This window comes from Streptomyces sp. NPDC006197 (genome assembly GCF_040613865.1).
Lineage (GTDB): Bacteria > Actinomycetota > Actinomycetes > Streptomycetales > Streptomycetaceae > Streptomyces.
Genome location: NZ_JBEXSZ010000001.1, coordinates 1 through 57,671, shown reverse-complemented (window position 1 = coordinate 57,671; position 57,671 = coordinate 1). Strand labels below are relative to the sequence as shown.

The 57,671-nt window shown below is 73.0% G+C and carries 45 protein-coding genes and 2 pseudogenes (1 of these 47 running past the window's edge); 21 read left to right on the top strand and 26 right to left on the bottom strand.

Annotation, left to right across the window (positions count from 1 at the left end):
* From ABZ318_RS00235 to ABZ318_RS00135, 21 genes are all read right to left on the bottom strand, one after another.
* Positions 1-869 carry the 5' portion of a glutamate-1-semialdehyde 2,1-aminomutase gene (locus tag ABZ318_RS00235; RefSeq protein WP_356900221.1) on the bottom strand. It extends 451 nt beyond the left edge of the window, so only the first 869 of its 1,320 coding nucleotides appear in the window; it begins with the start codon at positions 867-869; the stop codon falls past the left edge of the window.
* Positions 870-876: 7 nt separating this feature from the next.
* Entirely contained in the window at positions 877-1,428 is a 552-nt protein-coding gene (locus ABZ318_RS00230; protein WP_356900220.1) for a dTDP-4-dehydrorhamnose 3,5-epimerase family protein, read from the bottom strand.
* Entirely contained in the window at positions 1,425-2,663 is a 1,239-nt protein-coding gene (locus ABZ318_RS00225) for a polysaccharide pyruvyl transferase family protein (RefSeq protein ID WP_356900219.1), read from the bottom strand. Before ABZ318_RS00225 ends, ABZ318_RS00230 begins: the two co-directional genes overlap by 4 nt.
* The gene (locus ABZ318_RS00220; protein ID WP_356900218.1) at positions 2,660-3,607 is read right to left on the bottom strand and encodes a glycosyltransferase; all 948 of its coding nucleotides are present in this window, start codon (positions 3,605-3,607) and stop codon (positions 2,660-2,662) included. The genes ABZ318_RS00225 and ABZ318_RS00220 overlap by 4 nt, the downstream gene beginning before the upstream one ends.
* On the bottom strand, positions 3,604-4,893 hold the full coding sequence (locus ABZ318_RS00215) for a hypothetical protein (RefSeq protein WP_356900280.1): 1,290 nt from the start codon (positions 4,891-4,893) through the stop codon (positions 3,604-3,606). Before ABZ318_RS00215 ends, ABZ318_RS00220 begins: the two co-directional genes overlap by 4 nt.
* A gap of 5 nt (positions 4,894-4,898) precedes the next feature.
* Entirely contained in the window at positions 4,899-6,191 is a 1,293-nt protein-coding gene (locus ABZ318_RS00210; RefSeq protein ID WP_356900217.1) for a DUF4910 domain-containing protein, read from the bottom strand.
* On the bottom strand, positions 6,179-7,204 hold the full coding sequence (locus ABZ318_RS00205; protein ID WP_356900216.1) for an SDR family oxidoreductase: 1,026 nt from the start codon (positions 7,202-7,204) through the stop codon (positions 6,179-6,181). The genes ABZ318_RS00210 and ABZ318_RS00205 overlap by 13 nt, the downstream gene beginning before the upstream one ends.
* Positions 7,205-7,207: 3 nt before the next feature.
* Positions 7,208-7,855 carry a PIG-L family deacetylase gene (locus ABZ318_RS00200; RefSeq protein ID WP_356900215.1) on the bottom strand — a complete coding sequence of 216 codons (648 nt, stop codon included), beginning with the start codon at positions 7,853-7,855 and terminating at the stop codon, positions 7,208-7,210.
* A complete protein-coding gene (locus ABZ318_RS00195; protein ID WP_356900214.1) occupies positions 7,852-8,646 on the bottom strand; it encodes a glucose-1-phosphate cytidylyltransferase in 795 nt (264 codons plus the stop codon). The genes ABZ318_RS00200 and ABZ318_RS00195 overlap by 4 nt, the downstream gene beginning before the upstream one ends.
* Positions 8,643-9,893: a class I SAM-dependent methyltransferase gene (locus ABZ318_RS00190; RefSeq protein WP_356900213.1), complete on the bottom strand. Its 1,251-nt coding sequence runs from the start codon at positions 9,891-9,893 to the stop codon at positions 8,643-8,645. Before ABZ318_RS00190 ends, ABZ318_RS00195 begins: the two co-directional genes overlap by 4 nt.
* Complete coding sequence (locus ABZ318_RS00185; protein ID WP_356900212.1) at positions 9,894-11,102, bottom strand: glycosyltransferase; 1,209 nt, start codon at positions 11,100-11,102, stop codon at positions 9,894-9,896.
* Positions 11,103-11,104: 2 nt separating this feature from the next.
* Complete coding sequence (locus tag ABZ318_RS00180; protein WP_356900279.1) at positions 11,105-12,346, bottom strand: O-antigen ligase domain-containing protein; 1,242 nt, start codon at positions 12,344-12,346, stop codon at positions 11,105-11,107.
* Between the two features lie 16 nt (positions 12,347-12,362).
* Positions 12,363-13,895, bottom strand: a complete 1,533-nt coding sequence (locus ABZ318_RS00175) for a right-handed parallel beta-helix repeat-containing protein (protein WP_356900211.1) — start codon at positions 13,893-13,895, stop codon at positions 12,363-12,365.
* 11 nt (positions 13,896-13,906) lie between these two features.
* The gene (locus ABZ318_RS00170) at positions 13,907-15,850 is read right to left on the bottom strand and encodes an alginate lyase family protein (RefSeq protein ID WP_356900210.1); all 1,944 of its coding nucleotides are present in this window, start codon (positions 15,848-15,850) and stop codon (positions 13,907-13,909) included.
* Positions 15,847-18,027, bottom strand: a complete 2,181-nt coding sequence (locus ABZ318_RS00165; protein ID WP_356900209.1) for a bi-domain-containing oxidoreductase — start codon at positions 18,025-18,027, stop codon at positions 15,847-15,849. Before ABZ318_RS00165 ends, ABZ318_RS00170 begins: the two co-directional genes overlap by 4 nt.
* A gap of 17 nt (positions 18,028-18,044) precedes the next feature.
* Positions 18,045-19,979, bottom strand: coding sequence for an asparagine synthase (glutamine-hydrolyzing) (gene asnB, locus ABZ318_RS00160; protein WP_356900208.1), 1,935 nt, complete (start codon positions 19,977-19,979; stop codon positions 18,045-18,047).
* Between the two features lie 3 nt (positions 19,980-19,982).
* Positions 19,983-21,503, bottom strand: a complete 1,521-nt coding sequence (locus ABZ318_RS00155; RefSeq protein ID WP_356900207.1) for a Wzz/FepE/Etk N-terminal domain-containing protein — start codon at positions 21,501-21,503, stop codon at positions 19,983-19,985.
* Positions 21,500-22,864, bottom strand: coding sequence for a Wzz/FepE/Etk N-terminal domain-containing protein (locus ABZ318_RS00150; protein ID WP_356900206.1), 1,365 nt, complete (start codon positions 22,862-22,864; stop codon positions 21,500-21,502). The genes ABZ318_RS00155 and ABZ318_RS00150 overlap by 4 nt, the downstream gene beginning before the upstream one ends.
* Positions 22,861-24,126: a glycosyltransferase family 4 protein gene (locus ABZ318_RS00145; protein ID WP_356900205.1), complete on the bottom strand. Its 1,266-nt coding sequence runs from the start codon at positions 24,124-24,126 to the stop codon at positions 22,861-22,863. The genes ABZ318_RS00150 and ABZ318_RS00145 overlap by 4 nt, the downstream gene beginning before the upstream one ends.
* On the bottom strand, positions 24,116-25,432 hold the full coding sequence (locus ABZ318_RS00140) for a nucleotide sugar dehydrogenase (protein WP_356900204.1): 1,317 nt from the start codon (positions 25,430-25,432) through the stop codon (positions 24,116-24,118). Before ABZ318_RS00140 ends, ABZ318_RS00145 begins: the two co-directional genes overlap by 11 nt.
* 79 nt (positions 25,433-25,511) lie before the next feature.
* Positions 25,512-26,993, bottom strand: coding sequence for a sugar transferase (locus ABZ318_RS00135; protein WP_356900203.1), 1,482 nt, complete (start codon positions 26,991-26,993; stop codon positions 25,512-25,514).
* 672 nt (positions 26,994-27,665) lie between these two features.
* On the opposite strand from ABZ318_RS00135, the gene ABZ318_RS00130 reads away from it, so the two are divergent.
* Complete coding sequence (locus tag ABZ318_RS00130) at positions 27,666-28,283, top strand: RNA polymerase sigma factor (RefSeq protein ID WP_356900202.1); 618 nt, start codon at positions 27,666-27,668, stop codon at positions 28,281-28,283.
* 508 nt (positions 28,284-28,791) lie between these two features.
* On the opposite strand, the pseudogene ABZ318_RS00125 reads toward ABZ318_RS00130, so the two are convergent.
* The 3 genes and pseudogenes from ABZ318_RS00125 to ABZ318_RS00115 form a co-directional block, all read right to left on the bottom strand.
* Positions 28,792-29,550 (bottom strand): annotated as a pseudogene (locus ABZ318_RS00125) (glutamate synthase subunit beta); the annotation flags it as partial.
* Positions 29,543-34,105, bottom strand: coding sequence for a glutamate synthase large subunit (gene gltB, locus ABZ318_RS00120; RefSeq protein ID WP_356900201.1), 4,563 nt, complete (start codon positions 34,103-34,105; stop codon positions 29,543-29,545). The pseudogene ABZ318_RS00125 and the gene gltB, both read right to left, overlap by 8 nt.
* 523 nt (positions 34,106-34,628) lie before the next feature.
* The gene (locus ABZ318_RS00115; RefSeq protein WP_356900200.1) at positions 34,629-35,357 is read right to left on the bottom strand and encodes a VIT1/CCC1 transporter family protein; all 729 of its coding nucleotides are present in this window, start codon (positions 35,355-35,357) and stop codon (positions 34,629-34,631) included.
* A 252-nt stretch (positions 35,358-35,609) separates the two neighbouring features.
* Here ABZ318_RS00115 and ABZ318_RS00110 point away from each other — a divergent pair, with 252 nt between their 5' ends.
* From ABZ318_RS00110 to ABZ318_RS00040, 15 genes and pseudogenes are all read left to right on the top strand, one after another.
* Positions 35,610-36,605 carry an ADP-ribosylglycohydrolase family protein gene (locus ABZ318_RS00110; protein WP_356900199.1) on the top strand — a complete coding sequence of 332 codons (996 nt, stop codon included), beginning with the start codon at positions 35,610-35,612 and terminating at the stop codon, positions 36,603-36,605.
* On the top strand, positions 36,605-38,050 hold the full coding sequence (locus ABZ318_RS00105) for an ADP-ribosylglycohydrolase family protein (RefSeq protein WP_356900198.1): 1,446 nt from the start codon (positions 36,605-36,607) through the stop codon (positions 38,048-38,050). Before ABZ318_RS00110 ends, ABZ318_RS00105 begins: the two co-directional genes overlap by 1 nt.
* A complete protein-coding gene (locus ABZ318_RS00100) occupies positions 38,031-39,182 on the top strand; it encodes an ADP-ribosylglycohydrolase family protein (protein WP_356900197.1) in 1,152 nt (383 codons plus the stop codon). The genes ABZ318_RS00105 and ABZ318_RS00100 overlap by 20 nt, the downstream gene beginning before the upstream one ends.
* Positions 39,179-39,445, top strand: a pseudogene (locus tag ABZ318_RS00095) (ADP-ribosylglycohydrolase family protein); the annotation flags it as partial. The gene ABZ318_RS00100 and the pseudogene ABZ318_RS00095, both read left to right, overlap by 4 nt.
* Positions 39,446-39,980: 535 nt before the next feature.
* Positions 39,981-41,966, top strand: a complete 1,986-nt coding sequence (locus ABZ318_RS00090; RefSeq protein ID WP_356900196.1) for a tetratricopeptide repeat protein — start codon at positions 39,981-39,983, stop codon at positions 41,964-41,966.
* A 146-nt stretch (positions 41,967-42,112) separates the two neighbouring features.
* Positions 42,113-43,228 carry an alanine dehydrogenase gene (ald, locus tag ABZ318_RS00085; protein WP_356900195.1) on the top strand — a complete coding sequence of 372 codons (1,116 nt, stop codon included), beginning with the start codon at positions 42,113-42,115 and terminating at the stop codon, positions 43,226-43,228.
* 461 nt (positions 43,229-43,689) lie between these two features.
* Positions 43,690-44,715: a ParA family protein gene (locus ABZ318_RS00080; protein ID WP_030212665.1), complete on the top strand. Its 1,026-nt coding sequence runs from the start codon at positions 43,690-43,692 to the stop codon at positions 44,713-44,715.
* Positions 44,712-45,203 (top strand): hypothetical protein, encoded by a 492-nt coding sequence (locus tag ABZ318_RS00075; RefSeq protein WP_356900194.1) that lies wholly within the window; start codon positions 44,712-44,714, stop codon positions 45,201-45,203. Before ABZ318_RS00080 ends, ABZ318_RS00075 begins: the two co-directional genes overlap by 4 nt.
* Positions 45,204-45,296: 93 nt before the next feature.
* Positions 45,297-46,241: a ScpA family protein gene (locus tag ABZ318_RS00070; protein ID WP_356900278.1), complete on the top strand. Its 945-nt coding sequence runs from the start codon at positions 45,297-45,299 to the stop codon at positions 46,239-46,241.
* Positions 46,238-46,831 carry an SMC-Scp complex subunit ScpB gene (gene scpB, locus ABZ318_RS00065; RefSeq protein ID WP_356900193.1) on the top strand — a complete coding sequence of 198 codons (594 nt, stop codon included), beginning with the start codon at positions 46,238-46,240 and terminating at the stop codon, positions 46,829-46,831. The genes ABZ318_RS00070 and scpB overlap by 4 nt, the downstream gene beginning before the upstream one ends.
* Positions 46,831-48,078, top strand: coding sequence for a pseudouridine synthase (locus tag ABZ318_RS00060; RefSeq protein ID WP_356900192.1), 1,248 nt, complete (start codon positions 46,831-46,833; stop codon positions 48,076-48,078). Before scpB ends, ABZ318_RS00060 begins: the two co-directional genes overlap by 1 nt.
* A gap of 125 nt (positions 48,079-48,203) precedes the next feature.
* Entirely contained in the window at positions 48,204-48,854 is a 651-nt protein-coding gene (gene pnuC / locus ABZ318_RS00055) for a nicotinamide riboside transporter PnuC (protein ID WP_356900191.1), read from the top strand.
* Positions 48,851-49,930, top strand: coding sequence for an AAA family ATPase (locus tag ABZ318_RS00050; RefSeq protein WP_356900190.1), 1,080 nt, complete (start codon positions 48,851-48,853; stop codon positions 49,928-49,930). The genes pnuC and ABZ318_RS00050 overlap by 4 nt, the downstream gene beginning before the upstream one ends.
* Positions 49,927-50,664 (top strand): NUDIX domain-containing protein, encoded by a 738-nt coding sequence (locus ABZ318_RS00045; RefSeq protein WP_356900189.1) that lies wholly within the window; start codon positions 49,927-49,929, stop codon positions 50,662-50,664. The genes ABZ318_RS00050 and ABZ318_RS00045 overlap by 4 nt, the downstream gene beginning before the upstream one ends.
* Positions 50,661-51,683 carry an ADP-ribosylglycohydrolase family protein gene (locus ABZ318_RS00040; RefSeq protein ID WP_356900188.1) on the top strand — a complete coding sequence of 341 codons (1,023 nt, stop codon included), beginning with the start codon at positions 50,661-50,663 and terminating at the stop codon, positions 51,681-51,683. Before ABZ318_RS00045 ends, ABZ318_RS00040 begins: the two co-directional genes overlap by 4 nt.
* A gap of 1 nt (position 51,684) precedes the next feature.
* Here the strand turns inward: ABZ318_RS00040 and ABZ318_RS00035 are convergent, their stop codons facing one another.
* Positions 51,685-52,374, bottom strand: a complete 690-nt coding sequence (locus ABZ318_RS00035) for a nucleotidyltransferase domain-containing protein (RefSeq protein WP_356900187.1) — start codon at positions 52,372-52,374, stop codon at positions 51,685-51,687.
* A 10-nt stretch (positions 52,375-52,384) separates the two neighbouring features.
* A complete protein-coding gene (locus ABZ318_RS00030; RefSeq protein WP_356900186.1) occupies positions 52,385-52,855 on the bottom strand; it encodes a Rieske (2Fe-2S) protein in 471 nt (156 codons plus the stop codon).
* 295 nt (positions 52,856-53,150) lie between these two features.
* Here ABZ318_RS00030 and aroH point away from each other — a divergent pair, with 295 nt between their 5' ends.
* From aroH to der, 5 genes are all read left to right on the top strand, one after another.
* The gene (gene aroH, locus ABZ318_RS00025; RefSeq protein ID WP_030693966.1) at positions 53,151-53,513 is read left to right on the top strand and encodes a chorismate mutase; all 363 of its coding nucleotides are present in this window, start codon (positions 53,151-53,153) and stop codon (positions 53,511-53,513) included.
* Complete coding sequence (locus ABZ318_RS00020) at positions 53,510-54,598, top strand: prephenate dehydrogenase (RefSeq protein WP_356900185.1); 1,089 nt, start codon at positions 53,510-53,512, stop codon at positions 54,596-54,598. Before aroH ends, ABZ318_RS00020 begins: the two co-directional genes overlap by 4 nt.
* Positions 54,599-54,786: 188 nt before the next feature.
* A complete protein-coding gene (gene cmk / locus ABZ318_RS00015) occupies positions 54,787-55,452 on the top strand; it encodes a (d)CMP kinase (protein WP_356900277.1) in 666 nt (221 codons plus the stop codon).
* Positions 55,449-56,093: a lysophospholipid acyltransferase family protein gene (locus tag ABZ318_RS00010; RefSeq protein ID WP_356900184.1), complete on the top strand. Its 645-nt coding sequence runs from the start codon at positions 55,449-55,451 to the stop codon at positions 56,091-56,093. The genes cmk and ABZ318_RS00010 overlap by 4 nt, the downstream gene beginning before the upstream one ends.
* 77 nt (positions 56,094-56,170) lie before the next feature.
* A complete protein-coding gene (gene der / locus ABZ318_RS00005) occupies positions 56,171-57,619 on the top strand; it encodes a ribosome biogenesis GTPase Der (protein WP_356900183.1) in 1,449 nt (482 codons plus the stop codon).
* The last annotated feature ends 52 nt before the right edge of the window (positions 57,620-57,671 follow it).

Genomic DNA, 57,671 nt, shown 5'->3' with positions numbered 1-57,671 from the left:
AACACCCGGTCGTCGGAGTGGCGCAGGCCGCCCCGCTCCATCAGGTCGCGGCGGCCCGCCAGCGCGGAGACGGCGAACCCGTTGCCCAGCGCCTTGCCGAACGTGGAGAGGTCGGGGACGACTCCGTACAGGCCCTGGGCGCCCGCCTCGGACCAGCGGAAACCGGTGATCATCTCGTCGAAGACCAGGACGCAGCCGTGCCGGTCCGCGAGTGCGCGCAGGCCCGCGAGGTAGCCGGGCGGAGGATCGGAGTGGGTGGCGGGCTCCAGGATCAGGCAGGCGATCTCGCCCTCGTGGCGGGAGAGGAGCTCCTCCGTGGCGGGCAGGTCTCCGTAGGGGAAGGTCACCGTGAGGTCGGTGGCCGGGATCCCCGCCGACATCGGCGTGGTGCCGATGAACCAGTCGTCGACCGAGAAGAACGGATGGTCGGCGCAGAGCGCCACCCGCGTGCGCCCGGTGACGGCACGGGCGAGGCGTACCGCCGCGGTGGTGGCGTCGGAGCCGTTCTTCGCGAACTTCACCATCTCGGCGGTCGGGACGGTGGCGAGGAAGCGCTCCGCCGCCTCGGCCTCCAGGATCGACGGCCGGACGAAGTTGCTGCCCCGGTCGAGTTCCCGCCGCACCGCCTCGACCACGCGCGGGTGGGCGTGGCCGAGGCTGACCGACCGCAGGCCGGAGCCGTACTCGACGTAGCGGTTGCCGTCGACGTCCCACACATGGGCGCCGTGGCCGTGGCTGATGACCGGGGCCAGGTTCTCGGGGTACTGGTCGTCGCCCTTGGCGTAGGTGTGCGCGCCCCCGGGGATCATGGCGTGCAGGCGCTCGTTCGCCCACCGCGACCTGGGGAGCTCGAACTCTTCGGTGTCCACGCGGACCTCAGCTCTCTTTCTGCTTCAGGACCTCGGCGAGGCTCGGCGCCTCCCGGTCCCGCTGGGACATCGACGTGACCGGCAGCGGCCAGGGGATGGCGAGCTCCGGGTCGTCGAAGGCGATCGTCACGTCCTCCGCCGGATCGTGCGGGCGGTCGATCCGGTACGAGGTGTCGGCGGTCCCGGTCAGCGCCTGGAAGCCGTGCGCGCACCCCGCCGGGATGTACAGCGTCGCCTGCGTCTCGCCGGACAGCTCGAAGAAGGCCCGGCCCAGGTACGTGGGCGAGTCCGGGCGCAGGTCGACGACGACGTCGAAGACCTTCCCGTACGAGCAGCGCACCAGTTTGGCCTCGCCCGCGCCGGAGCGCAGGTGCAGGCCGCGGAGCACGCCCCGGACCGAGCGGGACAGGCTGTCCTGGACGAAGGCGTCCGGGTCGATGCCGACCGAACGCACCACGTCGGCGTCGAAGGTGCGGCAGAAGAAGCCGCGCTCGTCGGCGTACGGCGTCGGTTCGAACAGGTACGCGCCGGCGATCTCCGGGACTTCGGTCGCTTTCATGGAGCCTTCCGAGAGGTTGTACGGAACAGAGTCGTCGTCAAGGCGGCGAAGTGGGCGGTGAGTTGCCGTGCGACTGCCTGGTTCCGCTCGGTGAGCGTCTGCCGCAGCTCCGCCGAGCGCTTCTCCAGCTCCCGGAACTGTTCGAGCAGCCGGTCGGCGTCGACCTCGCGCGCCGGATGGCAGTACTCGGCGAGGCCCATCTGCGCCATGAGGGCGTCGCTCTTCGCCGCGTAGGTGACCGCGAGCACCGGAGTGCCCGCCTTCAACGCGCAGATCAGATTGTGGTAGCGGATCGCCACCGCCGTTTCGGCGGCCGCCATCTCCTTCGTCAGGTCGGCCAGCGAGGCCGTCTCGGCGGCGGTGACCAGCGGCGAGTCCACCGCGCCGAGGATCGCGTCGACCACCGTCGCGTCGACGTCGTCGCCGGTGAGCAGCCGGACCGGCCTGCCGTCCTCGACCAGCGCGCGGACGAAGCGGATCGTCCCGTCGAGATAGCGCCGGTGGATCTCCTCGGCCCGGGCACGGTCGTCGTTGCCGCCGTGGAAGGCCATGACGCCGACGCAGACCAGGCCCGGCGGGCCCGCCGGGGCGGGGGCACCTCCCTGCCCGAGCGAAGCCGAGAGCTTGGGGGACGGCGGCGTCGGCAGGGAGAACGCCAGGTCCGGGTACACCTCGTCGCGTGCGGTGTCCACGCCCATCGCCCGCATGGCGTCGCGGGACTGGGCGTCCCGGTACGACCGGTACGCGGCGAGCCGCGCCGACCAGCGGACCAGCGCCCGGGTCGGCCGGTCGCGGATCGCGGCGGCGCCGACGCCGACGAGCGCGACCGGGGTGCCGAGGAGCCGGCCGGTCGCGCAGAGCAGGAACAGCGAGTACGGGAAGCCCCACGGCCGCAGGGGCAGCGTGGCCTCCAGGACGCCCATGCCCGGGACGATCACCACGTCGTGCCGGCGCACCCAGGCGGCGGTGCGGAAGGCGTCGACGAGTTTGCCCAGGCCCTTCCCCGCGATCGCGCCCGCGCGCGACGCGGTCCGGTACTCCCCGCGGTACCAGTGGAGGCGGGTCGCGGGGATCCCGAAGCGGGCCGTGACCGTCTCGGGCCCCCCGCACAGCGCGTCGACGACCGCCCCGGGGTGCTCGGCGCGGAGGTACCCGAGCACGGCCTCCAGCGATCCGTCGTTGCCGAGGTTGCCGGAGCCGAGCAGGCCGAAGACCCCGACGCGGACGGCGGTCACCGCAGCCTTCCCTCGCGCCCCGCGACGAGGTCGTCGACGGAGACGGCGAGCCGGGCCGGGTCGACCGGCGCGCGGTCCTCGACCCGCTCGCCGGCACCCGGCCGGGCCCGGCTGGACATCCACGCGGCCAGGTGGCCGTAGCACGCCCGCCGGTCGGCCACGGACAGCGGCGCCCGCCGGATCGCCGAGACGAAGCCCAGGACGTACTCGGCGAGCAGCCGGGGCGTCGGGTGCAGCGGTCCCGCCCGGCGCGGGTCCAGGTTGACGCACCGGGAGCGCTTGGAGGGGTTCGCCCGCTCGGCGCGGGCGGGGTGGTCGCGGCGGAAGTACAGCAGCTCCGGCACCTGGTGGAAGGGCCCGTGCAGGCCGATCTCGCAGACGAACGTGCGGTCCGCGTGGTGGTAGCTGTCCATCGGCTTCACCCGGCGCAGCACGTCGGCCCGTATCACCCCGTAGAAGTCGTCGCCGCCGGGCTCGAACAGCATGCTGCGGAAGCGCTCCGGCGCACGCCGGGAGGCGGTGGCGAGCGTGTACTCGTACGGGACCTTCACCCGGCCGTCGGCGTCGATGACGGCCTGGTCGGCGTGGGCGAGGATCACGTCCGGCCGCTCGTCGAGCGCGTCCACGCAGCGCCGCAGCAGGTCACGCGCGTACAGGTCGTCGTGCGAGGCCCACTTGAACAGTTCGGTGCGGCACTCGGCGAACAGCCGGTTGTGGTTCGGCGTCGCGCCGATGTTCCGGGGCAGCCGGAGGTAGCGGATGCGCGAGTCCCGCGCCGCGTACTTCCGGCAGATGTCCTGGGTCCCGTCGGTCGAGGCGTTGTCGGATATGACCAGCTCGAAGTCCTCGTAGGTCTGGCCGAGCAGGGCGTCGAGCGATTCGGCGAGGTACTCCTCGCCGTTGTACACGGGCAGGCCGATGGTCAGCCTGGGTCGGGCGGTCATGAGGTCCTCACTTCGGGGATGGGGTTCCGGTGGTGCTCGCGCAGGGCGGAGCGCAGCTGCAGCCACCACACGGCCGAGCCGGCGGCGGTCGCGGCGGCGACGCCCCAGGCCGAGCCGACGGTGCCGGCCAGGACGGCCCCGCCGAGCCCGCCGGCGACGTAGCAGGCGGAGGCGAACAGCTGGACGCGCAGGCTGCGCCGGGCCGCGCCGAGCGCGCGCAGCCCGGCCGCCGCGCCGGTGCCGAGGCCGGCGCCCGCGACGCCGAGCGTGGCCGGCACGATGAGCTCCGAGGCGGAGGGCCAGACGCCGCCGAGCACGAGCTCGCCGAGCCGGTCCGGCACGAGCAGCAGCGCCGCGCCCCAGAGCAGCGCGGCGACGGCCTGCCCGCCGCCGAGCAGGAGGCAGAACCGGCCGAGGCGGTGCGGGGCCCGGCGCAGCACCCGTGCCGCCTCCGCGACGGTGACGAGGGACAGCCCCATCAGCAGGGCGAGGAACGGGCCGAGCAGGAGTTCGGCGCCGCGGACCGCGCCCACCGCGCCGACTCCGACGATCACGCCGAGCCCGTACGACCGCAGCTGGCCCGCGCCGCTGAGGCTGCCGTTCTCGACCAGGTACCGGTAGCCGAGATCGCGCTGCTCGCGCAGCCATCCGCGCGCCCCGGTCGTCCGGGGCCGGACGCCGGACTGGAGCAGGCCGTACGCCGCGGCGACCGCGGCGGACGCGCCCCAGGCGAGGACGAAGGCGGCCACGCTGTCCACGCGGGCCGCCACGACCATGGCCGGGACGAGCGCGACGCCCCACACCAGGTCGTTGACGAACGCCTTCCGCCCGGCACCGGCGGCGAAGAAGGCGAACCGCCAGGCGTCCTGCAGCAGCAGCCCCGGCAGGACGACGCCCAGGCAGGCGAACGCGGTCCCCACGCTGCCGCCGAGGGCGAGCCCGGCCAGCAGGCACACCGCGCCGACGGCGGCGCCGACGGCCAGCGCGGCGCCCGTCGACCGGGCCGCCGCCCCGCGCCAGGCCGTGTGCGGCACGCCGCTGAAGCGCACCACCAGCGGATCGGTGGCGAGCCCCCGGGAGGCGCCGAGCACCACGCCGTAGGTCACCCACGCGAGGCTGAACACGCCGAAGGCGGTCACCCCGAGCGAGCGCGCCACGTAGAACCCCACCACGAAGTTGGACATGCTGGAGGCCGCCTGGTCGGCCAGTCCCCAGGACAGCCGGCCGACGACGGCCCGCCGGACGGACCGGGCCGGTGCCGTCTTCTCCTCCTCCTCGGTGGTCATCGGCGTCATGCCTTGATCAGTCCGGCGGCGCCCAGGGCGTCGGCGGCGGCGGCGACGGTGTCGAACGGCAGCCCGGACCGCTCGGCGACGTCCAGCAGGTCGTGCTCGCCGTCGGAGAGGTTGAGCACCCAGAGCATGGCCATCTGGGCCTGCTTGGTGTCGCTGCGGCCGCCGAGCGCGTCGTACAACCCGCGCCGGCCGAGCTGTGGTTCGCCGTAGGGACTGAGGTTGAGGTAGCGCCGGTTGCGGTCGAGGACGGCGAACGCCTCGCGGCAGACGGCGAGCGTGTCCTCCATCGCCTCCGGGGAGACGAAGTCCGGGTTGTCCGCCGAGGTGTGGTACTCGGGATAGCCGGCGTACGGGGTACGGGTGAGCGAGCCCACGCCGAGGTCGAAGCCGGGCGAGCAGAACTGCCGCTCGTCGTAGCCGTACGGGGTGAACTCCACGATGCCGTGCGGCCGTTCGGAGGCTTCGAGCACGTGCCGCATCACCCGGTCGATCTCCGCGTCGCCGCGCCGGCTCCGCTTGTACGTCAGGCTGCCCCGGTCGCCGGTGCAGGCCAGGACGAGCCCGTGCTGCACCTGGTCGATCCGCTCCTTGTTCCGGGCCAGCCAGGTGATCGCCCCGATGGTGCCGGGCGCGAAGAGGAACCGGTACGTGTAGTACGGCGTCTGCTCCGCGAGCGCCCGGGCGAGGAACGTCGCCACCGCGATGCCGGCCAGGTTGTCGTTGGCCAGCGACGGGTGGCAGACGTGGCAGGAGACGATCACCTCGTCGGTGACCCGGCCGGGGACCACGTGCTCGGCGTAGGTGAGGTGGCCGTCGGCGAGCGTGGAGTCGATCCGCACCTCGTACTCGCCGTCCGGCAGCGCGTCCAGGGTCTCCTGGGCCAGGCAGAAGCCCCACTCCGGCTTGTAGTAACTGGTGCGGTACGGAACCAGCTTCGGCTGCTCCGGCAGGGTGTGCAGGTGCCCGCGCAGCTCGCTCAGCGGCATGGTCGCCGACACCGGCACGCTGTAGCCGAGCACGTGCAGGCTGGACGCGGCGAAGTCGACGACCCGGTTGCCGGCCGGGTCGGCGACGTACGCGTCCCGGATGTTCCACTCCTGCGGCACCGTCCAGTCCAGCACCTGCGTCCCGGTCGGCACCTCGTGCACCTCCAGCGGGAGGTACTCGCCGACGATCTCCAGGGTGGCGCGCACCCCGTCGCCGGTGATGCTCCGGCACAGCGGGTACAACCGCTCCACCAGCGCGTGCATCTCCTCGCCGAAGCCGGATCCGGTCGTCATCGGCGCCACCGCAGGGTGTCGTCGACGGAGCCGGTCTCGGAGGCCGCGCGCAGCACGGCGAGGCGGGTGAAGCGCCGCTCGAAGTCCTCCCGGGTGAGACCGTGCTCCCGGTAGGCGTCGGCGAGCTCCAGCGCGCCCCGCTTCACCGTCCACTCGCAGTCGAAGCCGGGGACCGCGGAGCGGAACCGGGAGAAGTCCACCCGGTACGACCGCGGATCGGCGCCGTTCTCGCCGGTGATCACCACCTTCGAGCCGTCCACCGCCTCGGCGACCTGCGCGGCGATCTCGGCGACCGTGACGTTGTTGACCTCGCTGCCGATGTTGAACGCCCGGTCGTGCACCGCCTCCCGGGGCGCCTCGAGGGCGGCCGTGAAGGCCCGGGCGATGTCGGCGGCGTGCACCAGCGGGCGCCAGGGGGTGCCGTCGGAGAGCACGAGCACCTCGCCGGACAGCAGCGCGTGGCCCACCAGGTTGTTCAGCACGATGTCGGCGCGCAGCCTGGGGGAGTAGCCGAAGGCGGTGGCGTTGCGCATGTACACCGGGGTGAAGTCGTCGTCGGCCAGGGCGTGCAGGTCGTCCTCCACCCGCACCTTGGACTCCGCGTACGGCGTCACCGGCCGCAGCGGGGCGTCCTCGCCCACCAGCTCGTCGCCGCCCGCCGCTCCGTACACCGAGCAGGTCGACGCGTACAGGAAACGCTTCACCCCGGCCTCGCGGGCCAGCCGGGCGAGGCGCACGGACGCGTGGTGGTTGATGTCGTAGGTGAGCTCGGGCGCCAGCGATCCCAGCGGGTCGTTGGACAGCGCGCCCAGGTGGATCACGGCGTCCACCCCGGCCACGTGCTCGGCCGTGACGTCCCGCAGGTCCACCCGGTGTCCCGCCGGGTCCGCCGGCGCCGGGCCGAGCACGCAGTCGGCGAACAGGCCGGAGTCGAGCCCGACGACCTCGTGCCCGGCGGCGGTGAGGACGGGGGCCATGACGGTGCCCAGGTAGCCCTGGTGTCCGGTCAGCAGTACGCGCAAGGTTCAGTCCCCCAGGTCGAGAGTGAGTTTGGTGACGGCGAACGCCTCGGCGTAGCGCGCGTGGCATTCGATGCCGCGGATCCGGGCGAGGCCGAGGAAGGCCTCCCGGTCGTACCAGGGCCGGTGCCGCTGCGAGGGGTAGTGCTCCTGCAGCAGCCGCACCTTCTCCTCGGCGATCTCCGGCGACAGCGGCTGGTACGCCACCGGGCGGCCGAGGTCGGCGTCCCACTTGACGATCTCGTAGCCGAGCACGAGGTGGTCGCGGAACGCGGTGGACATCAGCTTCGCCAGGGTGCGGTGGTCCTGGTGCGCGTCCTCGGTGCGGGGGGCCAGGATCAGGTCCGGCTCGGTCCGCTCGCGCAGCTCCTCGACCGCCGCCTTGGCCTCCTCCCAGTGCGCGGGCAGCCGGCCGTCCGGCAGCTTGAGCACGGTCAGCCGCAGGTCGGCGCCCGGGCAGAAGGCGGCGAGCGCGGCCTGCTCCTCCTGCTCCCGCTCGCCGCCGCCGCCGGTGAGCACCAGCGCGTCGACGCGGATGCCCGGCCGTGCGAGGCACAGCGCGAGGAGCGTGCCGCCGGCGCCGATGGCGATGTCGTCGCAGTGCGCGCCCACCGCGACGATCCGGTCCAGGCGCCCGGCGCCGAGGCGGATCAAGCGGTCACCCCCGCGGCGTCCCGTTCCCACACGGCCCACGGGCGGTCGCCCCGGGCGTAGGCCTCGTCGAGCGCGGCCCGCTCCTTCACGGTGTCGGTCGGCTTCCAGAAGCCGCGGTGCCGGTACGCCACCAGACGGCCTTCCTTGGCCAGGCCGGCGCAGCCGTCGGCGACCAGGTCCCCGCCCTCCGGTATGTGGTCGAAGACCTCCTGGCGGAGCACGAAGTAGCCGCCGTTCTCCCACAGCGGCAGCTCGCTGACCGCCGTGATGCCCCCCACGAGCCCGTCCTCGCCCAGCTCCACGCAGTGGAACGAGGACTGCGGCGGCACCACCGTCATCGACGCGCCGGCGTCGCGCCGGGCGAACCGGTCGATCATCTCCGGCAGCGGCGCGTCGGTGAGCACGTCGGCGTAGTTGGCGAGGAACATCTCGTCGCCGTCCAGGTGGTGCCGCACCCGGCGCAGCCGCTCCCCGATCGGCGACTCGATGCCGGTCTGGGCGAACGTGATCGTCCAGTCGGATATGTCGGTGGACAGCAGCTCGGTCCGGCCGCCGCGCAGCACGAAGTCGTTGGACGTCGTCTCCTCGTAGTTGAGGAAGAAGTCCTTGATGTGGTGCGCGCCGTACCCGAGGCACAGGATGAACTCCGTGTGCCCGTAGTGCGCGTAGTAGCGCATGACGTGCCAGATCAGCGGCCGCGGGCCGACCATCGCCATCGGCTTGGGCACGTCGTCCGCGGTGCCGTTGCGCATCCGCATCCCGTAACCGCCGCAGAACAGGACGACCTTCATGCTGTGACCTCTTTCGCGGGCACCTCGACGATGCTCAGTTCCGGGATGGGGAAGACGAGGCGACCGCCCCAGTCGCCCACGAAGGACAGCTGCTCGACCAGCTCGGCCCGCAGGTTCCACGGGAGGACGAGGACGTAGTCCGGCCGGTCGGCGGCGATCCGCTCGGGCGGCAGGATCGGGATGCGGGTGCCCGGGGTGAACCTGCCGTGCTTGTAGGGGTTGCGGTCGACCGTGTACGCGAGCAGGTCGGGCCGGACGCCGCAGTGGTTGAGCAGCGTGTTGCCCTTGCCCGGGGCGCCGTAGCCGACGACCGTCTCACCGCGCTCGGCCGCCTCGATGAGGAAGCGCAGCAGGTCCCGGCGCACCTTGGCCACCCGGTCGGAGAACTCGGCGTACCCCGACAGGTCCTGGAGCCCGGCGGCCTTCTCCCGGTCGAGGACCTCGGCCACGCGCGCCGTCGGCTCGCCGGCCACCGCGGTGGGGCGGGCCCACAGCCGGACGGAGCCGCCGTGCGTGGGCAGCAGCTCGACGTCCACGAGCGTGAGCCCGCCGCTCGCGAGCGCCCGGGCCGCGGACGCGACCGTGTAGTACTGGAAGTGCTCGTGGTAGATCGTGTCGTACTGGTTCTCCTCGATCAGGGTCAGCAGGTGCTGCACCTCGACGGAGACCCAGCCGTCGTCGGCGACCAGGGCGCGCAGCCCCTGGGTGAAGCCGACGACGTCGGGGATGTGCGCGTACACGTTGTTGGCGACGACCAGGTCAGCCGGGCCGTGCTCGGCGCGGACGGCCGCGCCCGTCTCCGGGCTCAGGAACTCGGTGACCGTGGGCACCCCCGCCTCACGCGCCGCGGCGCCGACGTTCACCGACGGCTCGACGCCGAGGCAGCGGATCCCGCGGTCCACCACGTGCTTCAGCAGGTACCCGTCGTTGCTCGCGACCTCGACCACGAAGGCGTCGCCGCCGAGGGCGAGCCGCTCCACGGCGCCCGCGACGAACGTGCGCGCGTGCTCCACCCAGGAGGTCGAGTACGAGGAGAAGTACGCGTACTCCTCGAAGGTCTCCTCCGGCGTGATCAGCGGAGGGAGCTGCGCGAGCCAGCAGTCGGTGCAGACCCGCAGGTGCAGCGGGTACGCGGGCTCCGGCCGGTCCAGTTCGTCCGCGGCGAGAAAGCTCTCGCACGGCGGCGTCGCCCCCAGATCGACGACGCTCGTGAGCGCCGCCGAGCCGCAGAGTCGGCATCGTGTCATTTACTGCCCCCCCATTGATTCCGCCCGCACCGCGATCGCGGTGCGGTACTCCTCCAGCAGGCGCTCCAGCCCGACGGCCGGGCTGAAGCGCTGCTCGTACCGGCGCCGGGCCGCCAGCCCCATCTCCCGGTTGCGGGCCGGCGCGGCCGTGATCCGGCGCAGGCGGTCCGCGAGCGAGGCGGCCTCGCCCGGCCGGTGCAGCAGCCCGGTCACCCCTTCGTCGACGAGTTCGACGAAGGCGCCGTGCCCGGCGGCGACGGCCGGGACCCCGGCCGCCATCGCCTCGGCCACCACCAGGCCGAAGGTCTCCCTGGCCAGCGAGGGAGCCACCACGGCGACCGACCGGGCGACGGCCTGCCGGCACTCCTCCGGGTCGTACAGGCCGACGTAGCGCACGTCGTCCCGGCCCTCCGCCCAGGCGGCCACCTCACGCTCCAGCGGCCCCGCGCCGGCGAGCACGAGCGGCACGCCCGCCCCGCCGTCCGCCGCGAGCTCGTCCCACGCGGCCATGAGCAGCCGTACGCCCTTGGGCTCCGCGAGCCGGCCGAGGAAGAGCAGGTGCTCGCCGGTGCCCGTCCGGCAGGCGCCCGGGTCGGGCACGAAGTTGTGCTTCACCGCGAGCCGTTCGGCCGGCATGCCGGACCGCACCAGGATGTCGCGCTGCGCCGCGGAGATGCAGAAGAACCGCTCCACGCCGGACCACCACCGCCGCCGGTTGACCGACAGGCTGACCGCGAGCGGAACCGTCGCGAGCCGGGAGTTCCGGTAGCAGCCGTGCCGGACGGCGGGCAGCGACGCCGTCGACCCGACGCACTCGGTGCACGGTCGGCCGTCCCGGTGCAGCGTGCCCGGCGGGCAGACCTGGGTGTAGTTGTGCAGCGTGGCGACGACGGGCACGCCGGCGTCGGCGCAGGCGGCGATCACCGCCGGCGACAGGAGCGGGAAGACGTTGTGGACGTGCACCACGTCCGGCCGCTCGCTGCGGAGCCGGGCGGCGAGCTCCGTGCGGACCGCCGGGTTCCACGGCACGAGGAGCGGCACCGCGGCCTTGCCGAGGAGGGACCGGCCGGCGATGTCGTCGCTGCGCCGCTCGAACAGGTCGACCCGGTGGCCGGCCGCGCGCAGCAGCGCCACCTCCTCGTCGACCACCCTGTTCTCCCCGCTCGGCTGCGCCGAGGAGTAGCGGTTGTGCACCACCAGGACATGCATGCTCAGGTCACCCTCCGGGCCCATAGCGGGATACGTCGTCGAGAAGCCGCCGCCGTCGGGAGCGGAGCGGCCGCGGTGGGGGAAGGTGCCGCGAGCAGGGAGGCGGCCAGGGCCAGATGCAGCAGGTACGCCGAGGCGTCGCCGAGCCCGACCTCGGTGTACGACGAGATCCCGCAGTAGCTGATCAGGAAGATCGCGCAGGCCCGCGACAGCGACGGCGGCCGCAGCAGCGCGACGCCGCCGAGCACGATGACGAACGCCGCCACGATGCCGACGCCGAGCAGGCCCTGCTCGTTGTAGACGGCCAGCCAGCTGTTGTCGATCGGCAGCCCGCCGAACGACTTGTCGCCCAGGCCCGTGCCGAACACCTTCTCCCCGGTCGTCCGGGGCGCGGCGAGGAGGGCGTCCCAGACCTTGGCCCGGCCGGTGAGGTTGGAGAAGTTCTCCTGGCTCTGGCCGCGCAGGAACCAGGCCCGCAGCGCGGAGCCGAACACCACCGCGGCCACCGAGGCGCACAGCACCGCCCAGGCGAAGACCCGGCGGGCGGCGGCGCTGGTCAGGAAGAGCGAGCCGATCGCCAGGACCAGTCCGATGATCAGGCCGAGGGTGGCCGTCCGGGTGTGGGTCATCGCGAGCAGGACGAGGCTCGGGACGACGACCACCGCCGTACTGGCGCCGGTGGTCCGGCGGCCGAGCAGGAGCAGCACGCCGAGCCCGATGATCACCGCCGAGTACTGGCCGATCTGCGGCGGGGTGAGCGGCCACAACGCGCCCACGAGCCGCCCGCCGTAGTACTCGGGCATGGCCGTGCCCGGTGAGATCACCAGGCCTGCGGCCACCAGCACGAGCACCGCGAAGTACCACCGGATGTGGTACCGGACGAACCGCAGGCTGCCGTCCCACCAGCGGCTGAGCAGCCACAGCGTGGCGACGAAGAGGCTCAGCCGGGCGCAGCGGAACAGCGCGCCGGCCCCGACGTCCACGCTGGAGACCAGACTCGGCACGAGGAGCAGGGTCAGCAGGAACACGAAGGCGCTGGGCCGGATCCGCAGCCGGAGGTTGGCGGTGAGCGCCAGCGCGAACGCGCCGACCAGCGCGCCCATGGTGACCATCTGGATGAGGGAACGGGGGATCGTGACGACGGTCTTGGCCCCGGCGGAGCCGAGCACGTTGAGGGCGAGGAGCGCCCAGGCCGTCCCGACCGTCCTCGGCGCCTCGTCCGCGTGCCCCTCGGCGGTACGCATCTCGGTGGCGTGCACCTCAACCACCGTCCCGCGTGCGGAAGGTGCTGCCCGCGTCCTGCCCGTACGGCGCGCCCTGCCACTGCCCGGAGCGGAGCGTCCGGCCCGCGTCGTGGGCGACGAACGTCCACGGCCCGACGTACGCGTTGTCGTGCCAGCGGTTGTCCTGCCGGAGGGTGATCGCCCGCGCCACCCGGTCACCCTTGTACGGCGACCAGTCCGGAGAGGTGCCCTCGTTGGAGAGCACCGCCATGCGGTCGCACAGGACCGCGCAGTCGAGCACGGACTTGTCGAGGACGAAACGGTTGTGGTGGATGTCCACCCGCTGGGTCTTCCACCGGCAGTCCGCGTAGAGCGGCGCGGTCGTGATCCCGGGCCGCGCGCAGCGCCCGGTCTCCTTCACGAGCAGGGTGCAGTAGCCGGTCGAGGTGTTGGCCGGGCTGTTGCAGAACCGGTCGGCGTTCTCCCACAGGGTGATCCCCGACCAGTTGTCCTCCAGGACGTTCCCGTAGATCTCGATCCTGTCGGTGCGGGCGCGGATCCGCGGCTCGCCGCCCGCCTCGGAGACGTAGACGGTCGCGTACGGGAAGTCGTCGCCGTTCTCGGCGGCCGCGCGGCCCTCGACCCAGTTGTTCCGCCGGATCGTGTTGTTCCGGACGACCGCGTTGTAGCTGGTCTCGTACATCAGCGCGGCACCGTCGTTGGCTTCGAGGACGTTGCCCTCGAAGAGGAAGTCGTTGTTGTTGTTGTCCGCCCACAACCCGGCACCGCGGTTGTCGTGCACCCAGTTGCCGCGGATGTCGGCGCCGTTCACGGCCCAGAACTTGACGCCTCCGGTGCAGCCGCAGCCCGGCTGCCGCCGCTCCCAGTCGTCGGTGTTGTTGCCCGTGATCTCGTTCCCCTCGACCACCAGGCCCTTGATGGTGTCACCGGTCTTGTAGGCGTTCATGCCGTACTGGCCGTTGCCGCGCAGACAGCTGGCGCGGAGCTGCTGGCGGGCACCGGCCATCAGTCCGGCACCCGAGTTGTGCTGGATCGTCGCGTGCTCGATCACCCAGCCGTCGGCCATGTCGTGGTTGACCACGCCCTCGTCCTGCGGCGCGGTGAAACCCTGCACGGTCAGGTACCGGATCGTGACGTCGCGGGCGGTGCCGCCGAACGCGTAGTGATTGGTCCTCGCGCCGTCGAGCACCGCGCCAGGCGCCCCCAGGTACGTGTTCCCCTCCTTGGGGAGGACCTGGTCGTACTCGCCCGGCTCCAGCCGGTGCCGGCCCGGCCGCAGCCAGAACGTGGTGTTCGGCGGGTTGTTCTCGGTCTTCGCGGCCAGGTCGCCGACCACCCCGGGGTCGACCGTCACCGCGCCCGCCGGAGCCTTCGCCGGCCCGGCCGGAGGCTCCGCGCACACCCGGGCCACGGCCGCGGGTGCGGGCGCGGGCGGCGCGGCGGCAGGCTTCGGCCGCGCGACCGGCGTGCTGTCGCAGCCGGTCGCCACGAGCAGCGCCAGCGCGAGCGGTGCCGCCGGCACCACCCGGTGCCGCCACGTGATCCCCAAGGTCTTCCTTCCTAGCCGTGGAACCCGAGCACGGTGGTGAACCCCGTGCCGTCGGTGAAGCCGGTGCCGATCAGCGTCGTGGCGGGCTCCTTGCGTCCGAAGCCTGCGGAGTACCAGCCGAGCGGAGGTTCGCTCTCGCCGCGGTGCGCCCGCCAGGACAGCTGCCCGGGCAGGTCGAGCGTCGCCGAACGGTCCTCGCCGTCCCGCGTCCAGCTGAGCTCCGCCCGGTTCCCCACCAGGTCCGCGGTGATCGCCGGGCCCAGGTGGAACGCCAGCCGCACGGCCCGGCGCGGCCCGCCGCGCACCTCGTCGACGATCCTCAGCTCCCGGCTCCCGGCCGTCAGCTCCACCCGGCGGCGGTGCACGGAGGGCAGGTAGCCGTCGTGCTCGGCGCACCAGCGGGCCACCCCCTCGCCGGACGCGTCCGCGACCAGGACGCGGCTCTCGGCGTGCCGGGTCCACAGGAACGGGCCGCCGGAGACGGACTGGTCCTCGCCGTCCAGCCGCAGGGTGTTGTGGCCGAGGGTCGACCGGAAGTACTGCCGCCACTCGGGCTGCCCGTGGTAGCAGAACGTCCCGGGGTCGGCGAGCACGTCGACCCCGTCGTGCCGGACCTCCACGGACAGCGCGTCCGCGTGGGCGTGCGCGGCGATGGACAGGAAGCCGTGCGGACCGCCGTCGCAGCGGCACCAGATCCCCCCGGGACCGCGCAGGACGGTCATGCCGGCGTCGGCGAAATGAGCCGGCCGGCTCGCCGGGCGGGACACGGCGGGGCGGCGGGGCCGGACGAGCGCGGTGAGCAGCGGGGTGCGCACGTCGGTGCCGGTCACCTCGGGCCACCAGGGGAGCCGGCCGAACACGGCGTCCCCGGTGGCGAGCAGCGAGCCCCAGCGGTCGGTGCCCTCGCCGTCCACGACCAGGCCGTGCCCGTCGTCCGAGTCCCCCTGGCGCGGCGGCCGCAGCCGGTCGTCCACGACGGCGGCGAGCGCGTCGGTCATCCGCAGCAGCACGAGCCGGACCGTCGAGGGGACCGGCACGCCGGCGGCATCCGCCTCGGCCACCGCGGCCAGACCGAGTTCGAGGACCAGGCCGTGGTACTCGCTCGCCAGCTCGCGGTTGAGGCCGGACAGGAAGGTGTTGCTCCGCAGATGCCGGTCGAGCGACCGCAGCGCGTCGGCCCGCCAGCGCGCCGAGGAGGGGAACCACCCGAACGCGCAGGCCGCGGCGAACTGCCCGGCGGCCTCGGCGATGACGTGGTTGTTCGCCGAGGACCCCCGGCTCGGGAAGGCGGCCAGCCAGCGCTGGTGGTGCCAGATCTGCCGGAGCGCCACCGGGTTCTCCTCGAAGAGACCGGCCGCGCCCGGCCAGCCGTCGAGCAGCCGGCGGATCCACACCCAGGAGAGCAGCCGGATCCCCAGCTCGATGCCGCTGGTCCAGTGCACCCCGCGCAGCGGCGCGTTCGCCGCCCACCACGACCGCAGGTGCCCGTCCACCCGCTCGGCGTACCGCTCGTCCCCGGTGAGCGCGTAGGCGGCGGCGAGCACGGTGAGGTACTGGTGCCGGGACAGCTCCCAGATCTGCTTGACGTCCCCGACCGCGTCCTCGTCCCGGTACGGCACGTCGAAGGCGTAGCCCCACGGGGCCCGGCGCCCGGTCTTCGGGTCGTACCCCCAGTCCGGGTCGACCAGGTCGTCGCGGACCACCCCGAAGTACTCGGCGTGCCCGGCCATCAGCCGGTCCGCCTCGGCGACGAGACGCTTCGCGGCGTCCGGCGCCACCGAGGCGATCGTCCCCGGCGGCAGTACGGCGGTGAAGCGGGCGCCGGTCACGCTCGGGCAGACCGGCCGCGCCGACCGCCACCGCCGCCTGCGCACCGCGTCGACCGCCCGCCCGCCGACCTCCCGCGGCCCCATCGCGGACAGCCGCCGCAGGTACCAGCCCGCGCTCATCGTCATCGCTCGCCCGCCAACGTCACCGGCACGCCGGCCGCCAGACCGGCCTGCACGGCGAGGGTGGCCGCCGTGGTGGCGACGAGCGACTCCACCGGCACCGGCATCGGCCCGCCGGTCCGCACGGCCCTGACGAACGCGGCCAGCTGGGCGTTCTGACCCTTGTCCCGGGCCTTCGGCAGCCGCGAACTGACCCACCGCTTCTGCCCGTAGACCGACGCGCGGACGAAGTCGTCGAGCCGCAGCACCTTGCCGTCCGCGAGCAGGTCGAGGGTCTCCTTGGGGAAGCCGGGCGCGCCGGTGGTGACGTAGCTGATGGTCGCGGTGGACCCGTCCGGGTAGCGCAGGACGACCTGCAGGTCCTCGTTGCCGGACGGGGCGACCGCGTACACCGAGACCGGGTCGGCGCCGAGCAGCCAGCTCGCCGTGTCGATGAAGTGCCCGCCCTCGCCGGCGAACCGCGAGCCCTCGGTGCCCTGCTTGAGGTACCAGCTGCCGTGCTGGAGCTTGCCCGCGTTGACCAGGTAGCGGAGGTTCGCCGGGCCGGTCCGGGCGCCGAACCGCTCCTTGGCCTCCTGCAGCAGCGGCGCGAACCGGCGGTTGAAGCCCACCTGCAGCCGGTCGTTGCCGGACTCCTCGACCGCCGCGAGCACACCGGCCAGTTCGTCCTCGCTCAGCGCCAGGGGCTTCTCCACGAACACCGCCTTGCCGGCGAGCAGCGCCTTCCGGGTCAGCTCGGCGTGCGAGCTGTGCCGGGTGACCACGAACACCGCGTCGACGGACTCGTCGCCGAGCACCGCGTCGAGATCGGTGGTCGCCCGGGCGAAGCCGAACTTCCGCTCCGCGTTGGCCGCGGACAGCGCCGTCGTGGTGACGACCGTGGACAGCTCGACGCCCTCGCGCCCCGTCAGGTGCGGCAGCAGCATCGACGTGGCGTAGTTGCCCGCGCCGACGAACGCGAGCCGCACCGGCGACCCGGCGGGCCGGACCGGACCCCGCTTCGCCTTCACCGCGGGCACGGCCACCGCCGGGGCCTCCGCCACGCCCGCCTCCGTCGCCTGTCCGGGGTACCGGAACAGCACGGCCACGGCCTTCAGATCGCCGTCCTTCAGCGACCGGTACGTCTCGACGGCGTCGTCGAAGCCGGCGACGTGGGAGATCAGCGGCTCCACGTCGACGCCGCCGCGCGCGAGGAGATCGAGGAAGCACGCCAGGTTGCGGCGCTCGGTCCAGCGCACGTAGCCGATCGGGTAGTCCCGCCCCTCCAGTTCGTACTCCGGGTCGTAGCGCCCGGGGCCGTAACTGCGGGAGAACCGGACGTCGAGCTCCTTCTCGTAGTACGCGTTCCACGGCAGGTCCAGACGGCACTTGCCGATGTCGACGACCCGGCCCCGGTCCCGGCACAGCCGGGCGGCCAGCTCGACGGGCTCGTTGCTGCCGCCGCCGGCGGCCAGATACACCTGGTCCACGCCGTGGCCGTCGGTCAGTTCGGCGACGGCGGCCTCCACGGCCGCGGACGCCGGATCGCCACAGGCCGCGGCGCCCAGCCGCTCGGCGAGCTCGCAGCGCGCCGGATCGGGGTCGACGCCGACGACCCGGACCCCCGCGGCGGTGAGCAGCTGCGCCACCAGCTGCCCGATCAGCCCGAGGCCGATGACCAGCGCCACCTCCCCGAGCTGCGGCTCGCCCTGGCGTATGCCCTGCAGCGCGATCGACCCGACGGTGCCGAAGGCCGCGTGCCGCGGCGCGAGGCCGTCCGGCACCGGCGTGTAGAGGTTCTTCGGCACCCAGTTCAGCTCGGCGTGCAAGGCGTGCTCGTTGCCGGCACAGGCCACGAGGTCGCCGACCTTCACGTCGTCGATCCCGGCGCCGACCTGCTCGACCACCCCGCACAGCGAGTAGCCCAGCGGCGTGTACGAGTCCAGCTTGCCCATCACCTTGCGGTAGGTGGCGGGCACCCCGTTGACGGCCACGCTCTGCATGACCTTCGCCACCTGGTCCGGGCGGGAGCGGGCCTTGCCCACCATCGACATGCCGGCCTCGGAGACCTTCATGAGCTCGGTCCCGGTGGATATCAGCGAGTAGGCGGTCCGGACCAGCACACCGCCCGGCTTGCACCCGGGCACCGGCACGTCGAGCAGCGCCAGCTCGCCGCTCTTGTAGTTCTGCACAACCTGTTTCACCGAAGTCCTCTTGTTCTCTACGCCGTGAAGGAGGGGGTCTGGTCGGCCTTGGCGGTCGCGCCGCGGTACCAGTACTCGAGGGTCAGCACGTGCCACAGGTGCTTGGAGTGGTCCCGGTGCCCGGCGGCGTCCTCGGCGGCGAGCCGCGCCAGGGCGTCACGGCGCAGGAAGCCGGAACGGACGAGCTCGCCGTCGTGGATCACCTCGCGCACCAGCGGCGCCAGATCCCGGCTCATCCAGGCCCGCAGCGGGGCGCTGAACAGGCCCTTGGGCCGGTACACGATCTCCCGGGGCAGGACCGAGAGGGCCGCCTCCTTGAGGACCGCCTTGCCCTGCCGTCCGACGATCTTGCGGTCGCCGGGCACGGTGAACGCCGCCTTGACCACCTCGACGTCCACGTACGGCACCCGCACCTCGGTCGACGCGGCCATGCTCGACCGGTCCGTGTACGCGAGGTTCAGACCCGGCAGGAACATCCGGGCGTCGCCCAGGCACATGCGGTTGACGAAGTCGTCGAGCTCGTTGTCCGCGTAGACGTCCGCGTGCTCGGTCAGCACGTCGTCGACCGTCCCGGCCAGATCCGGATCGACCAGGGCGAGCAGCTCCTCCCGGTCGTACATGGTGTAGCTCCGCCGGAACGCGGTCTCCTCCGGCAGGTCGGCGAAGGAGAGGAACCGCTTCGCGAAGCGCACCGACCGGTACCCCCGGCGGGCCGTGGCGACCGGCAGCCGGTCCACGACCGCGGACAGGCCCCGCCGCACGGGCCGCGGGACGCGCTGGTAGCGCAGCGCCATCACATTGGCCAGGTGCTTGCGGTAACCGGCGAACAGCTCGTCCGCCCCCATCCCCGAGAGCAGCACCTTGACCCCGGCCTCCCGGGCGGCCGAGCAGATCAGGAAGGTGTTGATCGCGGCGGGGTCGCCGATCGGCTCGTCCAGGTGGTACGTCATCCGCGGCAGCAGGTCGAGCACGTCCGGAGCGATCTCGATCTCGTGCAGGTCGACGCCGAACCGCCGGGCCACCTGCCGGGCGTAGCGCAGGTCGTCCGGCATCGCCTCGAACCGGGCGTCCTCGGCGCGGAACCCGATCGTGTAGGCGGAGATCCCGGGCCGCTCACGGGCCGCGAGCGCCGTCAGATAGCTGGAGTCGAGCCCGCCGGAGAGGAAGGTCGCCACGGGCACGTCGGCGAGCAGATGGCGCCGGGTCGACTCCTCCACGATGGCGGCGAGGTCCGGCCGCTCGCCCGCCAGGGCCCGCTCCCGGCCCTCGGCGGCGACGTCCTTCAGGTGCCAGAACCGGCCGCGGTCCACCCGTCCGTCGGGCCGGCACCGCAGCCAGCTGCCCGGCGGCAGCTTCTCCGCCTCGCGGAACGCGCACCGGGAGTCCGGCACCCAGTAGTACAGCAGCGAGGCCACGAGCGCCCCGTGGTCCACCTCGAGCGAACCGCCGGTCACGGACGCCAGCGCCTTGAGCTCGGAGGCGAACACCAGGCCCTCGCCGCGCCGGAGCAGGAACAGCGGCTTGATGCCGAGCTGGTCTCGGGCGAGCACCAGCTCACCGGTGCGCTCGTCGAAGATCCCGAACGCGAACATGCCGCGCAGCCGCGGCAGACAGTCCGTGCCCCAGCGCCGCCAGGCCTCCAGGAGCACCTCCGTGTCGGAGGTGCCGCGGAAGCGCACGCCGGCCGCCGCCAGCTCGGCCCGCAGCTCGGGCGCGTTGTACAGCTCGCCGTTGTACGTCAGGACGAGGCCGCCCGAGGCCATCGGCTGGGCGCCGGTCTCGGACAGGTCGACGATGGAGAGCCGGCGGTGCCCGAGGTGCACCTCGCCGTCACCGACGGCGTGGCCGTACCGGCCCGCCCCGTCCGGACCGCGATGGGCGAGGGTGTCGGTGAGCCGGTCGGTCACGACCTTCCCGTCCGGCCACCGGTAAGTACCCGCGATGCCACACATGTCCTACCGAGCCTCCTGGTCGCTGTCCGAGCCCGCCGCCGCCCACATCGGCAGCCGCTCCTTCCGCCGCCGGCCCGGCCCGTTCTGCCGGGCCGGCGACTCGTTCCGACCGCGCGGCACGGTCCGCGGCCCGTCCCACAGCGTGCCGTCGGTCCGGTCACCCGGATCGGGGTCGATCAGCACCACGCCGATCACCGCGATGCGCTGGTCCGCGAGCTGCCGCGCCACGGTGTGCAGCCACGCGGCGCTGCCGTGTCCGGCCCGCACGACGAGCACGGTCCGGGTGCCGAGGTACGGGAGGTCGGTCCACACCGCGCCGGGCGCCACCGAGCCGACGCCGAGCCGGCGCTCCTGGTGCGGCACGGTCGCGGCACGCTCGACGCCGACCACGGCCGGGTCCCCCGGCTTCGGGCGGCGGTCGGCGAGCTGCGCGCCGGGCAGACCGTCGACGATGACCACCGGCCGCTCCGCGGCCAGCGCCCCGGCGAGGTCGAGGGCGATCGCGCTCGTGCCGCGCGCACAGCCCAGTTCCAGCAGCGACAGCGGTTCCGCGGAGTTGCGCACGGTCCGGGCCAGGGACGAAACGAGCCTCGCCCGTGCCGCCCGTCCCTTCCGGCGCCCCCACAGCCGGGGCGACCGGCCGGGCAGCTCCGCGATGACCGAGGCGCCGAGGTTCGCCGCGATCTCCCGGCGCAGCACGGGTCGGTCCGCCACCACCGAGCCGACCGCGGCCACCGCGAGCCCGAGCGCGAGACCGAGGGCGAGCCCGATCGCTGCGTCGGTGGCGGCGGTCTTGAGCAGGGAACGCCGCACCGCGCGCGGCGCGTCCACGATCTGCGTGCCGGCGATGAGCCGGGGCATGCCGATGCGCGCCTCCTCGGCACGCTGGCCGACATCGGAGATCCGCGAGGTCAGCTCGGCCCGGCGGGCGAAGAGCGACTCCATGTTCGCCGACGCCTTCGACGTACCCTCCGGCGATTTGCCCCCGATCTCCCTGTTGACCTGGGCGAGTTCGTCCCGCAGCCGGTCGCGCTGGTCGAGCAGGGCCTTGGCGTCGGCGTTCGCCGCCTCCCGTATCCGCCGCACGTGGTCGGCGACGAACGCGTCGGCCAGCGCCTTGGCGCGGGCCACCGCCTCCGCCTCGCTGTCACCCTTCACACTGATCTGCAGCACGTTGTTGGTCAGGCCGGCGCCCTCGTAGTCCCGCATGAAGTCCTCGGGCTTCTCCGAGGACCCGAGGGCCCGCAGGGCCTCTCCGCCGATCCGCGTGGTCTGCAGCAGCGCGACGTCGGTGCGGATCAGCGTCCCCGGGTCGTTCGGCTGGTCCTCCTGATGCGCGACCAGCACCTTGGTCACCGCGGTCGGCGGCTGCGGCAGCAGGACCGCCACCGCCACGCCGACGAGCAGGCCGAGCAGCGCCAGGGAGCCCCACAGGCGCCGCCGCCTCCGCACCGCCGCCACCAGCGCCTGCAGGTCGAGCAGCGGAACGGCGGCCGACGGCTCCGAAGCCGTACGCGTCGTCACCGTGCGTCCCCCTTCACGTCCTCGCCCCCGACGGGCGCCGGCACGGCGTCCCGGGGACGGTCGGCGGGCCGCGTCGTACGGGTCCGGACCGTGCCGGCGAGGACGACGCCGACGATCTCGTGCCCGGCGTCCGCACACGCCCCGGCGATGCCGGTGAGCTCCCCCGCCGTCCAGCTGCCCGCGCTGAGTACGACCAGGGCACCGGACTCGCTCTCGCGGTCCGGCACCATCGGATGGGACACCGGGACCTCCACCATCCGCAGCAGGGGATCGCTCCCGGCCTCGGCGACGAGCTCCCCGGCCGCCCGGCGGGCGATCTCGTCGCCGTCCGGGACGACGACGAGCAGCCGCCGGGGCGCCGGCAGCCGGTCCCGCAGGCGCGCGGCCACCCGCCGGTAGCGGATCCGCCGGCCGGCCTCGTCGCCGGAGGACCGCGGCGTGGGGACGTCCCACCGGACGTCGACGCCGAGGAGCCGGCGGAACCAGGCCCGCGCGCCACGGCCTCCCGGCCGGTGCGCGGCGCTCCCACCGGGTACGTCGACGGTGCCGAGCAGCGCCGAGCCCAGCGCCGTGGCGATCTCCGGCTCGGTGCGCAGCCGACGGCTCATCCGCGCGGCGGTGAGATGCCCGACGACCGTGACCAGGAAGAAGAGCAGCGCCCCGCCGACGACGAGCTGCGTCCTCGTCGGCGGCGCCTCGCCGGCCGGCCGGGCCGCCGGTCCCATGACGACCATGTTGGCCTTGTCGGCGGTCGGGTCGGCCTGGTCCAGCTTCTCGATGGACTCCTGCAGCGCGGTGCGCAGCCCCTCCAGCTCGGTGCGGGTCTGCACGCTCTCCACGGTCCGCCCCGAACCGGCCGCTTCGGACAGCTCGGTGATGCGCCGTCCGGTCTGCACGACCGTCTGCCGCAGCGCCTCCAGCCGCGCCGCCGCCTCGGGGTCGGTGTCGTCGCCCACGATCCGGGTGGCGAAGTCGACGAACTCCTCGGCCACCTGGTCGGCGAGCCGCTGTGCGCGCTCCGGGGTGTCGGCCGTGCCCGAGATCTCGATGATGTTCCCGTCGGCGGCCTTGGCGCTCACCTGCTCCCGCAGCTCGCGGCCGTCGACCCCGGGCAGGCCGAGCGCGGCGGCCGCGCGGTCGAGCACCACCGAACTGGTCGCGACCTGCGCCTGCGTCAGCAGCTCGCGCTCCTCCCACGCCCCCGGCAGCAGCACGGACGCCGACGTCGTGTAGCGCGGCGGGAGCAGCAGGGAGGTGCCGTAGCCGACGAGCGCACCCACCATCACGAGGACGGTGAGGAGCCGCCGGCGCCGGCGGAGAATCCGCCCGATCGTGACCAGGCGTATCGTGTCATCGCTCAACGGAGCGGCCTCGTCCCTTCCCCGTCGGGGTCGCCCGCCGACGCCGGAGCGTGGGGTCGGCAGGCCGCGGCGTAGGCGGCGAGCAGGGCTCGCTGGGAGTTCCGCCAGGAGAGCGGTCCGCTGATCCGCTCCTGGCCGATCTTGCCCATGAGGGCCCGCTTCTCCGGGTCGTCGAGCAGCAGCGCGACGAGCCTGGCGAACTCGGTCTCGTCGTTGGCGGGCGCGTAGACGGCGGCGTCACCGGCGGAGACCCGCGCCTCCCGGAGGTCGAACGAGACGATCGGCCGGCCCATGACCATGTACTCCAGGACCTTGTTCATGGTCGACACGTCGTTGAGCGGATTGTGCGGGTCGGGGGAGAGGCACACGTCCGCCGTGGACAGGTAGCGCGCCAGGTCGGCGTCCGGGATGCGCCCGGTGAACTGCACCTGCTCCGAGAGCCCGAGCTGCCGGGACAGCTCCACCATCGCGTCGAAGGTGTCGCCGCCGCCGACGAACACCGCGTGCCAGTCGGTCCGTCCGAGCTCGTCACGCAGCCTGGCGAGGGCCCGCAGGGCGTAGTCGACGCCATCCTGCGGCCCCATGACGCCGAGGTAGCACAGCAGATGGGGCTTGCCGCGCTTCAGCTCCGGCTCGGCCGGCACGGGGTGGAACCGGTCGACGTCGGGCGCGCTGCGCACCACGAAGACGTCCTCCGGCCGACGGCCGCCGCGGCGCACCGCGACGTCCCGGTAGCTCTCGTTCGTGGCGAGCACGACGTCCGCGGTCCGGTAGATCAGTCGCTCCAGCGCGCACACGGCGCGGTAGAGCAGGTCCTTGCCGCGGTCGAACCGGGACAGGTACAGCTCGGGCACCAGGTCGTGCTGGTCGAAGACGAACCGCGTGCCGCGCCGCTTCAGCCACAGGGCCGGCAGGAACAGCAGGTCGGGCGGGTTGCAGGCGTGGACCACGTGGACCGGGCCGACCTTCCGGGCCAGCCGGAAGGTGTGCCACAGAGCCGACCCGTACTCCTTCAGGTATCCGGCCGGCCCTCCGGTGGCCGCGCGCAGCGGGTAGCGGTGGATCCGCACCCCGTCGATCTCCGCGAACGACTCGGTGTCCCGCTTGCTGCCCCGGGGGCAGATGACGTTCACCTGCCAGCCCGCGTCGCGCAGCGTCGTGCACTCCTGCCACACCCGCCGGTCGAACGGCACCGACAGGTTCTCCACCAGGATCAGCGCGCGGCGGTTCCGCCGGCCGCCGCCGGTCGTCTTACCAAGCAAGGCCCACGTACCCCGGTTCGGCCCGCCGCGCGTCGGCGTCGGGAAGGTGGATGAGATCGACGATCACCGGGCCGTCACCGTGCGGCAGAGCCGCCACCACGGCCGGGTCCCTGGTCCCGACCAGGCACACCTCGGCGTGCTGGAGCACCTCGTCGACGGAGTCCGTGAGCAGCTGCGCCAGGTGCGGCAGCCGGGACTCGATGTACTCGCGGTTCGCGCCGAGCAGCCGGGAGAGGTGCACGTTGGCGTCGTAGATCCGCAGGTCGTAGCCCTTGCCGAAGAGCCGCTCCGCCAGCTCGACGAGCGGGCTCTCGCGGAGGTCGTCGGTGCCGGGCTTGAAGGAGAGGCCGAACAGGCCCACCCGGCGCTTGCCGGTGCGCTCGACCAGCTCCACCGCGCGCTGCAGATGGTCCGCGTTGGACGGCAGCACGTGGGAGAGGATGGGCACCGAGACGTCGGCCCGCTGCGCCGCGTGGACGAGGCTGCGCAGGTCCTTGGGCAGGCAGGAGCCGCCGAAGGCGAAGCCGGGCCGCAGGTAGGCGGGGCTGATGTTCAGCTTGCGGTCGGCCAGGAACACGTCGATCACCTGGTGCGAGTCCACCCCGAGCGCCTGGCACACCGCGCCCAGCTCGTTCGCGAAGCCGATCTTGAGGCCGTGGAAGGCGTTGTCGGCGTACTTGATCGCCTCGGCCGTCGGGACCGGCACCCGGAACACCTCGCCGGGCAGGCCCTCGTACAGCGCCGCCACCACGTCGCCGCTTGCCGCGTCGAGCTCGCCGATGACGGTCTTCGGCGGGTCGAAGAAGTCCCGCACGCTCGTGCCCTCGCGCAGGAACTCCGGGTTGACCGCGACCCCGACGTCCACCCCGGCCGTGCCGCCGACGTTCTTCTCCAGGATCGGCACGAGCAGGTTCAGGCAGGTGCCCGGGAGCATGGTGCTGCGGAACACGACGGTGTGCCGCCCGCCCCGCTCGGCGAGCGCGGCGCCGATCTCCTCGGTGACCCGCTCCAAGTACGTGGTGCACAGACTGCCGTTGGGCTCGGACGGCGTGCCCACGCAGATCAGCGACACCTCGCTGCCCATGACCGCCTCGCGGACGTCGCCGGTGGCGCGGAGCGCTCCGGTCCGCACGACCTCGGCGACGAGCTCGCCGATCCCCTCCTCGACCACCGGGGCCTTGCCGTCGTTGACCAGGTCGACCTTGACCTGGTTGACGTCCACCCCGATGACCTCGTGGCCCATGCTGGCCAGGCACGCGGCCGACACGCAGCCCACGTAGCCGAGCCCGAAAACGCTGATCCTCACGACCCGTTCCTCCCCCCTGGCAGGCCCTTTCGGCCTGCGGTCCGAGCTCCGGCCGTACGCCGGCGCCGCCCCCCGCGCATCAATAGGCCCCCTGCCCGTAGAGCACCGCACGCAGCGTCTTCCACAAGATCACCGTGTCCAGTGCGAGCGACCAGTCCTCCACGTACCGCAGGTCGAGACGGACGGCCTCCTCCCACGGCAGGTCGCTGCGTCCGCTGATCTGCCACAGGCCGGTGAGGCCGGGCTTGACGAGGAGACGCCGCCGGATGTCCGGGCCGTACGCGGCGGACTCCTCCGGTAACGGCGGCCGGGGACCGACGAGCGACATCGACCCGGTGAGCACGTTGAGGAGCTGCGGGAGCTCGTCGATCGAGTACCGGCGCAGCACCGCTCCCACCCGGGTCACCCGAGGGTCCCGGCGGAGCTTGAAGAGCGGTCCCGCGCCCTCGTTGCGGTCGACCAGCGCGGCACGTGCCGCCCCGTCGGCCCCGGTGACCATGGTGCGGAACTTGAGAATGGTGAACTCGCGGCCGTCCTTGCCGACCCTGCGCTGCCGGTAGAACGCCCCGCCCCGGCTGTCGAGCAGCACGAGCAGCGCGACGAGCGCCATCAGCGGCGCGAACAGGAGCAGCAGGACCGCCGCGCCCAGCCGGTCGACGACCTCCTTGATCGCCCGGCGGCCGCCGGTGAAGGTCGGCATGCTGACCCGCAGCAGCGGTATCCCGAGGACGGCGTCGACGTGCAGCCGCGGGCCGGCCACCTCCATCAGGACGGGGGCCACGACCATCTCGGTCTCGCTGCCCTCCAGGTTCCAGGCCAGCCGCCGCAGCCGGTCCGGCGACCAGTGCGGGTCCGAGGTGACCGCGACGACCCGGTAGCCGTCGTGGCGGACGTGCTTGGCGACGTCCTCCAGCCGCCCGACGACCGGCACCCCGTCCAGCAGGTCGCCGTCGAGCCCGCGGCCGTCCGTCGTGCACACCGCCTCCACGCGCCAGCCGAGGTGCGGGAACTTGCGGGTCCGGGTGATCAGGTCGCGCACGGTGTCCGGACTCCCGGCGGCCAGCACCGGCCGCAGGCACCGCCCTTCCTTCCGCTCCTTGTGCAGCCAGAGGCGCAGCAGATACCGCGTGGTCATGGTGACGAGGGCGATCGCGGGGATCGCGACGAAGATCCAGAGCTTGATGTTGCGCGAGGTGAGGGCGATCCCGCCGAGCGCCAGGACGACGGTCGCCGTGAACAGGGAGCGGCCGAGCCGACGGAACTCCTCGGCGCCCTGGCCGAGCACGGCAGGAGCCCATGCCCGGCTCACCGCCAGCGCCCCCAGCACCAGAAGCTGCGTGCCGAACGCGAGAATTCCCCATTTCTCATGCCAGTTGGCCGCGTCCCGGCCTCCGAAGAAGTCGCCGATCGCCGTCACCACGAAGGCGGTGGCCACGGTGTCGCTGATGATCACGGTACGGCGGTAGCGCTGTTCCCACTCGATCGCGGACCGGCTGATCGTCCCGTCCGCCAGGCGCTCGCGCGCAGACGGAAACGGGCTGACTAGTCCCCCTTGCCGCACAGAACCCCCCAGGTCCCCAGTGGTACGACGTGTGCGCCCGACACTCCCCGGGAGGCCCCCGCCCTCCCCGGCGCATGACATCCCGGCTCTTCCAGAGCTGCTTCGACAACTCGTCCCGGCGGCAGCGGACTCGTCCGCCCCGCCGGCGCACCTGAGGTGCGCGGAAATCCGCTGAGACCCCGGGTGCTCCCCGCACCCGACGCCCCTCGCGGGCCCCCGGAATCGATCGTCCCCATGTCCGGCGCCGCGGAGTGGCTCGTGGCCTTCCGCAGTACCGGACCTATGGATCGTTAGTGGTCGCCTCGTGCCCGAACAGCTGAAGCACGGTCAATCTAGAGCATCGCGGGCCGGTATGAAGAGGGATTGTGTGAAATTTGTGCTCGCCCCCCGAGGCTGGCTGGATCCATCGACCGGTGACCGCTTATGGGCGCTTTGGCGCCCCTCCATGCTCCAGCAACTCGGCTTGGGCCAGAGAGCGTTCGTCACCGCTGTGATCAGGGTCACTCTGCCGGCCCGTGATGTTTCGCGGGGCCGATCCGCTGGAACACCCGGCGGATTCCGCCACCCCGACAGCCTGTCGGGAAAGGTCTGTCGGCCGTCTGACAGGATGGACGTCCTCCGGTTGTTCCGTGGGGACCGGGGTTCGTGGGTGTACGGGGTGTGAAGAGGTCGGTGGGCGAGGGAACGGGGCACGCGCCCGCCACGGCACACACTCCTGAGGGCGACGCCCGGTCCGGTCCGGACGGTGACGCCCGCCTCGCCGAGGCCGTCGAGCGGGCCCGGCGGGGGGACGAGGGGGCGTTCGCGGAGGCCTACCGGATCGTCCATCCCGGACTGCTCGGCTATCTGCGCGGGATCGTCGCCGAGGACGCCGAGGACGTCGCCTCCGACGCGTGGCTGGAGATAGCCCGGGACCTCGGCCGGTTCCGCGGCGACGGCGCGGGCTTCCGCGGCTGGACCGCGACCATCGCCCGCCACCGGGCCCTCGACCACCTGCGGCGCGTACGGGCCAGGCCCCGGCCCGCCCGGTTCGAGCAGGACCTCCTCGAACTCCCGGCCGCCGCCGACGCGGCCGACGAGGCGCTGGACGCGCTGTCGACGGAGCGGGCGCTCGCCCTCGTCGCGGGCCTCCCGCAGGACCAGGCCGAGGCCGTGCTGCTCCGGGTCGTCGTCGGTCTCGACGGCCCTTCGGCCGCCCGAGTGCTGGGCAAGCGTCCCGGTGCGGTACGGTCCGCCGCACATAGGGGATTGAGGCGACTTGCGAAACAGCTCACGGGGAGGGGGAGGTGACGGATGCGTGACGAACCGCGGGACGGAGATCCGGCGGAGCTGCTGAGAGCCGCTCTGAGCGGCGAGCGGGGAGACGGGAGCGGCGGCGTCGCCGGCGAGGAGGGCGCTCTCGCCGCCTTCCGGGAGGCCCGTGACGCGGGGCTCCACGCGTCACTGCCCACCCGCGACCGCGACGACTGGACCCCGGCCGCCGAGCGGCGGCACCTCCGACGTCCGCTGAAGGCGACCGTGGCCGCGCTGGTCGCGAGCGTGACCCTCGGCGGCGTGGCGGTCGCCGCCGGCCACCTGCCCGAGCGCTTCCTCGGCACCACCACCCCGCCCTCCGCACCGCGCCCGACCCGCTCCACGCCCGAACCCGTGAAGCCGGGCGCGCCGGTCGGTACGAGCAGCGGCGCGGCCCGCACCTCCGCACCGCCCGGCACGACCGCTCCCCTGCGCCCGGAGAAGGATCTCGCAGAGCTCCCCGGCAGGAGCCGTGACGCCCTCTGCCGTGCCGCCGAGAAGGGCCGTTCAGCTCCCGGCCCGGGACGGGCAGGTCGCGGGCGGTGGTGGCACCGGCGGCGACGACCACGGCGTCGAACCGCTTGCGCAGGTCCGTCGCCGTCAGGTCGCGGCCGATCTCGATGCCGGTGCGGAACTTGGTGCCCTCCGCGCGCATCTGCTCGATGCGGCGGTTGATGTGCCGCTTCTCCATCTTGAACTCGGGGATGCCGTAGCGCAGCAGGCCGCCGATGCGGTCGGCACGCTCGTACACGACCACGGTGTGGCCGGCCCGGGTCAGCTGCTGGGCCGCGGCGAGGCCCGCCGGGCCCGAGCCGATGACGGCGGCGGTCTTGCCGGACAGGCGCTCGGGCACCTGCGGCTTGACGTCGTTCGCGTCCCAGGCCTTGTCGATGATGGAGACTTCGACGTTCTTGATGGTGACGGCCGGCTGGTTGATGCCGAGCACGCACGCGGACTCGCAGGGCGCCGGGCACAGGCGGCCGGTGAACTCCGGGAAGTTGTTGGTGGCGTGCAGGCGCTCCTGCGCCGCCGACCAGTCCTCGCGGTAGGCGTAGTCGTTCCACTCGGGGATCAGGTTCCCGAGGGGGCAGCCGTTGTGGCAGAACGGGATGCCGCAGTCCATGCAGCGGCCGGCCTGCTTGCTGATGATCGGCAGCAGGGAGCCGGGGACGTAGACCTCGTTCCAGTCCCTGACGCGCTCGCCCACCGGTCGGGTCTGGGCGACTTCGCGCCCGGTGGTCAGGAAGCCCTTGGGGTCAGCCATGGGACGCAGCCTCCATCATCTTCTCGGTGGTCTCGGCCTCGGAGAGACCGGCGAGCTCAGCGGCGTCCTTGGCGGCGAGCACGGCCTTGTACGTGGTGGGGATGATCTTGCTGAACCGGGCCGCCGCGGCGTCCCAGTCGGCGAGGAGCTTCTCGGCGACCGTGGAGCCGGTCTCCTCGAAGTGGCGGCGCACGACGTCGTGCAGCCACGCCTTGTCGGTGTCCGACAGGGCCTCGATCGCCTCCAGGTTCCCGGAGTTGACGTTGTCCCGGTCGAGGTCGATCACGTAGGCGACACCGCCCGACATGCCGGCCGCGAAGTTGCGGCCGGTCTCGCCGAGGACGACCGCCGTGCCACCGGTCATGTACTCGCAGCCGTGGTCGCCCACGCCCTCCGAGACGACCAGGGCGCCGGAGTTGCGGACGCAGAAGCGCTCGCCGGTGCGGCCGCGGAGGAACAGCTCGCCGCCGGTCGCGCCGTAGCCGATGGTGTTGCCCGCGATGGTCGAGTACTCGGCCAGGTGGTCGGCGCCGCGGTCCGGGCGGACGATGACGCGGCCGCCGGAGAGGCCCTTGCCGACGTAGTCGTTGGCGTCGCCCTCCAGGCGGAGGGTGACACCGGCCGGCAGGAAGGCGCCGAAGGACTGGCCGGCGGAGCCGGTGAAGGTGATGTCGATGGTGTCGGCCGGGAGGCCGGCGCCGCCGAACTTCTTCGTCACCTGGTGGCCGAGCATGGTGCCGACCGTGCGGTTGATGTTGCGGATCGCGACCTGGGCGCGGACCGGCTGGGCCTCCTCGGCGGAGGGCGCGTTCAGGGCCTCGGCGGCGAGCTCGATCAGCTCGTTGTCGAGGGCCTTCTCCAGGCCGTGGTCCTGCTCGATCAGGGCGTGGCGGACCGCGCCGTCGGGCAGCTCGGGCACGTGGAACAGCGGGGCCAGGTCGAGGCCCTGGGCCTTCCAGTGCGTGACGGCCTTGCTGGTGTCGAGGAGCTCGGCGTGGCCGACGGCCTCTTCGAGGGTGCGGAAGCCCAGCTCGGCGAGGAGCTCGCGGACCTCCTCGGCGATGAACTCGAAGAAGTTGACGACGAACTCGGCCTTGCCGGAGAAGCGGTCGCGCAGGACCGGGTTCTGGGTGGCGATGCCGACCGGGCAGGTGTCGAGGTGGCAGACGCGCATCATGACGCAGCCGGAGACGACGAGCGGCGCGGTCGCGAAACCGAACTCCTCGGCGCCGAGCAGCGCGGCGATGACGACGTCGCGGCCGGTCTTGAGCTGGCCGTCGGTCTGGACGACGATCCGGTCGCGCAGGCCGTTGAGCAGCAGCGTCTGCTGGGTCTCGGCGAGGCCGAGCTCCCAGGGGCCGCCCGCGTGCTTCAGGCTCGTGAGGGGCGAGGCACCCGTACCGCCGTCGTGGCCGGAGATGAGGACGACGTCCGCGTGGGCCTTGGAGACACCGGCGGCGACCGTGCCGACGCCGACCTCGGAGACCAGCTTCACGTGGATGCGGGCGACCGGGTTGGCGTTCTTGAGGTCGTGGATCAGCTGGGCCAGGTCCTCGATGGAGTAGATGTCGTGGTGCGGCGGCGGCGAGATGAGGCCGACGCCGGGCGTCGAGTGACGCGTCTTGGCGACCCACGGGTAGACCTTGTGGCCGGGCAGCTGCCCGCCCTCGCCGGGCTTGGCGCCCTGGGCCATCTTGATCTGGATGTCGTCGGCGTTGACCAGGTACTCGCTGGTGACGCCGAAGCGGCCGGAGGCGACCTGCTTGATCGCGGAGCGGCGCACCGGGTCGTACAGGCGATCCGGGTCCTCGCCGCCCTCGCCGGTGTTGGACTTGGCGCCCAGCTGGTTCATGGCGATGGCGAGCGTCTCGTGCGCCTCGCGGGAGATGGAGCCGTACGACATGGCGCCGGTGGAGAAGCGCTTGACGATCTCGGAGACCGGCTCGACCTCGTCGATCGAGATCGGCGTACGGCCTTCGGTGGCGAAGCCGAAGAGGCCGCGGAGCGTCATGAGGCGCTCGGACTGCTCGTTCACCCGCTCCGTGTACTTCTTGAAGATGTCGTACCGCTTGGTGCGCGTGGCGTGCTGCAGGCGGAAGACGGTCTCCGGGTCGAACAGGTGCGGCTCGCCCTCGCGGCGCCACTGGTACTCGCCGCCGATGTCCAGGGCGCGGTGCGCCGAGGGGACGCCGGAGACGGGGTACGCCTTGGCGTGGCGGGCGGCGACCTCCTTGGCGACGACGTCAAGGCCGGCGCCGCCGATCTTGGTGGCCGTGCCGTTGAAGTACGTGGCGACGAAGGTCTCGTCGAGGCCGACGGCCTCGAAGACCTGGGCGCCGCGGTAGGAGGCGACGGTGGAGATGCCCATCTTGGACATGACCTTGAGGACGCCCTTGCCCAGCGCGTAGATCAGGTTCCGGATGGCCTGCTCGGGCTCCAGGCCCTCGATGAAGGTGCCGGCGCGGACCAGGTCCTCGACGGACTCCATGGCGAGGTACGGGTTGACCGCGGCGGCGCCGTAGCCGATGAGCAGGGCGACGTGGTGGACCTCGCGGACGTCACCGGCCTCGACGAGCAGACCCACCTTGGTGCGCTGCTTGGTGCGGATGAGGTGGTGGTGGACGGCCGCGGTGAGCAGCAGCGACGGGATCGGCGCGTGCTCGGCGTCGGAGTGCCGGTCGGAGAGGACGATCAGGCGGGCGCCGCCCTCGATCGCCGCGTCGGCCTCGGCGCAGATGGCCTCGATGCGGGCGGCGAGGGCCTCGCCGCCGCCGGAGACCCGGTAGAGGCCGGAGAGGGTGACGGCCTTCATGCCGGGCATGTCGCCGTCGTGGTTGATGTGGATGAGCTTGGCCAGCTCGTCGTTGTCGATCACCGGGAAGGGCAGGGTGACGCTGCGACACGACGAGGCGGTGGGGTCGAGCAGGTTGCTGCCGGGGCCGAGCGAGGAGCGCAGGCTCGTCACCAGCTCCTCGCGGATGGCGTCCAGCGGCGGGTTCGTGACCTGCGCGAAGAGCTGCGTGAAGTAGTCGAAGAGCAGCCGCGGGCGGGCCGACAGGGCCGCGATGGGCGAGTCCGTGCCCATGGAGCCGAGCGGCTCGCCGCCCGTGCGGGCCATCGGCGCGAGGATGACGCGGAGCTCTTCCTCGGTGTAGCCGAAGGTCTGCTGGCGGCGGGTGACCGAGGCGTGGGTGTGCACGATGTGCTCGCGCTCGGGGAGGTCGGAGAGCTCGATCTCGCCGGTCTCCAGCCACTCCGCGTAGGGGTGCTCGGCGGCGAGGGCGGCCTTGATCTCGTCGTCCTCGACGATGCGGTGCTCGGCGGTGTCGACGAGGAACATCTTGCCGGGCTGGAGGCGGCCCTTGCGGACGACCTTGGCGGGGTCGATGTCGAGGACGCCGACCTCGGAGGAGAGGACGACGAGGCCCTCGTCGGTGACCCAGTAGCGGCCGGGGCGCAGACCGTTGCGGTCGAGGACCGCGCCGACCTGGACGCCGTCGGTGAAGGTGACGCATGCCGGGCCGTCCCAGGGCTCCATCAGCGTGGAGTGGTACTGGTAGAAGGCGCGGCGGTCCGGGTCCATGGTCTCGTGGTTCTCCCACGCCTCCGGGACCATCATCAGGACCGCGTGCGGCAGGGAGCGGCCGCCGAGGTGGAGGAGCTCCAGGACCTCGTCGAAGGAGGCCGAGTCGGAGGCGTCCGGGGTGCAGATCGGGAAGATCCGCTCCAGCGCGCCGTCACCGAAGACGGTGGACTCGAGCTGGGCCTCGCGGGCCGTCATCCAGTTCCGGTTGCCCTTGACGGTGTTGATCTCACCGTTGTGGGCGACGAAGCGGTACGGGTGGGCCAGCGGCCAGCTCGGGAAGGTGTTGGTGGAGAACCGGGAGTGGACCAGGGCCACGGCGGTGGCGCAGCGGCGGTCCGACAGGTCCGGGAAGAAGGGCTCCAGCTGGCCGGTGGTCAGCATGCCCTTGTAGACGATGGTGCGGGCGGAGAGCGACGGGAAGTACGTCGCGGCCTCGCGCTCGGCGCGCTTGCGCAGGACGAAGGCCTTGCGGTCGAGCGCGATGCCCGTGTTCTCGCCGTCGGCCACGAAGAGCTGGCGGAAGACCGGCATGGTGGCGCGGGCGGAGGCGCCGAGCAGCTCGGGGGCGACGGGGACCTCGCGCCAGCCGAGGACGTTCAGGCCCTCTTCGGCGGCGATCGTCTCGATCTGGGCGACGGTCTCGTCGGTGCCGTCCTCGGGGAGGAAGGCGATGCCGACGGCGTACGCGCCGGCCTCGGGGAGCTCGAATTCTGCGACCTCGCGGAGGAAGGCGTCCGGGACCTGGAGCAGGATGCCGGCGCCGTCGCCGGAGTCGGGCTCGGAGCCGGTGGCGCCGCGGTGCTCGAGGTTGCGCAGTACGGTCAGCGCCTGCTCGACCAGCGCGTGGCTGGCTACACCGGTGAGGGTGGCCACGAACCCGACACCGCAGGCGTCGTGTTCGTTACGGGGGTCGTACATCCCCTGTGCAGCGGGGCGACCGTCCATGGGCGACCAGGCGTCGGAACGCATCGGCTCTCCCGTCGTCGTCGTGGCATATGGAGCTGCCGAGGGACGACGTTGGCCCTCCGCGAAATTTCGTGCAGGTTACATGATGGCTGGCTTCTCGCGAAGTGGATAGCTCATTCCAACATGCGGACATCACCGATACGCAGCGATGGTGTGGGTTCACCTGTGGGGTGCGGCGACAGGAACTGTCCCGCGGGGGACGGATCGGAGGTCCGGAGGTTCTTCGGGACTCCGGCGACCCGTCGCTGAGAGTGGGCTTCGTTGCCCGGTGACGCTCAGGCCTCTTTCCCACTGGTCACGGGTTCGAAACCGCCGAGTAACCGGCTACATATGTGGCGTCCTGCATAGTGTCTCATCGCCCCGGCGGATCCGACCAGGGATATACGTCACAACCATTCCGGGGCCTATGTCCCGAAAGGGTGCCACGAAAAGACCGAGAGGTCCCTTTGGGGAGCCTCTCGGTCTTCTGTACGGGTACGGAATCCGTACCGGCCCGGCACGGAATCCGCACCGGCCTTCACGGGGGCTACAACGCGGCCCCGAAGAGCATGCCGAGCCCGTACGTGACGGCCGCGGCCGCCCCGCCCAGGACGAGCTGGCGCATACCGCTGAAGAGCCAGCCGCGGGCGGTCACCCGGGCCACCAGGGCGCCGCAGGCGAAGAGCCCGACGAGCGCGAGCAGCACGGCCGGCCAGAGCGCGGTCGCCCCGAGCAGGTACGGCAGGACGGGGAGGAGCGCACCGAGCGCGAAGGAGCCGAAGGACGAGACGGCGGCGACCATCGGCGACGGCAGGTCGTCCGGGTCGATGCCGAGCTCCTCGCGGGCGTGGATCTCCAGCGCCTGCTCGGGGTCCTTCGACAGCTGCATCGCGACCTCGCGGGCGAGAGCGGGCTCGACGCCGCGGGAGACGTAGAGCGCGGCGAGCTCCTCCATCTCGTCGACCGGGTGCTTGCGCAACTGACGGCGCTCGACGTCCAGTTCCGCCTGGACGAGCTCGCGCTGCGAGGCGACGGAGGTGTACTCGCCGGCCGCCATGGAGAAGGCTCCGGCCGCGAGGCCCGCGAGGCCGGTGATGACGACGGTCCCCGAGGAGACCGCGCCACCGGCGACACCGGTCATCAGGGCGAGGTTCGAGACGAGACCGTCCATCGCGCCGAACACCGCCGGGCGCAGCCAACCGCCGTTCACGTCGCGGTGCGTGTGGTTGTCGCGGTGGGCCTCGTGCAGTGGCGCCTGGGCTTCGATGATGGACATGGTTCTCCCCTCGTTCCGGCGGGCCTGGATGCATCCGCCGCCCCCAACACATCGAAAATACGCCCGATGTAAGGGGCGCGCCAGCAAGCCAGGCCGTACTTACTAAGGCCCGCCTCAGTGAGGGCACCCCAACCTGGCGGGATGTCAGCCGGGTGACAGAGACGTTTCTTCGGCGAGTTCGCGGCCCGTGGTGGCACAGATCCAGGCATCGGGGCGCCGCTGTCGGCGCCCCCGTCGAGGAAGGGGCGCGAGATGGTGACCAGCACGGCCTGCGACACGCGTGAACGGGCGAGAGGAGCGCTCCTCGGCCTCGCCGTCGGCGACGCGCTCGGCGCGCCCGCCGAGAACATGCGGCCCTCCGAGATCCGCCGCCGCTGGGGCCGCATCGAAGGATTCGTGACGGACAGCCCCGCCGGCACCGACGACACGGAGTACGCCATCTTCTCGGGCCTGCTCCTCGCCCGGCACGGCTCCGCCCTCACCGTCCACCACGTCGAACGGGCCTGGCACCACTGGATCGCCGACCTCGACGAAGGCCCCTTCCGCGGCGCGGGCTTCTCCGAGCGCGGCACCCTGGAGAACCTCCGCCGGGGCCTGGCGGCCCCCATCTCCGCCCAGCACCGCCACGCCTGGTCGGACGGGCTGGCCATGCGGGCCGCCCCCTTCGGGGTCTTCGCGGCCGGACGCCCCGCGGAGGCGGCCCGGCTCGTCGCGATCGACGGCAGCGTCAGCCACGACGGCGAGGGCATCTACGGCGGCCAGGCGGTGGCGGCGGGCGTGGCGGCGGCGATGGCGGGAGCGACCGTCACGTCGGTGATCGCGGCGGCCCTCTCGGTCGTCCCGATGGACTCCTGGACGGCCCGCTCGCTGCGCCGCGCGGTCGTCGCGGCCCAGCGCGTCCAGCCGGACCCGCTCACCCGCGAGCGGCAGGTCCGCTCGGCCGTCGTCATCGGCGGCTACCCCTGGACGGACCTGGCCCCGGAGGCGGTGGGCCTGGCGTTCGGCGCGTTCGCGGCGGCCCGGGGGGACTTCCGCACGGCCGTCCTCACCGCCGTCAACATGGGCCGCGACGCCGACACGACGGCGGCGGTGGCGGGCGCCCTGGCCGGCGCGGCGGGCGGCACGAACGCGATCCCGGCCGACTGGGCCGCGGCCATCGCCCCGGTCACCGGCAGCTGCCTCCCCTCGATGCGCGGCTACCACGTCCTGGACGTGGCGGACCTCCTCACTTCGGAGGGAGAGTCCTGATGAGTACGGACCCGACGCCGCCGACCGCCGCGGCCGCCGTTGCACCAGCTGTGGGCAATCGTCCCGCGGGGCGGGACGGGTGGGCACAGCCCCCGGTGCCGGACACCGTCCCAGCGGTCGACGCCCTGCTGCACCCGACCCCGGTGCCGGACCGCACACCGACGGTCGACGCGCTCCAGACCCCGGCCCCGGCCCACGGCATCGCCCCGGCCGTCGGCACGCTCCAGGACTCCGCCCCGGCCCACGGCACCGGCTCCTGGGGCGGAGCCCACGAGGTCCCGGCGCCGGCCGCCCAGGCCAGGGCGACCCGCGACGCGGTCGAGGGCCTGCTCCTCGGGATCGCCGCGGGCGACGCCGCCGGCTGGCCCGCCGCAAGGCACCGCGCCGCCCGCATGCCCGAATGGACCCGCCGCCTCACCCGCGAACTCGACACCTTCGCCGAGCAGAACGCGACGACCACCCTCCCCGTCCCCATCGCCCTCAACCAGCCCCCCGAGCCCCTCCGTCTCGGCCCCTCGGACGACGCCGAGTGGGCGGTCTTCACCGCTGAGGCCGTCCTCGCCGCCTCCGGCCCGGTCTTCGCCGGGCTTCCCCCGGACCGCCGGCTCCGCGCCGCCGTCGACCTCGCCTGGAACGCCCTCGCCGGACAGGTCGCCGCCGCGGCCGACCGCGCCCCCGAGGTCGAGTCGGCCGTACTCCCCCTCCGCGCCCGGATCTCGGTGCGCGCGGGCCTCGGCAACCTCGCCACCGGCCTGCGCCCGCCCGCCACGGGCCACGACAACCCGCACTACTTCGACGACGCGGCCTGCGTCCGGGCCGCCGTCCTGGCCCTGGTCCACCCGGGCGACCCCCGCGCCGCCGCCGAACTCGCCGAGTTCGACGCCCGGTACACGCAGGACGGCGACGGCGTCCACGGTGCCCGGGCGACGGCGGCGGCCGTCGCCGCGGCCCTCGGCGGGGCGGCGGTCGACGAGGCCGTGGAGGCGGCGCTCGCCGAACTCCCGCCCGTCACCGAGATCGGCCGCAACGCCCGGCACGCCGTGCAGCTGGCCCGGGCCGCCGATTCGGCCTTCGAGCTCGTCCCGCTCCTGGAGCACCAGATCGTGGACCACGTCTACAGCTACGGCATCGCCGCCGCCGAGACCGTCCCGGTCGCCCTGGCCCTCGCCACCGCCGCCCGGGGCGAGATGACGGCGGCGGTACCGGCCGCCGCCTGCCTCTCCCGGGTCGCCGACTCGGCCCCGGCGCTCGCGGGCGCGCTCACCGGCGCGCTGGGCGGCGGCCGTTCGGTCCCGGCGAGCTGGCGGGAGGCGTGCAGGACGCTCGCCGGCTGTGCGCTGCCCCGGCTCGCGGGTACGGACCTGGTGGAACTCGCCGGGTCGCTCGGAGCCACGGAACCGCCCACCCCGGGTGGACAATTCCGACATGACACCCACACTGGATGACCGGATCACCGGCAGCCTCCTCGGGGCCGCCGTCGGCGACGCGCTCGGCGGCCCCGTCGAGGGCTACGCCCCCGAGCAGATCCTGGAACGCCACGGCGGCCGCGTCACCGGGATCGTCGGCCCCTGGAACGGCGGCGACTGGCGCACCGCCCGCCCCATCGCGCCGTACCACAAGGGCGACGGGCACGTCACCGACGACACCTTGATGACCCACGCGCTGATCCGGGTGTACGAGAAGGTCCGCGGCCACCTCGACGCGTACGCGGTCGCGGACCACCTCGTCCCCGAACTCATGGGCTCCCCCGTCTGGATCCCGGAACTGGAGGCCGAGGCGCTGCCCCTCCAGCGGATCTTCCTCGCCGAGAAGTGGATCGTGGCCCGGCTGCACTACGGCCACGTGGACCCGCGCGAGGCCGGCAACGGCAACGTCGTCAACTGCGGGGCGGCGATGTACATGGCGCCCGTCGGCCTGGTCAACGCCGCCCATCCGACGGCCGCCTACGCCGAGGCGATCGACCTGACGGGCGCGCACCAGTCCTCCTACGGCCGGGAGGCGGCGGGGGTCTTCGCGGCCGCGGTCGCGGCGGCCTGCGCGCCGGACGCCACGCCGGCGTCCGTGGTCGAGACGGCCCTGGCCCTGGCGAAGGACGGAACGCGGGCGGCGATCGAGGCGGTCGCCGAAGTCGCCTCCGGCCACACGGACTTCGAGTCCGCCCTCACGCCCCTCCGCCGGGCGGTCGCCCCCTTCGACACGGTCGGGCCCGACTACCGCGCCCCCTCCCTCGGTGCCCGCCGCCCCTCCCGGCTGCACGCGATCGAGGAACTCCCGATCGCCCTCGGCATGCTGCTCGTCGGCGAGGGCGACTTCCGGCGTACGGTCCTGGGCGCGGTCAACTACGGCCGCGACTGCGACTCGATCGCCACGATGGCGGGCGCGCTCGTGGGCGCGCTGCACGGCGAGCCGGCCGTCCCCTCCGAGTGGGCGAAGCAGGTGGCGGAGGCGAGCCGCCTGGACCTGCACGCCCCGGCGAGGGCGCTGGCCCGGGTGGCCCGGGAGGTCTTCGCCCGGGACACGGAAGCGCGCCGAGCCCATGAGTCGGCCTTCGCGACGCTGACGAGCGGGGACCGGTGACCCTCCGCCTGACCTGGGTCCAGCCGGAGGACCTGGTGGGCCACGAACTCCGCCAGGCGGCGGAGGACGGCCGCGACGCGAGCGCCCTGGCGGCCCGCTGGAAGGCGGCGGGCGGCCCCCCGGCCCCGGAGACGGCCGGCGCGTCCCCGGTCCCCCGCCCGGACCTCCGCCCCCTGGCGGAAGAACTCCTGGACGCGTTGGCGACCCTCCCCACGCCCCTCTCGACCCACGAGCCCACGCTCCTCCCCGCGATCCAGGCTCTGACGGTGCCCGCCGAACCCCCGCCCGCGCCGGTGTCGGCCCGCGCCAGGGCGGACGGTGCCCACCCCCGTGTGGGCAATCGTCCCGCAGGGCGGGACGGGTGGGCACACGGGACGGCGCCCTCAGCGGCGCCTCCGCGTTCCGCGCCTGGCCCCGCACCACCAGTGCGGCGCGCAACGGGGTGCGGGTTCAGGCGCGGGAGCCTCTGGCGCCGGCAAGGGGCGCCGTCCGTTGTGCCCACCCGTTCCGCCCCAGCGGAACGATTGCCCACAACGGGGTGGGCGGGGGTGGGCACCGCCCCGGCGGGCGCGGCCCACAACGGGGGTGGGTGGGCATCGCCCCGGCGGAGCGATTGCCCGCAACGGGGGGCGCGGTTTGGTGGAAAGGGCTGTTGGTGTGACGATCTGTTGATCCGATCAGGGGATTCCTCCGCCCTGCTCCGCCAAGTCCCCCTCCCGCCCTGAACTACGCTCGGAATCGCCCGTGCGGAGCCCCCCGCGGGATCGGCTCGTGCGCAGGTGGACGGGAGCGTGGCCCGTGACGGATCAGGCGGTGGCGGCGGCCGGCGGCCGTCAGTTCTTCGGCCGGCAGCGTGAGTTGAAGGCCCTGCGCGCCGACATCGAGCGGACCGGCCTCGACACCCTCACCGGCCGCAAGGCCCCCCGCGCCCGGGTCCTGCTCATCGCCGGCAAGCCCGGCTCCGGGCGGACGGCTCTCGCCGAGGAACTGGCCGCCGGGCTCGCCGACCGCTACCCGGACGGCGTCTTCCGGGCCCGGCTCACCGAGCCCGGCGGCGAGCCCGTCCCCACCGCGCGGGCCGCCCAGGAGCTCCTCGCCGCGCTCGGGGTCGCCGAACCTCCGGGAGCCGGTGAGGACGAGCTGGCCGAGCTCGTCAGGAACGCGCTGGCCGACCGCCGGGCCGTCCTGCTCCTGGACGACGCCGTCGACGCCGAGCAGGCCGACCCGCTGATCCCCGACAACCCCGACGCCCTGGTGGTGGGGGTCGCCCGCGGTCCGCTCACCGGCATTCCCGACGTACGGCCCTGCACCCTCGGCGGCCTCGACCCCAAGTCGGCCATCGAGCTGCTGACGGCCTTCACCGGCTCCGTCCGCATCACCGTGGACCCGCAGGCCGCCGAGGCGCTCGTCGAGGAGTGCGGGGGGCTGCCCGCCGCGGTCGTCCTGGCCGGCGGCTGGCTCTCCGCGCAGCCGAAGGCCTCGGTCGCCGACCTCGCCAAGCGGCTGCGCGGGCTGAGCGGCGACCCGCTCACCCGGACCTTCCTGCTCGCGCACGAGGCGCTGCCCGCCGCGGCCGCCCGGATACTGCGCTTCCTCGCCCTGGCCCCGCTGGGCCGGGCCGACGCCCACACCGCCTCCGCCCTGGCCGGCTGCTCGGTCTCGGCGGCCGCGACGACCCTCGCCGACTTCGCCGCCCTGGGGCTGGTCTCGGGCGGCGAGGACGGACAGTACGAGGTGCGCGCGCACCTCGTCCCCCTCCTTCGCGCTCAGCTGGAGGAGCGCGACCGGCCCGCCGAGGTGCAGCTCGCCCGGGCCCGGATGCTGGAGCGGACCGTGCGACTCCTCCAGTCCTGCCGCGCGGTCACCGAACCCGAGGGCTCGCCGGCCCGCCGGAAGCTGGCCGGGCTCCCGCGCGCGCTGCGTTTCCCGAGCGCGGCCGCGGGCGCCGCCTGGCTGGACTCCCGGCAGGCCGTACTCCTCGCCTCCGCCCGGCTGGCCGTCGCCGACGGAGAGCTCGACACCCTCGCGCGCCGGCTGGTCGCCTCCCTCGTCAGGGCGCTCGCCGCGCACCGGGGCGCGGAGGCCGCCGCTCCCGAGCTGTACGGCCTGCACCGGCTGGTCCTGGACGTGGCCGAGCGGCACGGGCTGCACCGGGAGCGGGCCGCCGCCCTGCTCAACCTGGCCGATCTGGATGCCAAGACCGGCAGGACGAAGGATGCTCTGCTGCGATATCGGTCGGCTTTGGATGCCGGACGCGCAGCAAATGACCCGTACGCGACCGGTCGCGCAATGGAATCCGTAGGTGGCTCGTATCAGGAGCTGGGGGACTGGCAGCGGGCCGGCGACTGGTACGGGCGGGCGCTCGCCCAGCGCCTCGCCCGGGACGAGCGCGCCGACCAGGCCCGGCTGTACGGCCGCCTCGGAGCCGTACAGACCTATGCGGGGCGGTACGGGGAGGCCCTGCGGAGCTGGCGGGCCGCCGCGGCCGGCTATCGGAGGCTCTCCGATCTCCCGGGCTACGCACGGGCGTTGAGCGAGGCGGCCCGGGTCCAGGAGTACGCCGGACGGCCCGAGGAGTCCCTGCGGACCTGCGAGGAGGCGGTGGAGTGGGCCCGCCGGGCCAAGGACGCCCGGCTCCAGGCCGCGCTGCAGCTGCGGCTGGCGGACACCCTCGACCGGCTCGGCGACCCCGCGGCGGCGGGTCTGCACCGGTCGGCGGCCGAGAGACTGCTGGAAACGGAGCCGACGGCCTACGAAATCCGCAGTGGCTCCGTCGAAGATTAGTACTTTGAAAGGCTAGACAGGGGGAACTCCTTCATTAGACTGGGTGAGCCGCGTTCGAACGTGGTCTGCCCCGGTGCGCCGCAGTGCATCCGGGTATGTATCGCAGTGCCCCAGTTATCCCCCTGATTCAAGGACCGTGATCGACGATGAAGGTCGGCATCCCCCGCGAGGTCAAGAACAACGAGTTCCGCGTGGCCATCACCCCTGCCGGTGTCCACGAGCTCGTCCGCCACGGCCACCAGGTCTTCATCGAGCAGAACGCCGGTGTCGGCTCCTCGATCACGGACGAGGAGTACGTCGCCGCCGGCGCCGAGATCCTCGCCACCGCCGACGAGGTCTGGGCCACCGCCGACCTGCTCCTCAAGGTCAAGGAGCCGATCGCGGAGGAGTACCACCGCCTCCGCAAGGACCAGACGCTCTTCACCTACCTGCACCTCGCCGCCTCCCGGGAGTGCACGGACGCGCTCCTGGAGTCCGGCACCACCGCCATCGCGTACGAGACGGTCGAGACCGCGAACCGCGCGCTCCCGCTGCTCGCCCCGATGTCCGAGGTCGCGGGCCGCCTGGCCCCGCAGGTCGGCGCGTACCACCTGATGCGCTCCGTCGGCGGCCGAGGCGTCCTCCCCGGAGGCGTCCCCGGCACCCACGCCGGCGAGTGCGTCGTCATCGGCGGCGGCGTCTCCGGCTGGAACGCCACCCAGATCGCCGTCGGCATGGGCTTCCATGTGACCCTGCTCGACCGTGACATCAACAAGCTCCGCGAGGCCGACAAGATCTTCGGCACCAAGGTGAAGACGATCGTCTCCAACGCCTACGAGCTGGAGAAGGCCGTCGTCGAGGCCGACCTCGTCATCGGCGCCGTCCTCATCCCGGGCGCCAAGGCCCCGAAGCTGGTCACCAACGAGCTCGTCGCCAAGATGAAGCCCGGAAGTGTCCTTGTCGACATTGCGATCGACCAGGGCGGCTGCTTCGAGGACTCGCACCCGACCACCCACGCCGAGCCGACCTTCCAGGTCCACAACTCGGTCTTCTACTGCGTCGCGAACATGCCGGGCGCTGTCCCGAACACCTCCACCTACGCCCTCACCAACGCCACGCTGCCCTACATCGTGTCGCTGGCGAACAACGGCTGGGTCGAGGCGCTGCGCCGCGACTCCGCCCTCGCCCTGGGCCTCAACACCCATGACGGCAAGGTGGTTTACAAGGAGGTCGCCGAGGCGCACGGCCTCGAGCACGTCGAGCTCGCCAGCCTCCTGGCCTGACCCCGGAAGGCCCGTTGACGGCGGCCCCGTCAACGCGTGCCGTCAATATCACGCACCCGGCCGGACCTTGTTCGACAAGGTCCGGCCGGGTGCGTCTCCGGCCCCGCCGAAACGTTCGGGCAACTCGCCTCGAACGTAACCCTTTAACCGTTTCGCACACCCCTGAAACGTGTGGATGCATGCCTGCGCACCCTTGACAGAGACGTGTTCGGTTGCCGACACATCGGGCCGGGTCCGGCGGATTGTGTTGCTGCGGAGCGGTGACACGCCATAGAGTCGCCAACCGTCGGCATGGTGCCACGCTGACCTATCGATAAATGTTCCTGGTCACATCCAAGGAGGTAAGACGACTTGTGAATGAGTCGACATTTACTCCCGGGAGCGGTGCGCCAGGTGCCCCGATCGGCTCCGTCGCGGTGCGGACCTTCGCGACGCACCAGCCCATGACGAGTGCCCACACGATGAAGACGATGGACGGCCTACACGTGAACGCCACGGCCGGCAACGAGATGGGCCGAGAGTCCACCCACTTCGCCGCCTACGACGAGGTGCCCGAGGGGCACTTCTACGACCCCGACGCCGAGTACGAGCCCGATCCGGAGTACGCGGCCACCCTCGCACCCGACGCTGCCCGCCAGCGCCGCGAGCGGATCGGCCCCACCGGACGGCCCCTGCCGTACTTCCCGATCCCGGGTCCCCTGACCGACCACGGACCCGCGAAGATCATCGCGATGTGCAACCAGAAGGGCGGCGTCGGCAAGACCACGTCGACCATCAACCTGGGTGCCGCGCTCGCCGAGTACGGACGACGGGTGCTGCTCGTCGACTTCGACCCGCAGGGAGCCCTGTCGGTCGGCCTCGGCGTGAACCCGATGGAGCTCGACCTCACCGTCTACAACCTGCTCATGGAGCGGGGCATGTCGGCGGACGAGGTGCTCCTCAAGACCGCCGTGCCCAACATGGACCTGCTGCCGAGCAACATCGACCTCTCGGCCGCCGAAGTCCAGTTGGTCAGCGAGGTCGCGCGCGAGTCCACGCTCCAGCGCGCGCTGAAGCCGCTGATGAACGACTACGACTACATCGTGATCGACTGTCAGCCCTCGCTCGGCCTGCTGACCGTGAACGCCCTGACGGCGGCTCACAAGGTCATCGTGCCGCTGGAATGCGAGTTCTTCGCGCTGCGCGGAGTCGCGCTGCTCACCGAGACCATCGAGAAGGTCCAGGAGCGGCTCAACCCCGAGCTGGAGCTCGACGGCATCCTCGCCACGATGTACGACTCCCGGACCGTGCACAGCCGTGAGGTCCTCGCGCGCGTCGTCGAGGCCTTCGACGACCACGTGTACCACACGGTCATCGGGCGGACCGTGCGCTTCCCGGAGACCACGGTCGCCGGCGAGCCCATCACCACGTACGCCTCCAACTCCGTGGGCGCCGCCGCCTACCGTCAGCTCGCCAGGGAGGTGCTCGCCCGGTGTCACGCCGAGTGAGTCTGCCCGGAGCCGACGAACTCTTCCGTACGACCGGGGGGACGGCGCTCCAGGCGTCCGCACCCCGCCGGGCCGTCCCGGCGCCGGCCGCCGAGAGCGACACGGCAGCGGCCGAGGGATCCGCGGAGCACGCCCCGGCGGACTCCGAGGCCGCGGAACCGCGGGCCCGGACGGCCGAGCCCGAGGGGCCGGCCCCCAAGGCCGCGCCCGGCGCCCAGGTGCCCGCCCCCGCGGCGGCCCGGCGACGCGGCGGCCGCACCGCGAACCGGCGGCCCAGTGGCCGCGAGCGCCACGACGAGAAGATCACGGTCTACGTCTCCGCCGAGGAGCTGATGGACCTGGAGCACGCCCGGCTCGTCCTGCGCGGTGAGCACGGTCTCGCCGTCGACCGGGGCCGGATCGTCCGGGAGGCCGTCGCGGTCGTCCTGGCGGACCTGGAGTCCCGCGGCGACGCGAGCATCCTCGTCCGCCGCCTGCGCGGCCGCTGACGGTAGCCTGCGGGCTGCCGTCCTCCTCGTTCCCCCTGGACCTCCATGCACCACGCCTCTGACGAAACGTCCCGCCCGCCGGGCCGCCGCCCCCTGGGCCGCGGCCCGGGCGGGACACCGGGGACGGCACCCGCCGCCCCGACCGAGGCTTGGGAGGTCCCGGAGGCTCCGGAGGGCCCCGAGGCCCTGGGAGTTCCGGGGGTGTCCGCGGCCCCGGAAGCGTCCGGTGGTGGGGGACCCGAGGGTGGGGACGGGCGGTTCACCGTGCGGCTCTCGAACTTCGAGGGGCCCTTCGACCTGCTCCTCCAGCTGATCACCAAGCACAAGCTCGACGTCACCGAGGTCGCCCTCTCCCGGGTCACCGACGAGTTCATGGCGCACCTGCGGGCCCTCGGGCCCGACGGGGACCTCGACCAGACCACCGAGTTCCTCGTCGTCGCCGCCACCCTCCTCGACCTGAAGGCCGCCCGGCTGCTCCCCGCCGCCGAGGTGGAGGACGAGGCCGACCTCGCCCTCCTGGAGGCCCGCGACCTGCTCTTCGCCCGGCTCCTCCAGTACCGCGCGTACAAGCGGATCGCCGAGATCTTCGAGGAGCGCTGGGAGGCCGAGGGCCACCGCCACCCCCGTACCGTCGGACTCGAACCGCACCACGCCGAGCTGCTGCCCGAGGTCGTCATCTCCATCGGCGCCGAGGGCTTCGCCAGGCTCGCCGCCAAGGCCATGCAGCCCAGGGCCGAGCCCCAGGTGTACGTCGACCACATCCACGCCCCGCTCGTCAGCGTCCGGGACCAGGCCGCGGTGGTCGTCGCACTGCTCCGCGAGCGCGGCTCGGCCGTCTTCCGGGAGCTGATCGAGGACGCCGGCGACACCCTCACCGTCGTCGCCCGCTTCCTCGCCCTCCTGGAGCTCTACCGGGAGAAGGCCGTCGCCCTCGACCAGGAGACCGCCCTCGGGGACCTCACGGTCTCCTGGACCGGCGGGGAGACGGACCCGTCCGCGGCCGTGACCGACGAATTCGACCAGGAGGCCACCGCGTGAGCGACCTCAAGCCCGCCCTCGAAGCCGTCCTCATGGTCGTCGACGAGCCCGCCACCGAGGCGCACCTCGCCAAGGTCCTGGAGCGCACCCCGAGCGAGGTGGCCGACGCCCTGCACGAGCTGGCCGAGGAGTACACCGCCCAGGGCCGCGGCTTCGAGCTGCGGCGGGTCGCCGGCGGCTGGCGCTACTACACCCGCGCCGCCTTCGCCCCGGCCGTCGAGGCCTTCGTCCTGGAGGGGCAGCAGGCACGGCTCACCCAGGCGGCCCTGGAGACCCTCGCGGTCGTCGCCTACCGCCAGCCGGTCAGCCGTTCCCGGGTCTCCGCGGTCCGCGGAGTCAACTGCGACGGCGTGATGCGGACCCTCCTCCAGCGGGGTCTGGTGGAGGAGGCGGGCGCGGAACCCGAAACAGGTGCGATCCTGTACAGGACGACGAACTACTTCCTGGAGCGGATGGGCCTGCGCGGCCTGGACGAACTCCCCGAACTCGCCCCCTTCCTCCCCGAGGCCGAGGCGGTCGAGGCGGACTCCCTGGAAGGCGTCCCGTCGTTCGACCCGGACGCAGACGTAGACGACAAGACGGAACTTTGATGCGAAGCAGCAGCGGCAGGAACAGCAGCGGAAACAACGGCGGGAGCCGTGGTGGCAACAGCGGCGGCCGCGGCGGCAGCGGCGGCGGCCGCGGCAACAGCGGCGGTGGCGGCGGGCGCGGGAACTACCGCGGCGCCGGCAACGGCCGCGACGACCGGCAGGGCCAGGGCGGCGGACGTCCCGGCCAGGGCGGCGGGCGTCCGGGGCAGGGCGGCGGCGGGCGTCCCGGCCAGGGCGGCGGCCGGCCGACCGGCTCCAGCCCGCGCAAGGCGCGCCCGGAGGAGCGCACCTACGACGAGCGCTACGGCGGCTCCGGCAGCTCCTCGGACGCCCCCAAGCGCGGCCGGGGCACGGCCGCGCGCGGCGGCGCCAAGGGCGGCCCCCGGCAGTCCCCGCAGCGCGGCGGCGGCCGTACGGCGCCCGCCCGCTCGCGCGAGTACGACGCCCGCACGGAGGAGCGCAACCGGGAGCGGTACGCCGGCAAGCCCGAGATCAAGACCCCCAAGACCTTCCCCGGCGCCGAGCAGGAGGGCGAGCGGCTGCAGAAGGTCCTCGCCCGCGCCGGCATGGGCTCGCGGCGCGCCTGCGAGGAGCTCATCGAGCAGGCCCGCGTCGAGGTCAACGGCGAGATCGTCGTCGAGCAGGGCATGCGCGTCGACCCGGAGAAGGACGAGATCAAGGTGGACGGCCTGACCGTCGCCACCCAGTCGTACCTCTTCTTCGCGCTGAACAAGCCGTCCGGCGTCGTCTCCACCATGGAGGACCCGGACGGCCGCCAGTGCCTCGGCGACTACGTCACCAACCGCGAGACCCGGCTGTTCCACGTCGGCCGGCTCGACACGGAGACCGAGGGCATCATCCTGCTCACCAACCACGGCGAGCTGGCCCACCGCCTCACGCACCCGAAGTACGGCGTGAAGAAGACCTACCTGGCCGCCATCACCGGCCCGCTGCCCCGCGAGGTCGGCCGGCGCCTGAAGGACGGCATCCAGCTGGAGGACGGCTACGCCCGCGCCGACCACTTCCGCGTGGTCGAGCAGACCGGCAAGAACTACCTGGTCGAGGTCACCCTGCACGAGGGCCGCAAGCACATCGTGCGCCGGATGCTCGCCGAGGCGGGCTTCCCGGTCGAGAAGCTGGTCCGCACCGCCTTCGGCCCGATCGCCCTGGGCGACCAGAAGTCGGGCTGGCTGCGCCGCCTGACCAACACCGAGGTCGGCATGCTGATGAAGGAAGTCGGCATGTAAGGCCCCCGCTCCACCGACGAAGCCCGTGACCGCCCGGCGGTCACGGGCTTCGTCGCGTCCACGACGGGACTTGTGGCGGCGGTCCGCCGACCTTTATAGTCAGGGTGACTCTTAAGGAGGCGGGCGTGAGCCTCGCAGACGTACTCGAACCCTTGCAACAGCCGCTCCTCACCGTCCTGGACACCCCGGTCAGCTGGACCGAGGTCCTGGGATTCGGCAGCGGAGCCCTCTGCGTCTGGCTCGTCGCCCGCCAGCACCTGGCCAACTGGCCCATCGGCATCGCCAACAACCTCTTCTTCGTCCTGCTCTTCACCCAGGCCGGGCTCTACGCCGACGCCGGCCTCCAGATCGTCTTCATCGCCCTCGCCGCGTACGGCTGGTGGACCTGGACCCACGGGGGTGGACCAGGCTCCGACGACCTCCCGGTGCGCCGCACCACGCGCACCGAGTGGACCTGGCTGCTCACGGCGGGGGCGGTGGGGACCCTTGCCCTGACCCTGCTCCTCGACCGCGTCACCGACTCGACCGTCCCCTTCTGGGACGCCCTCACCACCGCGCTCTCCCTGACGGCGACCTACGGCCAGTGCCGCAAGCGGCTGGAGTCCTGGTGGCTCTGGATCGCCGCCGACGTCGTCTACGTCCCGCTCTACGCCTACAAGGGGCTCTACCTGACCTCCCTGCTGTACGTCGGCTTCATGACGCTCTGCGTCCTCGGCCTGCGCGGCTGGACCAAGGACCTCACGGGCTCCCCCCGACCGGCGGGAGCGACCGCGTGAAGCGCTACGGCCACGGCCTCGTCCTCGGCAAGTTCTATCCGCCGCACGCCGGCCACCACCACCTCGTCCGCACCGCCCGCGACCGGTGCGAGCGCCTCACCGTCCTCGTCTGCGCCTCCTCCGTGGAGAGCATCCCCCTGGAGGACCGGGTCGCCTGGATGCGCGAGATCCACCCCGACGTCCTCGTCGTCGGCGCCGTCGACGACATCCCCGTCGACCTCCAGGACCCCGACGTGTGGGCCGCCCACATGGCCGTCTTCCGGGCCGCCGTGCCCGAACGCGTCGACGCCGTCTTCACCTCGGAGCCGTACGGGGAGGAGCTCGGCCGCCGCTTCGGCGCCGCGTCCGTCCTCGTCGACCAGGAGCGCGTCCGCCACCCCGTCTCCGGCACCGCCGTCCGCGCGGACCCCGCCGGCTGCTGGGACTTCCTGGAAGCACCGGTGCGGGCCGCGCTCACCCGCCGGATCGTCGTCCTCGGCGCCGAGTCCACCGGCACCACCACCATGGCCCTCGCCCTCGCCGACCACTACCGGCGGCGCGGCGGCATCTGGGCCCGCACCCGGTACGTACCGGAGTACGGGCGCGAGTACAGCGAACTCAAACTCGCCGAACTCCGCGCCGAACGCCCCGGCGCCGACTGGTCCGAGGTCACCTTCCGCTCCTCCGACTTCCCCGTCATCGCCCAGCGCCAGGCCGAACTGGAGGAGGAGGCCGCCCGGGACGGCTCACCCGTCCTCTTCTGCGACACCGACGCCTTCGCCACCACCATCTGGCACGAGCGCTACATGGGCACCACCAGCCGCGCCACCGGCGAGATCGCCGCCCTCGGCCGCCAGCACCTCTGGCTGCTCACCGACCACCGCGGCGTCGACTTCGAGGACGACGGCCTGCGCGACGGGGAACACCTGCGGCCCTGGATGACCGCCCGCTTCCTCACCCAGCTCGCCCACACCGGCCGCCGCACCGCCGTCCTCACCGGCCCCCACGAGGAGCGGCTCGCGACCGCCGTCGCCGCCGTCGACGCGCTGCTCGCCGAGGGCTGGCACCTCGCCGACCCCCTGCCGGAGCGCCGATGACCGCCCACCGGGCCCCCAAGGGCTACGACCCGTACGCCTTCGAGCCGTTCGCCGTCACCGTCGACCTCGCCGTCCTCACCGTCCGCGAGGAACGCCTCCACGTCCTGCTCGTCGAGCGCGGCCAGGAGCCGTACGCCGGAGCCTGGGCCCTGCCCGGCGGATTCGTCCTGCCCCAGGAGTCCGCCGAGCGGGCCGCCCGCCGCGAACTCGCCGAGGAGACCGGGCTCTCCGAGGCCACCGTCGCCGGCCTCCACCTCGAACAGCTCCGCACCTACACCGAACCCGACCGCGACCCGAGGATGCGGGTCGTCTCCGTCGCCTTCACCGCGCTCGTCCCCGACCCTCCCGAACCGCGCGGCGGCGGCGACGCGGCCCAGGCCCGCTGGATCCCGTACGGGACGCAGGGCCGGCTCGCCTTCGACCACGACCGGATCCTCGCCGACGCCCACGACCGGGTCGGCGCCAAGCTCGAGTACACCTGCCTCGCGACCGCCTTCTGCCCTCCCGAGTTCACCCTCGGCGAGCTGCGGCAGGTCTACGAGACGGTCTGGGGCGTCGAACTCGACCGCCCCAACTTCCGGCGCAAGGTCCTCACCACGCCCGGCTTCGTCCAGGCCGTGGAAGGACCGCCGCGCCTCACCGGCGGACGGGGGAAACCGGCCGCTCTCTACCGGGCGGGCGAGGCCACGGCCCTCCACCCGCCCCTCCTGCGACCGGAAGGACGCCCCGCATGAACCTCACCCGCACCGCCACCAAGCAGGCCGCGACCGGCTCCCTGATCGGGCTTGCGCTCGGGGACGCGCTGGGCCGGCCGACGGAGTTCAGCGACGTGCCGCGGATCATCAGTTGGTACGGCCCGTGGCGGCAGATGGCGCTCCCCGACAACGGGCGCGTCACCGACGACACCCAGATGGCCCTCGCCTTCGCCCGCGGCATCCGCACGGCCATGGACCGGGGCGTGCTCGCCCCCGAGCGGCTCGCCGGCCCCGTCAGGGAGGAGTTCATCGACTGGTACCGCTCCCCGGAGAACAACCGGGCCCCCGGCAACACCTGCCTCCAGGCCTGTCGGCTCCTGATGCTCGACACGCCCTGGCAGGACGCCTCCCAGATCCACTCCAAGGGCTGCGGCGCCAACATGCGGGTCGCGCCCATCGGCATCGTCCCAGGGCTGAGCGAGGAGCAGCGGGCCGGCGCCGCGCAGCTCCAGTCGGGCCTGACCCACGGTCACCCCACCGCGCTCGCCGCCTCCGACCTCACCGCCCGCGCCGTGTACCTGCTCGCGCAGGGCGTGGACCCGACCGGGCTCGTCGGACAGCTGCGCTCGTACGCCTACGAGAACCGCTCCCGCTACCACGAGCACTGGCTCGGTGACCTGTGGACCCGCTCCCAGGACCCCAGCGCCCTCCACTTCGTCCAGCGGGGCTGGGACGAGTGCCTGGCCGTCCTGGAGCGCTTGGACGCCGTCCAGCGCACGGCCGACCCGGAGCTCGACCCCTGCGAGTACACCGGCGACGGCTGGATCGCCGAGGAGGCCCTCGCGACCGGCCTCCTCTGCTTCCTGCTCTTCCCCGACGAGCCCCTCACCGCGCTGCGCCGCGCCGCCTGCACCCGCGGCGACTCCGACTCGATCGCCGCCCTCGCGGGCGCCTTCGCCGGCGCCCACCTCGGCGCGGACGCCTGGCCGAAGGAGTGGGCGGAGCGCGTCGAGTACCGCAGCGACCTGCTGACCTTCGGCGCGCTCTGGGACGCGTGAGCTAGAGCTCGCTCAGCGCCGAGGCGCGGCGGGCGCGGATCAGGAAGTCCTGGACGCGGGGCTCGTCCGGGGCGTCGGGGAGCGGGGTCGTGTCGTGGGCCCGGTCGGCCTCCTCCTGGAGGCGGTTCATCCAGGACTCGACCTCCGGCCAGGACACCTCGCCGCGCCTGACCGCGAGGAGGCGGTCGCGGTCCTCGCCGACGTCGATGCGGAGCTCGCCCGTGCGCAGCAGGTCACGACAGCTGGTCAGGAGCCGCAGCAGGTGCATGGCGTGCTTCCAGCGCGGCTCGCCGTACTGGCGGACGTCCGCGTCGAGCTTGCGGCGCTGTCCGACGGCGTACCGGACGAAGGTCTGGTGGGCCCGGCGGGACAGGAACGCCCCGCGGAGGTCGAGGAGCTCACGGCCCCGGTCGTCGACGTGCTCGACCACGGGGGAGTGGAGGCACTCCAGGACGTTCGGGTTGTTGCGCAGGGCGAGCTCGCAGAAGCGTTCCAGCTCCCAGCTGAAATGGTCCTCGCCGGGCCCCTCCACATGCGCCGGGGGCTTGTCGAAGTGCCAGAAGAGGGACGTCGGGGCGAGGTACACGCCCCGCACGTCCGTGTCGCTGTCCTCGGTCGCCAGACCGAAGGCGCGCGAGCCCATCACGCAGGAGTAGATCGTGTGCTCGCGCACCAGCTCGTCCGGAGTCATGCCCGGCAGATTACGCCAGAGTGATCGTTTCCCCCGAGACAATAATCTGCTCGGCCGGCAACGGCCGCGGAGCGGGCCCCGCCGCCACCGATCCGTCCGCGACACGGTACTTGGAGCCGTGGCAAGGACAATCGATCGTGCCGTCCGCGACCTTGTTCACCGTGCAGCCCTGATGCGTGCAGATCGCGGAGAACGCCTTGAACTCGCCCGCCGAGGGCTGGGTCACGACCACCTTCTCCTTCGGGAAGACCATGCCGCCGCCGACCGGGATCTGGGAGGTCCTGGCCAGCGGGGCTCCGCCGCTCGGAGCGGCCGTGGAAGTCGGGGACGCCTCGGTGGGAGTCGGGGACGCTTCGGTGGCGGGCGGTGCGTTCGTGCTCGTACCGCCGTCACCCCCGTCGTTCGAGCCGCAGCCCGTCGTCATCGTCAGAGCCGCTGTGGCGAACAGGAGGGTACGGCGTGCGGTGGGGCGTGAGGTCATGCCGCCAGCTTGGCCGCGCACCCCGCCCCCGGGGCCCGCAACACGCCTGCGCCCGCTGCTCCGCTCCCCCGCACGGGCGTCCCGCCCGCCGCGTACCTCCGGTGGCGGAGCGCCCCGGTCCGGGTGACATTGGGCCTGTTGCGTACCTGGAGGAGATCATCCGGCAGCAGCGGCTCCGACCGCCTCCGGCGCCCGTTCTCCGTCTCGCTCCGTCTCGGAGGGCGGGCGCGGCGGCGCGCCCGCCCCGCCGCTGACTAGGCTGAACGGAGCACTGACGCAGGCGAAGGAGCACGACGTGGCGGTACGAGCGGTCCGAGGCGCCGTCCAGCTGGAAAGGGACGAGGCCGGACACATGCGCGAGCAGGTCGAGGAACTGCTCACCGCCGTCCTCGAGCGCAACGGCCTCACCACCGACGACCTCATCAGCATCTGGTTCACCGCCACGCCCGATCTGCACAGCGACTTCCCCGCCGCCGCGGCCCGGCACATCGGGATCGTCGACGTCCCCCTGATCTGCGCACAGGAACTCGACATCGAGGGCGCGATGCCGAGGGTCGTCCGGCTCCTCGCCCACGTCGAGACCGAACTGCCCAAGTCCCGGATCGCGCACGTCTACCTCGGTGCCGCGGCCGCCCTGCGCAAGGACATCGCCCAGTGAGAACAGCGCTCGTCATCGGCACCGGCCTGATCGGCACCTCCGCCGCCATCGCCCTCGCGGGCCGGGGCGTCACGGTCCACCTGCGCGACCACGACCCGGCACGCGCCAGCACGGCCGCCGCGCTCGGCGCGGGCACCGACGAGGCGCCCGAAGGCCCCGTGGACCTCGCCATCGTCGCCGTGCCCCCCGCCCACGTGGCCGCCACCCTCGCCGAGGCCATGACGGCCGGCCTGGCCCGCGGCTACCTGGACGTGGCGAGCGTCAAGGGCGGACCGAAGCGGGAGCTGGAGGCGCTGGGCCTCGACCTCACCGCGTACATCGGCACCCACCCCATGGCCGGCAAGGAACGCTCGGGCCCGCTCGCCGCCACCGCCGACCTCTTCGAAGGCCGGCCCTGGGTCCTCACCCCCACCCGGGACACCGACACCGAGGTCCTCAACCTCGCCCTGGAACTCGTCGCCCTCTGCCGGGCCGTCCCCGTCGTCATGGACGCCGACGCCCACGACCGGGCCGTCGCCCTCATCTCCCACACCCCGCAGCTGGTGTCCTCCATGGTCGCCGCGCGTCTGGAGGAGGCCGACGAGTCCGCCGTACGCCTCTGCGGACAGGGCATCCGCGACGTCACCCGCATCGCCGCCTCCGACCCGCGCATGTGGGTCGAGATCCTCTCCGCCAACCCCGGGCCCGTCGCCGACGTCCTCTCCGGCGTCGCCGCCGACCTCGACGAGACCGTCCGCGCCCTGCGGTCCCTGCAGTCCGCAGACGAGGACAAGAGGCGGGACGGCGCCTCCGGCGTCGAGGACGTCCTGCGCCGCGGCAACGCCGGGCGCGCCCGCGTCCCCGGCAAGCACGGTGCCGCCCCGGCCGTCTACGAGACCGTCGCCGTCCTCATCAGCGACCAGCCGGGCGAACTCGCCCGCATCTTCGCCGACGCGGGGCGCGCGGGCGTCAACATCGAGGACGTCCGCATCGAGCACGCGACCGGGCAGCAGGCGGGTCTGGTGCAGCTGATGGTCGAGCCCTCGGTGGCGCCGGTGCTGGGGGCGGCGCTCCAGGAACGCGGCTGGACCCTGCGCACGAGCTGACGGCGCGCTCGCACGAGGACGGGGCGGAGGGCCGGAGGGCGGGCCGTCGGCGGGGTGCGGGGCCGGGGGAGGCGGGGCCGTACGGGGCGGGGCCGGTGGGGGGACGGGAGTCGGTAACCTTGTGGGGGTCCCCGCATCCCGCCGGACCCCACCGCTCACCCCAGGAAGGTGTTCCCACCGTGGAATCCGTGATCGTCGCCATCGACGGGCCCTCCGGCACGGGCAAGTCCAGCACCTCGAAGGCGGTCGCCGCCAAGCTGGGGCTGAGCTACCTCGACACCGGCGCCCAGTACCGGGCGATCACCTGGTGGATGATCAGCAACGGCGTCGACGTCACCGACGCCGAGGCCGTCGCCAACGCCGCCTCCAAGCCGGTCATCGTCTCCGGCACGGACCCGGCCCGGCCCACCATCACCGTGGACGGTGCCGACGCGTCGGGCCCGATCCGGACCGAGGAGGTCACCTCCAAGGTCAGCGCGGTCAGCGCCGTCCCCGAGGTGCGGAGCCTGATCACGGAGCTCCAGCGGTCCATCGCCCGCGGCGCCGAGACCGGCATCGTCGTCGAGGGCCGGGACATCGGCACCACCGTCCTGCCCGACGCCGACCTGAAGATCTTCCTCACGGCCTCGCCCGAGGCCCGTGCCGCCCGCCGCTCCGGCGAGCTCAAGGGCGTCGACGTGCACGCGACGAGGGAGGCCCTGATCAAGCGGGACGCGGCCGACTCCAGCCGTAAGACCTCCCCGCTCGCCAAGGCCGACGACGCCGTGGAGGTCGACACCACCGACCTCACGCTGGACCAGGTCATCGAGTGCGTCGTCACCCTGGTGGACGAGAAGAGGACGGCCGCCAAGTGACCCTGCCCTCCGAGAAGGGCGCCGCCGTCGGCCGTCGCATCGGCATCGGGCTGATGTACGGCCTCTGGAAGCCGCGCGTCCTCGGCGCCTGGCGGGTCCCGTCCTCCGGCCCCGTCATACTCGCCGTCAACCACGCGCACAACATCGACGGCCCCATGCTCATGGGCACCGCCCCGCGTCCCGTGCACTTCCTCATCAAGAAGGAGGCGTTCGTCGGGCCGCTCGGCAGCTTCCTGGAGGGCATCGGGCAGCTGAAGGTGGACCGGGACTCGACCGACCGCAAGGCGATCGGCAACGCCCTGGGCGTCCTGGAGCAGGGCGGCGTCCTCGGGATCTTCCCCGAGGGCACCCGCGGCGACGGCGACTTCGCCTCGCTGCGAGCGGGCCTGGCGTACTTCGCCGTCCGCAGCGGCGCGCCGATCGTCCCGGTCGCCGTGCTGGGAAGCACCGAGCGCCGCGGGCGGTTGGTCAAGGCACTGCCTCCGCTGCGCGGCCGCGTCGACGTCGTCTTCGGCGACGCCTTCCAGGCGGGGGACGGCTCCGGCCGCCGCACCCGCAAGGCGCTCGACGAGGCCACCGTACGGATCCAGGGCAAGCTCACCGCCCACCTGGAAAACGCCAGGCGCCTCACCGGGCGCTGAGCGACACTCTCAGTAGTGGCCCCCACGGCTCCGGCCGTCCGGGACCACCGACCACGAATGATCAAGGAACGGACTTCATGAACGACCAGCACGACCACGGGGCACTTGGCGACGCCGAGTACGCGGAGTTCATGGAGCTCGCCGCGGAAGAGGGCTTCGACGTCGAGGACGTCGAGGGCGCGATCGAGGAGGCCGGCCACGGCCCGCTCCCCGTTCTCGCCGTCGTCGGCCGCCCGAACGTCGGCAAGTCGACCCTGGTGAACCGCATCATCGGCCGCCGCGAGGCCGTCGTCGAGGACAAGCCGGGCGTCACCCGCGATCGCGTCACGTACGAGGCCGAGTGGGCCGGCCGCCGCTTTAAGATCGTCGACACCGGCGGCTGGGAGCAGGACGTCCTCGGCATCGACGCCTCCGTCGCCGCCCAGGCCGAGTACGCCATCGAGGCCGCCGACGCCTGCCTCTTCGTCGTGGACGCCACCGTCGGCGCCACCGACACCGACGAGGCCGTCGTCAAGCTGCTCCGCCGCGCCGGCAAGCCGGTCGTCCTCGCCGCGAACAAGGTCGACGGCCAGTCCGGCGAGGCCGACGCGGCCATGCTCTGGTCCCTGGGCCTCGGCGAGCCGTTCCCCGTCTCCTCGCTGCACGGCCGCGGCACCGGCGACCTCCTCGACGAGGTCCTGAAGAAGCTGCCCGAGGCCCCCGAGCAGCGCTTCGGCAACGCGGTCGGCGGCCCCCGCCGCATCGCCCTCATCGGCCGCCCGAACGTCGGCAAGTCCTCCCTGCTCAACAAGGTGGCGGGCGAGGACCGGGTCGTCGTCAACGAGCTGGCCGGCACCACCCGCGACCCGGTCGACGAGCTCATCGAGCTCGGCGGCGTGACGTGGAAGTTCGTCGACACCGCCGGCATCCGCAAGAAGGTCCACCTCCAGGAGGGCGCGGACTACTACGCCTCCCTGCGGACCGCGGCCGCCGTCGAGAAGGCGGAGGTGGCCGTCATCCTCATCGACACCACCGACAACATCTCGGTCCAGGACCAGCGCATCATCACGATGGCGGTCGAGTCGGGTCGCGCCATCGTCATCGCCTACAACAAGTGGGACGAGCTCGACGAGGAGCGCCGCTACTACCTCGAGCGCGAGATCGAGACCGAGATGCAGCAGGTCTCCTGGGCGCCCCGCGTGAACGTCTCCGCCAAGACCGGCCGTCACATGGAGAAGCTGGTCCCGGCCATCGAGACCGCCCTCGCCGGCTGGGAGACCCGCGTCCCCACCGGCCGGCTCAACGCCTTCCTGGGCGAGATCGTCGCCGCCCACCCGCACCCGGTCCGCGGCGGCAAGCAGCCCCGCATCCTCTTCGGCACGCAGGCCGGCACCAAGCCGCCCCGCTTCGTGCTCTTCGCCTCCGGCTTCCTGGAGGCCGGCTACCGCCGCTTCATCGAGCGCCGGCTGCGCGAGGAGTTCGGCTTCGAGGGCACCCCGATCCACATCTCGGTCCGGGTGCGCGAGAAGCGCGGCCGCAAGAAGTAGCACCCGCGGAGTGACATACGGCGGAGGGCCGGGACCCGATCGGGTCCCGGCC

Bases quoted from the DNA above. Each gene is read 5' to 3' on its own strand.
- ABZ318_RS00230 (WP_356900220.1), bottom strand. From the start codon at position 1,428: ATGAAAGCGACCGAAGTCCCGGAGATCGCCGGCGCGTACCTGTTCGAA.
- ABZ318_RS00220 (WP_356900218.1), bottom strand. From the start codon at position 3,607: ATGACCGCCCGACCCAGGCTGACCATCGGCCTGCCCGTGTACAACGGC.
- ABZ318_RS00215 (WP_356900280.1), bottom strand. From the start codon at position 4,893: ATGACCACCGAGGAGGAGGAGAAGACGGCACCGGCCCGGTCCGTCCGG.
- ABZ318_RS00195 (WP_356900214.1), bottom strand. From the start codon at position 8,646: ATGAAGGTCGTCCTGTTCTGCGGCGGTTACGGGATGCGGATGCGCAAC.
- ABZ318_RS00190 (WP_356900213.1), bottom strand. From the start codon at position 9,893: ATGACACGATGCCGACTCTGCGGCTCGGCGGCGCTCACGAGCGTCGTC.
- ABZ318_RS00185 (WP_356900212.1), bottom strand. From the start codon at position 11,102: ATGCATGTCCTGGTGGTGCACAACCGCTACTCCTCGGCGCAGCCGAGC.
- ABZ318_RS00180 (WP_356900279.1), bottom strand. From the start codon at position 12,346: ATGCGTACCGCCGAGGGGCACGCGGACGAGGCGCCGAGGACGGTCGGG.
- ABZ318_RS00170 (WP_356900210.1), bottom strand. From the start codon at position 15,850: ATGACGATGAGCGCGGGCTGGTACCTGCGGCGGCTGTCCGCGATGGGG.
- asnB (WP_356900208.1), bottom strand. From the start codon at position 19,979: ATGTGTGGCATCGCGGGTACTTACCGGTGGCCGGACGGGAAGGTCGTG.
- gltB (WP_356900201.1), bottom strand. From the start codon at position 34,105: ATGCGTTCCGACGCCTGGTCGCCCATGGACGGTCGCCCCGCTGCACAG.
- ABZ318_RS00115 (WP_356900200.1), bottom strand. From the start codon at position 35,357: ATGTCCATCATCGAAGCCCAGGCGCCACTGCACGAGGCCCACCGCGAC.
- ABZ318_RS00110 (WP_356900199.1), top strand. From the start codon at position 35,610: ATGGTGACCAGCACGGCCTGCGACACGCGTGAACGGGCGAGAGGAGCG.
- ABZ318_RS00105 (WP_356900198.1), top strand. From the start codon at position 36,605: ATGAGTACGGACCCGACGCCGCCGACCGCCGCGGCCGCCGTTGCACCA.
- ABZ318_RS00100 (WP_356900197.1), top strand. From the start codon at position 38,031: ATGACACCCACACTGGATGACCGGATCACCGGCAGCCTCCTCGGGGCC.
- ald (WP_356900195.1), top strand. From the start codon at position 42,113: ATGAAGGTCGGCATCCCCCGCGAGGTCAAGAACAACGAGTTCCGCGTG.
- ABZ318_RS00080 (WP_030212665.1), top strand. From the start codon at position 43,690: ATGAAGACGATGGACGGCCTACACGTGAACGCCACGGCCGGCAACGAG.
- ABZ318_RS00060 (WP_356900192.1), top strand. From the start codon at position 46,831: ATGCGAAGCAGCAGCGGCAGGAACAGCAGCGGAAACAACGGCGGGAGC.
- ABZ318_RS00045 (WP_356900189.1), top strand. From the start codon at position 49,927: ATGACCGCCCACCGGGCCCCCAAGGGCTACGACCCGTACGCCTTCGAG.
- ABZ318_RS00040 (WP_356900188.1), top strand. From the start codon at position 50,661: ATGAACCTCACCCGCACCGCCACCAAGCAGGCCGCGACCGGCTCCCTG.
- ABZ318_RS00035 (WP_356900187.1), bottom strand. From the start codon at position 52,374: ATGACTCCGGACGAGCTGGTGCGCGAGCACACGATCTACTCCTGCGTG.
- ABZ318_RS00030 (WP_356900186.1), bottom strand. From the start codon at position 52,855: ATGACCTCACGCCCCACCGCACGCCGTACCCTCCTGTTCGCCACAGCG.
- der (WP_356900183.1), top strand. From the start codon at position 56,171: ATGAACGACCAGCACGACCACGGGGCACTTGGCGACGCCGAGTACGCG.